The organism is Staphylococcus sp. EG-SA-14, from assembly GCF_017151935.1.
Lineage (GTDB): Bacteria > Bacillota > Bacilli > Staphylococcales > Staphylococcaceae > Staphylococcus > Staphylococcus aureus.
In genome coordinates, this window is the sequence record NZ_JACVZM010000001.1 from 57672 (window position 1) to 115342 (window position 57671).

The window sequence follows — 57671 nt, forward strand, 5'->3', positions numbered from 1 at the left end:
TCTATAGCTAAATATAAAAAAATAAGAGTAACACGCTTTCATCATCATTTTATATGATAAATGTGTGTCACTCTCATCAATTTTATTTTTTAAATACACGTTTCATTGAATTAAATAAGCCACGTTCAAATGTAAGTACTGAATCTTTATATGTTTTAATTGCAATCCATATCAAGACAGCTACCATTACAATTGAGATTAAAGAACTTAAGATGACCTCATATATTTGAAGCCCTGAAGTTTGAGCGCGTACAACTAATTGAAATGGCGCTAAAAACGGAATATAACTTGTGATTAAAGCAAGTTGTCCATCAGGATTATTTATCGTGAATATCGCGATATAAAATGCAATCATACCAAGTAATGTCAGTGGCATCAAAGATTGATTTAAATCTTCTATTCTAGATGTTAATGATCCGAGGATGGCTGCAAGTAATACATACGCCATAATTCCAACAATACTACTTATAATTCCGACAATAATAATTTGCCAAGACAATTGATTCATTTCCACGTTAAAACCTTGTAGCAAGTCTTTTAAGTCAAAGGCAAAAATGCATATAACTGCCATCAATACAATTAAAATAATCTGAGTCACGGCAACTGCTATAACGCCTAAAATTTTAGCAAAAATATGTTGGATTGGTGAAATACTTGTAATAATCATTTCAATGACACGCGATGTTTTCTCACTAGCAATTTCCATAGCTATTTGAGATGCATAATTTAAAACAATAAAGAACATTAGAAAGATAATGCCATAAGCTAAAGCATAGTTGAAAATCTTTTGTCCTTCTGATACTTTATCGACTTCATCATTAGAAATCACCTTATTATCAACTTTACTTTGTGCTTGTAATTTTTGTAAGTCTTCTTTGTTGATATTTAATTCCCCGGCTACCATATTTGTTTGAATAGCTGTAAGCAGTGCTTGTACTTTTTGTGAATCTTCATGACTTACTCGCTTCTCACTAATGATTGTCCCTTGTAACGTGCGATTTTGATTCACCTTGATAATATAAGCTTTATCAAGTTTATGTTTTTTTACTTCTTTTTCAGCATCTTCTATAGAAACTTTAGTAAACTTAGCATCACTATGAAATGTATTCGCCTGTTGCTTGAAAACCTTATAGATTTGTTCATTCGGTGCTGCTACACCAATTTTATCTGGACCATCATCAAACATGTTAATAATCTTATCAATGTTAGATAGGCCAATCATTAAGGCAGCAATAATAATCATAAAAATTACAAATGATTTAGCTTTAATTTTTTTGATATATGTCAAAGTAAATGTCGCCCAAAACTTATGCATCCTTGCCACCAACCTTCTCAATGAATATATCTTGTAATGATGGTTCTACCACTTGGAATCGTTTAACATAACCTTGATGTGCCACAACTTGATAAATATCTTTGGCTACTTCTTCATTCTCAATCGTCAACTGAAGACCTTGCTTCATGTTTTCACTATGAATGATGCCTCTAATGTTTGTTAAATCTGGTAGTGTTGTTTCTGATTCAATGACAACTTTCTTGTTACCATTAGATGCACGTACATGATTGATATCACCAGAAACAACAAGTTGACCTTTATCTAAAATACAAACATCATCACATAATTCTTCAACATGCTCCATACGGTGAGAACTATAAACGATTGTACTGCCCCAGTCATTTAAGTCTTTAACTGCTTCTTTTAATAACTCAACATTAACTGGGTCTAGACCACTGAAAGGCTCATCTAATATTAGTAATTCTGGTTTATGTAACATACTTGCTAACAGCTGAATTTTTTGTTGATTCCCTTTTGATAGACTATCAATTCGTTTTTTGCGGTTTTCAGTAATATCAAAGCGCTCAAGCCAATACGATATTTGCTGTTGTATTTCTGTTTTTGACATTCCCTTTAAAGTTGCCAAATATTTCAATTCTTCTTCAACTGTCAATTTCCCATGTAAACCGCGTTCTTCCGGTAAATAACCAATACGATTGTACATTGTTTTATCTAGTTTTTTACCGTTATACGTAATGTGTCCTTCAGTTGGTTCACTTAAGCCTAAAATCATACGAAATGTCGTTGTTTTACCTGCACCATTTCTTCCTAGAAAACCTAACATTTTGCCTGATTCTAACTTTAATGAAATATCATTTACTGCCGTCATCTTGCCAAAACGTTTCGTAACATGTTCAATTACAAGTCCCATACTTTGCCTCCTAAAAAAATATGTATTTATCTTAATATAACATTTCCATTCTCTATAAATGCAATATTTTTAAAATGAATTTATTTTTAAAATTTCTGAAATTGAAAAATTTAAATAGTGCCATTTTTGCATGTTAAGTATCATTAGCACTAGATATGTTTTTTCCATGCCTTTATTGCCTTATTTGTAAAAAAATATCCCAGCATCATTGTGCCGAGATATTTATATCATTACAATTGATTATCTGTTTCTTCCGGTGTTTTCGGTGTTTCAGATGTACACGCTTTTTCCGGTGTTTCAGATGTCACTGGTTGATTTTTAATTGTAGACGGGTATTTTGGGCTTTCGCCATATTTATTTGCCGGCTTACTGTCAAAGCATAGGAATACTATCATAACAATTGTTAGGCCTAAATAAACAAAATAAAGAAGTACTAACAAAATATTAAGACCCATCGGCATTAATGTAAAATCACTGTCATAATAACTATCGATAATCTGTAATACTATATAAAATATAATACTGAATACTGTCATAATCATTGGAAATAACATTGTTCTTGATATATCGTGAAATCTTCGAACGCACAACGCTAAATTTGGAATAAACGTTGCCAAACTATAGACAAAAGTATACACAGATGTAAGGATAATCATCAATATACTCATAACTATTAATGTTTCGTTATCTGCCGCTATAGAAATAAAGAATAGAAATAGGTTTATTATTAGCACACACACAGCTGGAACCATAAGTATCAAATGCCATAGTGCCATATACCAATATTCACTACGTCTTGATCTCCCCTTAAAATTTACATAATTTTTCCAAAATAAAACGAATGATTTCATAAAACCTACTTGAGGTAATTGTTCCATTGTAATCTCCCTTTCGTTAATCATATTTATATTTTTAATTATTGTTACCGTTATAATTTACAAGATTCATTATCAAGCCACTTCATTTCAATCGTCAATCACTTTGGAAAATGAACTTTATATTTCATCACTAGTAAAATGAAAACCCGCTACAAGTACACATCTATATGGAGACTCATTTGAAAGTCAACGCTTCGTTAACTATACTAAAAATATGTCATACTGCAATGTTCACGTTTAAAAGAGTCTCAATCTATGCAAATAAAATATTCCATAACAAAGTATATACTTTACATTTTTATAATTCTTAACAATACTATTTTATCAAACATTTACCACAATAAAAATATCTTTTTCATTTTTATTTAAATTAATCATATAATTGCGAGGAGAATATTATGGATTTCGTTAATAATGATACAAGACAAATTGCTAAAAACTTATTAGGTGTCAAAGTGATTTATCAGGATACCACTCAAACGTATACAGGCTACATCGTGGAAACGGAAGCTTACTTAGGTTTGAATGATCGTGCGGCTCATGGCTATGGCGGTAAAATAACACCTAAAGTCACGTCATTATATAAACGTGGTGGTACAATTTATGCACATGTCATGCATACGCATTTACTCATTAATTTTGTAACAAAATCTGAAGGTATACCTGAAGGCGTACTTATCCGCGCAATTGAACCAGAAGAAGGTTTATCCGCTATGTTCCGTAACAGAGGTAAGAAAGGCTACGAGGTAACGAATGGCCCAGGAAAATGGACTAAGGCATTTAACATTCCACGGGCTATCGATGGCGCTACGTTAAATGACTGTAGATTGTCTATTGATACTAAGAATCGTAAATATCCTAAAGATATTATTGCTAGTCCACGAATCGGTATTCCAAATAAAGGTGATTGGACACATAAATCTTTACGTTACACAGTGAAAGGTAATCCATTTGTGTCTCGCATGCGTAAATCAGATTGTATGTTTCCCGAAGATACTTGGAAATAAATGCCATCTTTCATTGATTACTATCATGAAAATGAAATCTATCTCCTTATAAGTCAATCAATCGTGCCGTCAACATGCGGATGGGTTGATTGTTTTTCTTTGTATCCATCATATTTTTTGATTCATCTCCTCTTATTGAACTTGTTCTTAATTATAAAATATAACAATAGAATTATTTATAATTATTAAATTTAGATGCATTAATATTATTGATATTATTTTCAAAAACTAGAAATATTGATTTGTTGCATGTATAATGTTAAAAGCGCCCTTTTATAACGCTTACATATAAAAGCTTATTTAGGGAGAGGGATATTCAACAAGGGGGATTTGAAAATGATAGAACTTAATGCAATTACAACATTATGTTTAGCTTGTATCCTTTATTTACTTGGTAAGGCTATCGTTAATCACGTTAATTTTTTAAAACGTATTTGTATACCAGCACCAGTGATTGGCGGCTTAATCTTTGCTATTTTAGTTGCGGCTTTGGATTCATTTGGCATGGTTAAGATTAAATTAGATGCTTCATTCATTCAAGATTTCTTCATGTTAGCATTCTTTACGACAATCGGTCTTGGTGCATCATTGAAATTATTTAAATTAGGTGGCAAAGTCTTGCTATTATACTTTATGTTTTGTGCTATCATTTCAGTCATTCAAAACATAGTTGGTGTATCACTAGCAAAAGTATTAAATATTAAACCTTTGTTAGGATTAACAGCAGGTTCCATGTCTATGGAAGGCGGTCATGGTAATGCTGCTGCTTATGGTAAGACAATTCAAGATTTAGGTATTGATTCGGCACTGACAGCGGCTCTTGCAGCTGCAACTTTAGGTCTTGTATTTGGAGGGCTTATCGGTGGTCCAGTTGTAAAATTTTTAATCAAACGTTATAACTTAAAGCCTCAACATAGTGACGATACATTTAAAGATTATAGCCAAGTAGCATATAACGAACATTTACATAGTAAATTTAATGCCACTGAAGTATTCTTCATTCAATTTACAATCGTTGTATTCTGTATGGCAGTTGGAAGTTATTTCAGTCATTTGTTTACAGCTCAAACAGAGATTAATGTTCCAATTTACGTTGGCTCATTATTTGTAGCTGTTATTGTCCGAAATATCTCTGAAAGTTTTAATTTTAATATTGTAGATTTAAAAATTACTAATCAAATTGGCGATGTCGCATTAGGTATTTTCTTATCTCTTGCGCTAATGAGCATTCAATTAATCGAAATTTATAAACTTGCTATACCTCTTATTATTATCGTTTTAGTTCAAGTTGTCGTTATGATTTTATTTGCTGTTTTAATTTTATTTAGAGGTTTAGGAAAAGATTATGATGCTGCAGTAATGGTAGGTGGTTTTATCGGTCATGGGCTTGGTGCAACGCCAAATGCCATGGCAAATTTAGATGTTATTACTAAAAAATATGGAAACTCACCTAAAGCATATTTAGTTGTACCTATTGTTGGTGCATTCTTAATCGATTTAATTGGTGTTATAGTCATTATGGGATTCATACAATGGTTTAGTTAAACACCAAACTCATAAATAAAAGAGGAGGCCTTCGCCTCCTCTTTTATTTATCCTCGATGTATATTCAAGTTACGTTGTTCTATCCATGACAATATTTCCGGACTAAATACGATTTGTTTTTGTGTTAAGTCGTCAATATTTTTAGCATCTAACATCGTCATTATTGATTTCATGTGTTCAATAAATGATTCTACATAAGCTACTGTATGTGCAATGCCATTATTTTCAACTTGATTTAAAAACGGACGTGACATACCAGTTACCTTTGCACCAAGTGCTAAACTTTTAATTGCATCGAGTGGTGTACGTAAACCACCACTCGCGAAAACTGAAATTTCGCTTTGATAAGCCGTTGTTTCAAGTAATGACTCAACTGTAGACTGTCCCCATGATGATAAGTAATCCATATCTTTATTTGCACGACGTTCATTTTCAATATCTACAAAGTTAGTACCACCTTTGCCACTAACATCGACATACTTGACGCCTATTTGTTGTAAGTCATGCATTAATTCTTTGCTCATACCAAATCCAACTTCTTTTATAATGACTGGAACAGACACTCGTGATACAATCGACGCTATATTATCTAACCAAGTCACAAATTCACGATTCCCTTCAGGCATAACTAATTCTTGAGGAGAATTAACATGGATTTGTAACGCTTGTGCCTCAAGTAATTCAACTGCTTCCAAAGCCTTTTCTACTGGTACGTCCGCACCAACATTGCTAAAAATCATGCCTTCAGGATTCATTTTTCGCGCAATCGTAAACGTCTCAGCCATGCGTGGATTTCTCAATGCCGCATGTGTTGATCCAACTGCCATCGCTAAGCCAGTTTCTCTTGCAACTACAGCTAGCTTTTCATTGATGTTTTTCGTCCACTCGCTACCACCCGTCATTGCATTAATATAAACCGGATATGCCATCGTTAAGTCAGGCGTCTGTGATGTCAAATCGATATCATTTACATTAATTGATGGGATAGAATGATGCACAAAACGCATCTTATCAAAATCTGAATGCATTGCGTCAGATTGGGCCATTGCTATTTCAACATGTTCATTTTTTCTCTGTTCTCTTTGAAAATCACTCATGATTAAACCTACCTTTTCGTCATTTCTAATTTAAAACCATTTTTTACGTCTGAAAAAGATGATTAATACGACAGCTATAACAAACATTACAGCTAAGCAAATATAATATCCATAATGTAAATGTAATGCCGGCATATTTACAAAGTTCATACCATAAATCCCAGCTATGAATGTTAACGGTGAAAATATAACTGATACTAACGTTAATACTTGCATAATACTATTCATTCTAAATGACGTGTATGACTCAAAATTTTCTCGTATTTCGTTTGTCATTTCTTGAGCAGTACGAATGATATTACGTTGCTTAATCAAGTGGTCATCGATATGTTGAATGTATAGCGAATGTTTATTATCTATAATCAAATCACCATTTTGTTTCATTGTATCAATTAGCTCTTGCATAGGAAACAGTACACGTTTTACTTTAATCAAATCCGAACGTAACTTAAAGACACTATCCATGACCATTTTATTAAAGCGATCATCTACATGGCGGTCTTCAAAATGATAAACACTATCTTCAAGTGCATATACAAAGTTGAAATATTTATCAACCATCATATCTAAAATTAATATGACGACATCTGCACAATCTAATTCTGCATCTAATGTATTCATATACTTATAGACTACTTTATTTAATGATTCCAACGTTTGATGATGATATGTTACTAATACATTGTCTTGTATAAAAATATTTAGTGCTATTGGTGAATAGTTTGACCCCATAATACTATGGAATACTAAGTATTGATAATCTTTATAAGATTTATATTTAGCTCGTGGCATACCGTTAATTGCATCATCCACTTCTAAATCATTAAAATTAAAATGTGCTTTAAACCATTCATTTTCTTGTTCATTCGGTTCATCAAAATCATACCAAACAATAGTCGCATCTTTTGGTATCTCTTTGATATCATCAACTACTTTAAACGGTTCATATGTAGTTTGATACCGTATCTTTAAAGCCATCGATACTCCCCCTAAATAACGAATTCTCTATTATTTTATCATGAATTAAATAACGTGTATGTCTTAATTTATTTTAGTATGATAGTCACTAAGGAGATGGTTATTATCAAACAACTTTTTACACATACTCAAACCGTAACATCTGAATTCATTGACCATAACAATCATATGCATGATGCAAATTATAATATCATTTTTAGTGACGTCGTGAATCGTTTTAATTACAGCCACGGTCTTTCTTTAAAAGAACGCGAAAATTTAGCATATACGCTATTTACACTAGAAGAACATACGACATACCTCTCAGAATTGTCTCTTGGCGATGTATTTACTGTTACTTTATATATTTATGATTACGATTATAAGCGGTTGCATTTATTTTTAACATTAACTAAAGAAGATGGTACACTAGCATCAACAAATGAAGTAATGATGATGGGAATTAATCAGCACACACGTCGTTCTGATGCTTTTCCTGAATCATTTTCAACACAAATAGCACACTATTATAAAAATCAATCAACTATCACTTGGCCTGAACAATTAGGACATAAAATAGCAATTCCACACAAAGGAGCATTAAAATGACAGATGCATTACAACAAAAGATTCATATCGAATTACTAGATTTATTAGATGATGTTAAGTTTGAATTAACAGAATTAAATGCACAAAAAGGGTTATACATTAACGGACCAGCAAATCAGCTACTTAAGCGTGGCGTGCATATGGCTTATGTTCAAGGACAAAAGCAAGCCATCGATAATATTATGACTATTGTGGAACAACAGCTTGAAGATCAACATTTCCTAGAACATTATGATAAATTTCAAAATGAGGTTGCTCATCGCAATTATGATAAAACAGCTAACTTTGCAGAACTTAGTGATATTCCACGTCAATTCGATAATTTTTTAGATCAATTTTATCAAATTAAAGGGCAATACTTTATCATCACACATATCAATACACTTATTGGTGATTTTCACTCAGAAGCTCATTAACAATTAGTCTATATAACCCTTGCTATATTTTCAAAAACAAAACCCAATTACGTTTTCATGTCAAATATCATCTTGCATGAAATCGTAACTGGGTCATTTATATGTTATTAGTTATTTTGTGTTACATCCTCATCTATCGATTTGGCAATTTGTTTAATAGCTTTATGTGATTGTCTAATTGGATAAATTGGAAAATCATGTACCATCTTAGGATAATCATAAAACTCAATGTATTGATGATGTTGCAACATCATTTGTTCAAATAGCTTCATATCAGGATGTGTCATTTCACGTCCACCACCAAACATATAAACTGGTGGCAATCCTTCTATTGTGCCATTAATTGGCGATATGCGCTTATCTGTTAATGGTAGGCCATTCGCCCATTTTTTCATAATCTCATTGACACCAAACTGACTTAGAACCGCATCTTGTTCGATTAAGGCGTCCGAAATATCTTTATTAGATAGTGTTGCATCTAAAATTGGTGAGATTAAATACAATTTATTCGGTAATGGCTGTTGATTATCTAAAAGAGATTGTACAAAGGATAATGCCAGTGCACCACCTGAACCATCACCCATGACTACGACATTTTGATGTCCTACTTCAGATACTAATTGATCATAAACACGTTGTATCGCTTGGAAAGTATCGTCAATATGAAACTCTGGTGTCTTTGGATAGATAGGCAGTACAACCTCATATAATGTACTTAAAGTGATTTTATCCAACAATCTCCAATGGAACGGTGATGGTTGTAGTGCATTGAATCCACCGTGAATATATAAAATTTTCTTATCAATTTGATGTCTGAAATTAAAGCGAAAGACTTGCATATCATCTAATGACAATTTTTCTAAATTTGCTTTAACATTTAATGTTGAAGGCTGCTTATGTTTTTTTCTATTTTCAATTTCTCTTTTATAAAAAAATCTTTCAACATCTTGATCATTTTTAAACATAATCGAGCGATTGTGAAGCAAATATTTATTGACAACGCTATTCATAACACGGTTTCTAATCAATGTCTTAACCTACCTTTATATATTTTATGTATCCAATGATTGTCTATCCCCTACATTCTTTGCCAAAAAAAGTATATAATGTAGAAGATATTTTCTTTTTCACTTTCAAATTTAAGACTACAATTGAACAGTGATTTTTCATCATTATAACAGACAACTAGACATATTGATAAGTAAAGAAAAGAACTTTATACGGAGGTACCTTGCATGACAAATCCAAATCAACGATTAGAACCATTTGATGAGACATTTCAACAACCGAATATTCATCGTGGTAAGCGATATGGTAAGAAAAAACGTTCATTGGTAAGCATGATTATTCAAATCATTGTTGTTATATTAACCGCAATCGCTGGATACAGCATGTGGAAACAACCCATTTTTAATATTGTCTTCACCAAAGAATCTGTAGATTTTGATGGCATTAAAAATTTTAACGAGACAATTGGAAAAATGCATCAATTAAATATTAATTTGGGTAATATCAATGATTTACAACAAGGAATCGATCGCTTAATTTTAGTCTTTAACGGTTTCTTTATTTTATGTATCGTTAGCCTAGTCATAACAATACTGACAATTGTATTTAATCGCACAGTTCTAAAAGTAGTAAATATTTTAGTGTTAACAATTATGTTAGTCATTACATTGTATTTCAGTTATATTATTAAAGCACTCGCACAAGAAATTGCAGATGTTTTCAAAAAATATTATTTAAATGTACCACCAGATCAAGTGATTACAGAAGCTGACGCTATTCATAACGGCATCATTTTACTTGGCTGTAGCATCGGTTTACTTGTTATAAGCTTATTCTTCCGTAATCGCATGCCTCGTTTAAAATAATGTTATATAGTAGGGATTGGGACAGAAATGTTATTTTCACAAAATTCATTTCGTTGACCCACTTCCTGCTTTTTCTTTATTAATGACCTACTACGTCAATGCCAAATTTTAATATAATTCCTCTAACATTCTATAAATCAACAAATAAAAAAAGTATCGATAACCATATTTGGCACCGATACTTTAAAAATCATGTCCCCACAACATAATTTTTGATTAGTCACACTTCAATTAATTTATTTTATTTATTCATGATTGATACTATTATCTGCATCTAACTTTTGAGCTGTAGCTTTTGCTTTTTTATTACTTTGTAAAAATAAACATAAAATTAAGGCGATGATGCTAAATATCGTTGCAACTATAAATGCATCATTAATACCTTCAACCGTTGCTAGTTTATTTACAAATTGTAGTAACACTTTCATTGCGCCTTCTTGTCCGCCATATTGTGATGCTAATTCACGCATATGATCTTGTACAACAGGATTCGTTTTATCTAACTCTTCCCCAAAAGCTGATAAGTGTTGTGTAGTTTGTGTTGTCATTACAGTAACTAAGATTGCTGTACCTATAGAGCCTGCTAATTGACGCATCGTATTTAAGAAAGCATTACCATGAGAGGCAAGTCGTCCCGGTAACGCATTAATAGCTGCAGTTACCATTGGCATCATTATAAATGCCATACCAAATGAACGAAGTACATAGATACCCATGATTGTCATATATGGTGTATCCATATTTAATTTAGTTAATTCCCATGTTGCATAAGTCATTACAGCAATACCAAAGATAGCTAATGGTTTTAAACCAATAGTATCTAACAATTTACCTGCAAATGGTCCTAGTAGACCCATAATTAGAGAACCAGGTAATAATAACAATCCGGAATCTAATGCTGAGAATCCGCGTAAATTTTGTAAATAAATCGGTAATAAAATCATACCACCATATAAACTTAACATTACAACCATATTAATAATTGTTGTTAATGTAAATGTTGGGAATTTCAATACTTCTAAATTCAACATTGGTGATTTCATTCTTAATTCTCTAATAACGAATAGAATAATAAAGATAATACCAATCGCAAACATTGTTTCTATCTCTACTGAACCCCAACCTTTGTTGCCAGCTTCTGAGAAACCATATAACAAAGCACCAAAACCAATCGTACTAAAAATGATACCTGGGATATCAGCTTTAGGGTTTGTTGTATATTGATATAACTTAAACCATACAAAACCAACTAAAATAGCGATAATCCCGATAATGAACATACCGTAAAACATCACATTCCAATGGTAATTTTGTACAATATAACCTGATAATGTTGGACCAATTGCAGGTGCTAAAATCATTGCGATACCCATTGTACCCATGGCAGCACCACGTTTTTCAGGTGGATAAATTGTAATAATAACAATTGAACCTAATGGCATTAGTACACCTGCACCAATGGCTTGTAATACACGTCCAACCATCATGATTGGGAAATTCATTGAAATCGCACAGATTAATGAACCAATTGTAAAGAGTACTAACGCAACTAAAAATAATTTTCGATATGAATATTTATTAAATAGATACGCCGTAATTGGTATTAAAATACCGTTTACTAACATGAATCCCGTCATCAACCATTGCCCTGTTGACGCAGAAATATTAAATTCCGTATTAATTTTTGGTAAAGCAACATTTAATAATGTTTGGTTTAAAATCGCAATAAACATACCGAATAATAATGCCGCTAATATTTTACCGCGTGAAACACCTTCACCAAAAATAAAGTTTTTATGTTCTTTTTTTATTTTTTCATTCACTTTATATTCTTCTGATTCAGGATTTTTAGCAGCAACTGCTTCCTCATCCTTATTATTAGTGAATGCTTCTTGATCTTTCTCAGACCCCTTTGTGTAACCATTTAGACTAACTTGGCTATGATCATCTTGATTGTCAACACGCAACTCTTCATGCGTCATACGTTGTGTCGATTGATCAGTTGTTTTGTCTAAATCACTAGCTTTAAATTTAGATTGATTTGATTGACGTGTCGTAAATTGTTGTTCCTTTTGTTGGCGTTTGCCTTTTTTTCTTGATCTTATTAAAAATAAATTGATAACCCCAACAATAATGAGCGCTAAAATAATGTAGCTAATAATGAAGGTCGTAGTCATTTAATGACCCCCTTAATTTTTATGGATTTTTACTTCAGCGTTCATTCCAGGAACAACTTGTTTAGACGGTTCTGATTCTAGAGTAATTTTAACAGGTATTACTTGAGAAACTTTAGTGTAGTTACCATCACTATTTGATGATGGCATTAATGAAAAGCTTGCAGCAGTTGCTTTTCCAATACTATCAACTTTACCTTTAATAGAAGCTTTTTGACCGTCAATAGTCACATCAACATCTTTACCTACTTCAACATCTTTAATATCTTTTTCGTCAATATTTGCTGTTACATATAAATCATCTAAATTGTATGCATAAGCGATTGGGTTACCAGCTTGCACCATTGAACCTTCCATACCATCTAATTTGGCAATTGTACCTTTTTGAGGCATTTTAAGATCCATATCTTTCGTTTCGCCATCTTGACCTTGTACAGTAACAGTTGCTACTTTGTCACCTTTATCGAGTTTGTCACCTTGTTTAACATTAAGTGATTTAATTTGTCCAGATGCAGGACTTGCTATTTTAATTTGATCGCCATTTACTTTTGCATTATCAGTTGTTACATAGCTTGTTGTTTTATTCCAGAAATAAAAGCCAGCAATCCCAATTGCTAACAGTACAACAACCGTAATGACATTAATTAATATCATCTTTTTCATGAAACATTTCCTCCTATTTGCTTTTAAAATTCACTTTATTTATTATAGAGACATGATAACTAAAAAAACACCAACAATTTTTATAAGAGTGTTGGTTAAAATTCACAAAGGTGTAACAATATGAAACGACAAGCCAAAATAGAAATTCAAAACGCACTTGTTGATTTGATGGCTGAATATCCTTTTCAAGAAATATCCACTAAAATGATTTGCGCGTATTGTAATATTAATCGTTCTACTTTTTATGATTATTACAAAGATAAATTTGATTTATTGGATACCATCAACTCAAAGCATAAAGAAAAATTCCAATTTCTTCTAAGCGCGCTACATCATAATTTCGAAAATATTAAACAGGATAAGCTTAAACTTTATAAATTCTTCATTATTATTGCTAAGTATATCAAGCACAATGAGCAGTTTTTCAAAGACATTTTAGTTACCTATCCAATGAAAACATTATTCATAGACTATATAAATTTAGCGAGAGATTACTATCAACAAATTATGAATGACTATAGTACTACAGTAACCAATAAACAGCTTTATGTTACATATATCATAGGCGGTCAAGCTGGGGTGTTTATTAATTGGCTTTCGAATGGTTGTAATGAATCACCTGAAGAAGTTGCTGACATTTTATTGGCTAATACGATTAAACTTCAAAACTAATAATACGGTTTCATTCTAATAAAGAAATGCTATAAAACAACTAGATAAAGTTAAACCAAATGGATAGATAATAGTACATATGTTACGGTGCTATCAATATAAAAATGCCGAGATTTCCACATAATAATCTCGGCATTTTTATTTTTGATGCTAAATTCATAGGTCTATGAATAGCTCAAGTTTTGTTTTTTAATTTTTCAATTCAATATAATAGAAGAAACTATGTTTATCATCGATTTGTTTTAAATACCCTCATATTATAAATCTGTAAAATAATTAATATAACTGCTGTAGCTATAATAATAATTATGTAAGGTATAGGATTATCTTCACCTTTTACCCCCACTAATGGCGATGCAACACCACCAAATAAAAACTGCACTAAACCTAATAAACTTGATGAACTCCCTCTACCACTACTACTTTCATCCATAGCTATTGTAAAACCAAGTGTCGCAACACCTGTCACTGGTGCTATTAAAATGATAAATCCTATCGCTAAAATCCAAAAGTTCCAATGATTAAGCAATACAATCGTCACTAAAATTACACCGATAATCTGAATCATCGTCATGCCTCTCATCAATTTTTGTGAGTCTATAAAATCAACAAGGTACCCAGTAAGTTGACTTGATATAATGAGCGTAATACCAATTCCTGCGAACATCCAACTAAATTGTATTGCAGTCATGCCATAAATTTTTTGAATAATAAACGGAGACGCAGAAATATAAGTAAATAATAATACAAATGTCATACCTTGAATGAGCATTGGTAATACAAAACGTGGCGTCTTCAATAATATTTTGAAGTTTTTAAACATTGTCTTTAATCCACTACTTGACTCACGATTTGTCACTGTTAATGATTCAGGTACTTTTAATAAAGAACCTATGACCATGACGAAACCAAAGATAGTCAGAATGACAAAGACCATACGCCAGACAGAATAATTTAAAATTATGCCCCCTATTGTTGGCGCAACAACTGGTGCAATACCATTAACAAGCATCAATAATGCCATAAACTTAGTTAGTTCATTACCACTATACATATCACTTGCTATAGCTCTTGAAATAACTGCTGCTGCTCCACCTGTCACTCCTTGAAGAAATCTTAATGCAACCATCAGCCAAATATTATGTACAAAAACAATACCTAAACTTGCTAATGTAAAAATAATCATAGCTATAATAAGCGGCTTTCTGCGTCCAGTTGAATCTGAAATTGGACCAGCAAACAAATTACCAAACGCTAAACCAATCATAAACATCGATAATGTTAATTGTGCGTTAGACGTCGTTGTTTGAAAATCATGTCTAATATCTGGTAATCCAGGCAAAAACATATCTATTGATAATGCTCCAATGGCAGTCAAAGATCCTAAAATAATAATAAATATCGGTGAACGCTTGTTAAAATACGTTAAATCATTCATATGACTATCTCCTTTGTATAATGATTAGTTTATAACTATCACGAACAGAAACTAAATTTAAATATGCTCTTTTATATATTAGCATTAGTCACAAGTTTCATGAACATCATTACAACTTATAAAAGGTATAAAATGATATAAACCTCAGCACTCCATAAATTTTTCCACAAAAAACAATCCCTTCAAAGTAATTCACACTAATTGTAAATACTTTGAAAGGATGTTGTTTGTATTCCATGACACATGCATCTTATTTAAGTTTTATACTCTATTTTTCTGATGTCTTGATTAATTGCAAGCGGTCTTGCGAGCCTTGTTCAAGCTCATATTCTTTATCTACTTGCTTACCGTTTTCATTTATTAATCTTACGGTTGCGGTAATCTTATCACCATGTTTTTCGGCATCTATAATTTGTGGTGAACTAATCATCATTAAACTTCCTTTAGATACACGCTTCTTTACATCATCATAAAAAGATGATCCTTTTTTTATATATGACGATACAAAATCAAAATCCGACTGATTAAACGCAGCATTATTCGCTAAAGAATATCCAGCAAAGAATTCTATCAATTTGTTCTTCAAGCTGTTTTCTTCTTTTTCTTTCTTTTCAACATAGTCTTCGATATCTTCACTGTCAAAATTCAAAGTTATCTCTGTATTGTATTTTAAATCGCTAGCTTTAATCGTCTTCGTCTGTGTTGTAAATGTTTTATCTTTCGCTTTACCTGAAGCTGAAATGGTAATATCTTTATTTTGTGGATATGGACCATACGTTTTGGAACTTGAAAATGCCATTTCATGGTCATTTATAGTTACTTTTTTAGAACTATCATTTAATTTTGTATCGCCTTTTAAAGTTACAGATATATTTGCTTCTTCAAAATCTTCAGTAACATCTACCGTTTCAGAATTACTTTGTCTAAAATCAAATTTTAAATGGCCTGCAAAATCACCGTTCTCAGTCGATTTCATAGCTGGAATTCTATATGTCCCCGGTATAAAATTACCTATTGGCGTCACTTTATTTGCTTCAGCTATAACCATCTTTTTCTTACCACCAGATTTAAACTCATATTTTGTTTTTTCTTTCGGTTTAACAATTGGTTGCTTGGTAGGTGCAGTAAAGCTCATATTATCGAAAAAGATATAACGTGTGCCATTTTTACTTACACGTAATATATTTTGACCAGATCTGGTTTGAATATAAGAAGCTACGCTGGTCTTACTCTTATTCAATTTATGTACCGTATTTTTAAGGTCGCTGACAAATTGCTTAAGCCCAACTTCATCTTTGATATAGTTAATGTATACTTTCGCTTCTTCAGAATCTACTTTATTATCTTTAGTACTTAATAATGTTGCTACTTTTTGTTTATCATTATTCTCAATCGCATTCACTAATATTTTAGTTTGCGCTTCAGGTGAATTGAAGTTTCTTAGTAAAAAGAACAATATAATAATTAAGATTAAAATGAAAAAACCAATTGCCCAAGGCACCATTTTTCTCATCTTGATGTTATTAGTTTGTATATCTTCATCGGTTGACTTTCTATATAATGCTTGACGACTATCAAATTTATGTCCACATTGTGTACATATCTGTACATCATCTTGTGCTTGTTGTCCGCACTTCGGGCAAGATTTCATACTTTCACCTCAATTCTGTTCCTCTTCAATTGTTATATGTATATCACAAAAATTATTTCATTATTTTACCATTATTATTTTACAAATATTATCCCAAGAATACAATTCAAGAAATGATTAACTTTACTTTAGAATTGTACCTTATTACATTATTTATGAAAGTACTCTCTCAATTATAACTAAAAAGAAGGTGTTCAATACATACATATTTAGTCTTATATTTGAACACCTTCAAAAACCTATTTATGATTGCTATATGTTTTAATGCGATGATTGATGACTTCTAATACTTGCCTTACATTTTCAATATCTTCAGAATTTAAATCATTAGTAATATCTTGCGCAATATCTGTCATAATCGCATTACGTTCTTTCAAATATGCTCTACCTTTGTCAGTTAAGGTTATGAATTTCAAACGTTGATCAATATTTAAATTTGGTTTATCTAACTTAACTAATTTAGCATCGATTAACTTTTTAATTCGTCGGCTTACTGCGGCCTTATTTACACCTTGTCTTTGCGTGATTTCACTAATTGTCAAAGGTTCTTTATTTAACATACCTAATACGTTAGACTGCTCTAATGAAATTTCATATTCATTTTGTAAATCTTTCAACATTTTTGCAGTTAATGCGTTAACGTTATTTATAAACTGCTCTAAAAATTGAATATGGTCTTGTAAATGTTTTACCATAATTATTTCTCCCTAATTACTATTTTTATAAAGTATCCTCAGCAATCATTGTATCGCACATCTAAAAAACACAAAAATATTGACCCATATATAATATAACAAATTAAGACTTACATGTTGCTGCGTTCTCCTTGCTTTAATAAATTAAATCATCTACATTTATATTTAATATTTATTATAAGCGAGGTGTCAGTATGTTATTGAATTTATTATTAATATTTATACTTATCGTTATTTGTCCGTTAATTTTCAACTATACTCTGACGTTAAATTTAACATGCTACATCTTAGTTGTCATATCGATATTTTTGTCACTCATCTATAGCATCATGACCTATACTTTCCCTTGGTCTATGTTTGTAACATTTATAATAATCAGTATTATCATGCTATTCAAACATAGATATTTATTTTCTCATACTTCTAGTCGCTTATTTATTAAAAAATTATTATCTTTTTCATATAAATTTGTACTCTACACATCAGCACTTCTATTTATAAGTACGATTCAGTCACCTATTGTGAAAGGTTTGTCTATGTGGTTAGCTATATTATGCCTTTCCCTGTTACTAACCTTTATTTGTTATCTCGTTTGGACAGTATCATATAGACATAGATCATACAACAAAGAAGTCGATATCATAATTGTGTTAGGTGCTGGTATTTTTACCGAATTTGTCACACCAATGCTTGCAGCGCGTTTAGACCGTGCACTTGATATCTATCAACAACAAGCATCAGCAACAAAGATTATTGTATCTGGCGGACAAGGACCAGACGAACCAATTTCTGAAGCTTTAGCTATGCAACGTTATTTGATTGCACATGGTGTTGATAAAACAGATATACTAATGGAATCTCACTCTATAAATACATACACAAACTTTTTATATTCTAAACAAATCATCAACAATTTGTATCATGAAGCAGTTAAAATTGTTTGTGTAACAAGTCAGTTTCATGTATTGCGCGCCTTACGACTAGCCCAAAAATTAGGTTTATCTATCGATGGTGTCGGAAGTCATACACCATATCACTTTTTCTTACATGTGCTCATTAAAGATTATCTAGGCGTAATGTATCAGTATAGATTGTTATTAACGTTATATTGTTCAAGTAGTTGGTTTATATGTCTTTACGCCGCTTTTATTTATAATAGTTAATCCACAAACAAACTATTATTATAGGTTGTTTCTAATATTGCGTCAAACTATCTTTAAATATTCGTTAATCCTTGATTAGACAATTGTTATATTGAAAATAAATAAACTAAAGCACGTCATCATTTTATATAATAGTGACGCGCTTTTTTGTAAACCCAAATCGTATTCTGTTATCTAACTTTTATACTACTATGTCTTAAATCATTAACATTTAGCGTCTTTACAAGCCACTAATCAGTTATTTTGCCATCTTCTAATTCAATCACTCGATCTGCATATTCAAATAATCTTCGATCGTGTGTAATCATAATACCAATCATTTGTTGTTCTTTAATTTGTTGACGTATCATCTCAACAACTTTTGTTGCTCTATCGGCATCTAAACTTGCTGTGGGCTCATCTGCTAAAATGATTTTCGGATTATTCATAAATGCTCTCATAATCGCAACACGTTGCTTTTCACCGCCAGATAACTGATGCGGATATACATTCAAGCGATCTTCTAAACCAATATTTTTTAAAAGTTGTATTGCTCTTGTTGAACTTTGTTGTTTGGTCATTCCCGCTTCTTGACCTACGAGTGTCAATTGCTCTATCACTTTTAAATAAGGAACTAAATGTGAAGATTGAAAAATAAAACCAATATCTTCCAATCGTAAATCACTAGGACGATGCTGTTTATCAAACAATGGCGCATCATTGTAAAGCACTGTACCACTCGTTTGACTTAACAATCCGCCTAATATCGTTAGCAATGTTGTTTTCCCAGAACCAGAGGCACCATTTAAAATGACAAATTCCCCTTGTTCCACTTCAAAATTAATACCTTTTAAAACTTTTGTTTCAGACAAACCTTCTCCGAAATTTTTGACGATATCTTCAACGACTAATGCCATTATTCTGCACCTCCAATTGCTTCGATAGGATCCACTTTAAATAATTTGATAAATGATAGTGAGGCACCTAAAATCGCTACTAATATAAATATCCCCACCATTAATAAAATATTTTGCGTTGTTAAGTAAAAAGGCATCGTTACCGGCATCATAAATGATAGTCCTACTATGATGATCACAGCAATACCTACCCCAATTATTGTTAGTGTTAAAATTTGTAAAACTAACGCACTCAATAAATGTCTTGTCTTAATACCAATTGCTTTCAAAATGCCAATTTGTGATATTTTTTGAATCGTCATAACATAGAAAAATGCACTTAGAACGATTGCTGTAATAGCAAACAAACTAACAATCATCATATTTAACGGTGCTTGCTCTGCTTGATAACTCGCAATATTACCTGTTAAATCTTTTTCACTCACAACTTGAACGTCATTTATTTTATTAAGCTCATCACGTTGTTGTTGCGTTAAATTTTTCACTGGATAAAATGCCGTATTAACCTTATTCAATGCATTAAATCCGTTATCGTTCAATAGCACAATGGAACTATGCGCATACATTGTGTCGTTTAAAATACCAGAAACTCTATAACTAGTTGAATTATTTTTAAAATGTAATCTATCCCCGACTCTAATGTTGTCTGCAGCTAACTTATCATTAATAGCGACCTCATGAGCATTTTTAGGATAATCACCTTTTTTAAGTTGTATGCGTTGTTGTTTAACGTCATTCATTGTAATCACATCTTGTTCTTTATTAGATAATTTCAATGTTTGAATATTCATTTTATATGGTTCTTGATGAATTACCTTTTTAATTTGATTCTGTTGCGTATCACTAAGTTGCGATTTCTCAATTTGCGGCTCTTTCATTTTTTGAACAACATATTCATCATTATCAAAGTGTTCAAATAACGAAATATTCTCCCTTCCAAGCCCTTGAGCTAAACCACTAATAAATAACACCATAATACTTAATAAAAGAATGATTAATGTGATTAAAATATAACGAAATTTGTAAAACATAATCTCTTTTATCGCTAATTTCATATCGATTCACTTCTCCCTATTTCTTCTTTAGCGTCAGTATAAGGTTGAAATATGAACTCAATATGAACAATTGTTTTTTTACGCAAAAATATTTTACATGTATAATAAATGAAAAAGATAAGGGAGTTTATAGCTATGGTGCAATGTCTTGTTGTCGATGACGATCCTCGAATCCTAAATTATATAGCTAGCCATTTACAAACAGAGCACATTGATGCATACACACAACCAAGTGGTGAAGCTGCATTAAAACTTTTAGAAAAACAGCGTGTCGATATTGCAGTGGTAGATATTATGATGGATGGTATGGACGGCTTTCAATTATGTAATACATTAAAAAATGATTATGATATACCAGTTATTATGTTAACAGCGCGGGATGCACTTAGTGACAAAGAGCGTGCGTTTATAAGCGGTACTGACGATTATGTAACCAAACCCTTTGAGGTTAAGGAACTTATTTTTAGAATTCGTGCGGTATTACGTCGATATAATATCAATTCAAATTCAGAAATGACTATTGGCAACTTAACGCTAAACCAATCCTATTTGGAACTCCAAGTATCTAATAAAACGATGACGTTACCGAACAAGGAATTTCAATTATTATTTATGCTTGCAGCACGTCCTAAGCAAATCTTTACTCGTGAACAAATAATAGAAAAAATTTGGGGCTATGATTATGAAGGAGATGAGCGAACAGTTGACGTTCATATTAAGCGACTACGCCAAAGATTAAAAAAATTAAATGCCACACTTACAATTGAAACAGTAAGAGGACAAGGCTATAAGGTGGAGAATCATGTTTAAAACACTCTATGCTAGAATTGCGATTTATTCCATTACGGTTATTTTATTTAGTGCATTAATAAGTTTTGTATTAACAAATGTTTACTATCATTATAATTTAAAAGCATCTAATGACGCGAAAATCATGAAGACGCTTAAAGAAGCAAGACAATATGAACAATCAGCTAAACCAACGCACATTCAACAATATTTCAAACATTTAGGGCAAATGAATTACCAAATAATGACCATTGATCAAAAAGGTCATAAGACATTTTATGGGGAGCCATTTAGAGAAGATACTTTATCACAAAATGCTATTAACAACGTATTAAACAATCAAGATTACCATGGTATTAAAGATAAACCATTCGCATTATTCGTAACTGGATTTTTCGACAATGTAACAGATAATACTGTTGGTATTAACTTTAAGACAAAAGACGGTTCAATAGCAGTATTTATGCGTCCAGATATTGGAGAAACATTTAGCGAGTTTAGAACATTCTTAGCCGTCTTGTTAATGTTGTTATTATTTATCTCGATTTCATTAGTTATCGCATCAACCTATTCAATCATTCGTCCAGTAAAAAAGTTAAAGCTAGCGACCGAACGCTTAATTGATGGTGATTTTGAAACACCTATCAAACAAACACGCAAAGATGAAATTGGAACATTACAGTATCACTTTAATAAGATGAGAGAGTCATTGGGACAAGTTGATCAAATGAGGCAGCATTTTGTACAAAATGTATCTCATGAAATCAAAACACCATTAACACATATTCATCATTTATTAAGCGAGTTACAACAAACTTCTGATAAAACATTAAGACAACAATATATAAATGATATCTATACCATTACAACGCAGCTGAGCGGATTAACAACTGAATTGTTGCTCTTATCCGAATTAGATAATCACCAACATTTATTATTCGATGATAAGATTCAAGTCAATCAACTCATTAAAGATATCATTCGACATGAACAATTTGCTGCTGATGAAAAGTCGTTAATTATTTTAGCTGATCTAGAATCAATCAATTTCCTAGGAAATCAACGTTTGTTACATCAAGCATTGAGTAATTTATTAATAAATGCTATTAAGTATACAGATGTTGGTGGTGCCATTGACATCGCTTTGCAACATAGTCACAACAACATCATTTTTACAATAAGTAATGATGGTTCACCAATTAGTCCACAAGCTGAAGCACGTTTATTTGAACGTTTTTATAAAGTGAGCAAACATGATAATAGCAATGGTTTAGGTCTTGCAATTACAAAATCCATCATTGAATTGCATCATGGTACAATCCAATTCACACAAAGTAACGAGTATGTAACCACCTTTACTATTACACTGCCAAATAATTCACTTTAATCTCTACCTCCTGAAAAAACATTTCTGTTTTTATTTCAGGAGGTATCTTTTATATTGATTAGCGCTTTCTAGCCACTTAACATTTAATTTCTACCATTCAACAAAATTTAAATATATCGATGGTCATTTATGGTTTAATAATTTTGAAGGAGGCATTAACCTATGATGAAACTCAATTTATTTATCAATGCAAAAGAGACGGAATCTTATATTGATATACATGCACCTAAAATGAATGATCACGTTCAAAGTATTATTAATGCAGTCAATGATTTAGACAAATCACATACATTAGTCGGATACATAGACAAAGAAATCCATATCATTAATGTATCAGATGTTATAACATTCCAAGTTATTAATAAAAATGTAACAGCCATTACAAGCAATCAAAAATTCAAACTAAAATTACGACTTTATGAACTAGAAAAACAGTTACCACAACATTTCATTCGCATTTCCAAATCAGAAATCGTCAACAAGTATTACATTGAAAAATTATTATTAGAGCCAAATGGACTTATACGTATGTATCTTAAAGATGCACACTACACATATTCTTCTAGACGTTATTTAAAATCTATAAAGGAGCGCTTATCAATATGAAAAATTTGAAAAACTCATTATTTATTAGCTTAATCATTGGTTTGTCCCTTTCACTGTTCTTTAGTATGTTATTTGCAGACGGCAAATATTATCCACTGAACCCACAATCAACTATTGGCATATTGTATTATACGCATTTCACAGAAACTACCGTAATGTTGATTTCTATCATTTTATGGTTACTCATAGGCGTCGTCTTTTTCCTTGGAGATTTTATCTTTAAATACACAGATTGGAGCATTACTAAAGCAACTATAATGCATTTCATAACAACGTATGTCGGATTCTTGCCTTTAGCAATGCTTGCCGGTTGGTTTCCACTAACAGTGCATTATCTAATCATATTCACAATTATCTTCATTGTGGTTTATGTATTAATTTGGATAATTCAATTCTTTAAAAACAAGAACTACGTAGACACTATTAACAAGCAACTGAAACAATTAAAATGATTTTTATTAACCACTAAAAAACGGTAATGTCTATCACATTAAAAAAGACATTACCGTTTCGTTTATTATTTAACTTGTAAATACTTAGTTACTTCTTCATTAATTTTGTGATATAAATCCTCATGATCTGTTAAGCGATAACCAAATGACGGCACCATTTCTTTAATCTTTGGTTCCCATCCTTTGAATTCATCACGATAGCATCGCTGTAAAACATCAAACATAATATCTACAGCTGTTGACGCACCAGGTGATGCACCAAGTAATGCAGCTAATGTGCCATCATCTGACGTAATGACTTCAGTACCAAATTGTAAGTTACCTTTAGAATCCTCAATATCCTTGATTACTTGGACACGTTGCCCTGCTGTAATCACTTCCCAATCTTCATTTTTAGCATTTGGGAAAAAGACTCTTAAATCATCCATACGCTCATCATTAGATAACATCAATTGTGACACTAAATACTTCGTAAGACTCATTTCTTTGATACCTGCAGATAACATCGTCACGATATTATTTGGTTTAACCGATTTAATTAAATCCATATGTGAACCTGTTTTTAAAAATTTAGGTGAGAAACCTGCAAATGGACCAAATAACAATGAACGCTTGCCGTCTACAAAACGTGTATCTAAGTGCGGCACTGACATTGGTGGCGCACCCACTGCTGCTTTTCCGTACACTTTAGCATGATGACGATCAATCACTTCTTGATTTATACAGCGCAGGAATAATCCACTTACAGGGAAACCACCAATATGTTTTGATTGTTTAATCCCAGTCTTTTGGAGTAATGGTAAACTCGCACCGCCAGCACCAATAAATACAAAATCAGATTCATATGTTGTCGTTTCATTAGTTTCTAAATCTTTAACTTTAACTAGCCATACCCCAGATTTCTGTTTCTTGATGTCTAATACATTCTGCTTATATTGAATTCCCACACCACGTTGCTCTAAATTATCAAATAACTTTGCAGTTAACGCACCAAAGTTAACATCTGTACCAGTTTCATCATAAGTTAAAGCAATTGGTTCATCAGACTTACGACCTTCAATCATTAACGGTACCCAAGATTTCATTTCTTCTTCATCTTGCGATAATTTCATTTTTTCGAATAAAATACTTTTCTTTAACGTTGCAACACGACTTTTTATAAAAGCTACATTATCTTCGCCAATGACAAAACTCATGTGTGGCACCGCTTGAATAAAGCGATCTGGGTTATCTAATTGTCCTGTTTTAACTAAATATGCCCAAAACTGTTTTGAAATTTGGTACTGCTCATTTATCTTAATTGCTTTACTACAATCAACTGTGCCATCCTTACCTTCTTTTGTATAGTTCAACTCGCAAAGTGCTGAATGCCCTGTACCGGCATTATTCCATACATTTGAACTCTCTTCGCCAGGTTGTGCTAATTTTTCAAACACTTTAATATTTTTCTCAGGTGATAATTCTTTAAGTAATGTTCCTAATGTTGCACTCATAATACCGCCACCAATTAAGATGACATCTGTTTTGCTATGTTGTGTTGTCATAACAAATACAGTCCCCCTTTTTAAAATGAATAATGGAACGTTCGAGAAATACGACATATTAATACCACTTTAAATCAATAAGTGTCTCAATAGGTTCCCATGGTGATGCTCTATTACTATCTACTATGTATATTAATATTTTATAATAACGAAACTACTTTAATTATATACTTTATGTGCGATAGCACAAAGACAAAACCACAAACCTTAACAGCTATCAACCAATTTAATTTGATTGCTGATTACTCACTATTCATTTTAACATAAAGCGCTACCATTATTATAATGTCAAACTTCTTTCATTAATAATCCATTAAAAAAAGATGAGATGTTAGAAAACATCTCACCCTCTGTATATTTATATTTTGAAATACGTTATTTTATAATAATGACAAGATGAAAGTCCAAATACAGATGAATATTAGTAAACATACACTGTATTTCAATGTCATTTTTAATAATTCTGATTCCTTACCAACTTGTTTTACTGCTGCAGTTGCAATTGCAATTGATTGTGGTGAAATCAATTTTGCCGCTACACCACCAACTGTGTTAGCAGATACAAGAAGTGAACCACTTGTTCCAATTTGTTGTGCAACAGAAGCTTGAATTGGTGCAAATAATGAGTTGTTATTTACAACTGATCCTGTCATAAACACACCTATCCAACCTAAGATTGGTGATAGAACTGGGAAGACATTACCTGCTTTAGCAATACCTTGACCCATTGCTGCACTTAAACCACCATAAGTTGTGATTTTAGAAATTGCTAAGATGAAACAAATTGTAAGAACTGGTAACCACAACTCTTTAAATGTAACGCCGAATAATCTACCAGCATCTTTAAAGTTAACCTTTTTAGACATTAAAATTGTAATAATAATAGTTAATAAAATAGCTGTACCTGTTTGTCCAATAATATTTAAAGTCAATACTAATGGTTTATGTGTAACTTCGCTGATTGTTCCAGGTAAGTTGAATTTAAATACTAATGATGATAAAGCACCATTTGGTAAGAATAAGTTTTTAAAGAATGGCGCACTCCAAATCATTACAATGACTGTTAATACAATGAATGGACTCCATGCATGTAATACTGCTTTTGCAGAATGTGCTTTTGCAGGTTCAATTTCTTCATCTTTATTAACACGATAAATGTGTTTTGGTTGGAATTTTTTAGAAAATACTGCTAATGCTAACATTGTTAATAACGGTGGAATAATATCTGCTAATTCAGGTCCACTGAATACAGTTAATAATCCTTGAGTAAGTGTATAAGTGATTGAAACTACTAAAATTGCTGGTAATGTTTCTTTAACACCTCTAAAACCATCAATAATAAAGATAAGTAAGAATGGAATAATGAAATTTATGATTGCCAATGTTAAAGTTGCTGATTGAGAAACACCTAATACTGAAACATCTCCAGGTAATTTCAACGTTTCTACAACACCTACAGGGATACCAATCGCACCAAAAGCACCAGACGCTGCATTTGCGACTAAACATAACATCGCAGCTTTTAATGGATTAAATCCTAATTGTGTTAATAAAAGTGCACAAATTGCAATTGGTACACCAAATCCTGCTGCACCTTCTAAAAATGCGTTGAATGCAAATCCAATAAGTAAAACTTGAATACGTTGGTCTTGTGAAATATTTGTAATACTATCTTGAATTGTTAAAAATTGTCCAGATTCAACAGTAATTTTGTATAACAATACTGCCATCATAACGATATAGCCAATCGGAATGATACCTTGGAAGAAACCTTCGACTACTGCACCAGAAGCGATACCAACTGGCAATTTGAAAAATGGTATTGCAATTAGTAATGTTACAACAAGTGTTGTAATAGCTGCATAAATACCTTTCATTTTAAAAACCGTTAAACATAGTAAAAACAGTACAATCGGTATTGCTGCAATTAAAGACGATAATAATAAATTATCAAATGGGTTAAACGTATTTACTAACATAGGCTGACTCTTCTTTCCATAAAGTAGTAGTGTAATTGCTTCATTAAAATCATGCTCTGGCTATAGCATTTTGTTATCGATAACATTTTACAGAACAGTGAGATTAATGTGATTTTTTTCACAATTAAAATATACCATTTTTTCAGACTATTAACAATATCACTTTCCTATTTAATTGTTTTATTTTTCATTTTAAATCTGTTCATCAAAATGAATTGTACTTAATGTAATGAAGTAACTTATACTATTCATGAATTTTACATAAGACCGTGCTAAAATAAGGAAGATACTACGATGAGAAATGGAAGTTATAGCAATGATTAAACAGATAAATGTTTCTAATATGCAAAAGTTTGAATCTCAATTAATGAAAGCTCAATCTGAAGGTTATACACATGTCGTTCCATATGCCAATGAGATAATGATTTATCAATCTATGTTAGATGCGGTTCAATTATATCCTAAGTCTATCGTGGTTGATTATACTGTGGATGGACAATACAAAAATGATTGTCACTATTTCGGTCAATCATCGATCAACATTGCCGATTGGGCTCAAAACAATAATTATTATCCTAACCTGATATATGCGATTCAACAGACTCTTGATTTAATACATTATTACTCTGTAGAAACGATTTTCGATTTAGCTTTATTGACACTTCTGAAAGGTGATTTATCAATCGATGGTCATGTCGTTTTTGATTTTAAAGCCCCTTTAGCAACAAGTGCTTCAATATGGGAAACTATTAAAACTATTGAAGATTTTGATATGATGTCTCAGTTTTATTTGAATAAAATGGCTTATATTGATCATCATCCTATACCTTTTCGCAACCTTTTTATCGAGGATTCACAACAACTTAATTCGCCAGATAATTGGTTGTATTCTACCAAGTTTATGCTACCTAAATGGTTATATAAAATAGCAAAGCAACGTGCTGATAACAAACAATTACAAAACTTCGGCTTGTATACGAAGCAACCAAATGTTTTAAAAGATCACATCGTTTTTATCGGTGATCATCATCAATATATAGGTAATTCAAAATATTTATTTACTTACTTCGTTAAACATAATCCAATGACTGCCTGTTATTTTGTTACTGACGATCGTCGCGGACCACATTTCATATCACCTAAGTCTGAAAGAGCTGACGAATTGATTAACAGCGCACGCGTAGTTATAGTTGAAAATGATATACCTGAAACGTTACAACCAAACGGTACTTTAATTCAATTACATCAAGGCACACCAATAATGCAATTATTTTTAGATAGTAAAGAGCCTATTAAAAATATAGAAACACCTTTTTATCGTGCTAAAAGGTATAATCGCTGGTTGCAATTCGATTATGTTATACATTCTGCTGATGATATTAGCCACTTTTATCAAACGGCTTTTCCTAGTCACCAAGCAAATGTATTGGCTTATGGTAATCCTAAACACCAATATTTACTACAAAAGCGTAACGAAAGTACTACTCAACAACAGTATAAGAAATCGTTTAAAATAAATGATCAAAAACCAGTTTTATTATACGCACCTATTGGATTAGTGAGTGCGCAACAATTACCACTATCAGATGCTTTATTCAAAGCCTATCATGTTGTGGTTCAGGGTGTTGATGAAGCGATGTTACCAGAAGAGGCGCTTGTTGCACCAAAGTATCTTAGTGCTCAAGACTTAATTCTAATGTCTGATGTCGTTATCACTGATTACTCAAATATAATATTTGATGCGATGGCTATAGACAAAACAGTAGCATTATACACTCCAAATCACAGTCAATACATTGTGTCTCAAGGTGTTAACGAAGATATTTGGCGTCATCTATCAAAAATTTGGTATACAGACCGACAATTATTAATTAATAATTTAATTTCCCAGGCAATACCAGTGATTAAATATCCACAAATACAACATAAAGAACAACCATTAGAATCTATTTCACAACTTATATTGTCTAAGATGACATCTAATCAATAGTGTTTAAATTTCTCAGTGGCTGTGAATGAGGTTTAAAAGTGCTATAAAACGTAAACTTTTATACTTTAAAATACGCAAAAAACGGTAAACCCTAATTCATATTATAGAGTTTACCGTTTTATTTTTTTAACTTGCATCATAGTTATATTAACATTATTGTTGGTAGTTTGGATCAGTAACCATTGCTTGTCCAGTATAATCAACCGTTACAATTGAATATTTTCCATTTGCATTTGGGTCTTTAAAACTAAACACATACTTATAGTTGCCATTATGTTCTTCAATAGAATAATCATTATACACTTTATTATTACTACCAAATTTATTTGCTTCATTATTAGCCGCATTTAAAGCTGTTTGGAAATTTGGCAATTGCTGTAAAGCTTGAGTTTTATTTCCATTAAACGGATAAATTTGACGTGCAACCGGCGCGGCATTTTGTCCATAATATGGTGCAACGTAACTTGATTTTTGATTATTATTCGCTTGATTATTACTTGATTGGTTATTATTTGTTTGGTTTTGGTCATTGTTTGTTGCATTTGAATTAGATTGTTGCTGGTTATCGTTTGCACTATTATCTTTATTATCTTTGTTTACGTCTTTACTATCATCTTTCTTATCTTTAGATGAATCATTTGTTTTTTTATCTTGTTGTTCAGTTTTCGCTTTATCATCTTTTTCTTTATTACCGTCTTTTTGTTGGTCACTATCTTGACCACATGCAGCTAAAAATAATGATAATGCTAGTAACCCTGTAACTAATCTTTTCATACATATCTCCTCCTATAATTCGATATTCATTGAATAATCTTGAAATACATATCTACCATGTGTATCTTTTCATGGCTTGTTACCAAAGACGTCAACATTAATATGATCTGAATTATCACAATATCCATAACTACAATCTAAGGTTCTTTTTATTATACCCTAATTTTTGTTCATTATTATTTAATTTTTGTGAATTTTATGTTTTCTATAACTTTAATTATTTTACTTTAACAATTCATTACGCATTTAGCATTTCAAGGTATACACAATATTTATTACTATGATTTCATTTTATCTGCTGCAAAAACAATCATTATAACTCTTTTTCCATAATTAAATCTGTATCCGTTACATCACCTGTTTGAAAATGATGTTCACCAACCACTTTAAATCCATGATGTTTATAAAATGCTTGAGCACGAGGATTATGCTCCCAAACTCCTAGCCAAATTTTATGTTTATTATGTTCTTGAGCAATTTTTTCGGCTAATTCTATCAATTGTGAACCTCTTCCGCCACCTTGAAAGTCTTTCAAAAAATATATGCGCTGCACTTCTAAATAGGTCTCCCCCATTTCTTCAGTTTGAGCACTATTAATATTCATCTTTATATAACCAACTTTCGCACAATCTTCTTGATAAAAATAATGAAATGAATCTACATGGTTAATCTCTTGTGTAAATTTTTCTACAGTATAATTGTCTTTAAAAAATTGATCAAAATCTTTGTCATCATAGTAAGAACCAAACGTGTCATAAAATGTTCTAGTTGCTAATTCAACTAATTCACTAGCATCTTGTTTTGAAATTTCTTTGATTATCCCAGCCATATAAATCCTCCAATAAACAGTGATCGAATCAAAATATTACTTATGTTATTTTTCAGCCAAAACTATTTAAAAATACATTAACACAAATCAATTACAAATTGTATTGATTGTGTGTAACATCAATAAATGATACATTTATTCCAGTAAAATGGCCGTATTTTCAAAAGAGAAAAAGAGAGGATGTATCGTTGTGATAGAAACATTTAAAGCATTTGTAATTGATAAAGATGAGAGCGGTAAAGTAACACCAACTTTCAAACAATTATCGCCTACTGATTTACCTAAAGGAGATGTGCTGATTAAAGTACATTACTCTGGTATAAATTATAAAGATGCTTTAGCGACTCAAGATCATAATGCAGTCGTAAAATCGTATCCTATGATTCCAGGAATAGATTTAGCTGGAACAATTGTTGAATCCGAAGCACCAGGATTTGAGAAAGGAGAACAAGTAATTGTAACGAGTTATGACCTAGGTGTTAGCCATTATGGCGGTTTTAGTGAATATGCGCGTGTAAAATCAGAATGGATTATCAAGCTTCCTGATACTTTAACATTAGAAGAATCAATGATATATGGCACAGCTGGTTATACTGCCGGTTTAGCAATTGAAAGACTTGAAAAAGTTGGAATGAATATTGAAGATGGTCCTGTACTCGTTCGCGGTGCTTCAGGTGGTGTCGGTACTTTAGCAGTACTCATGCTTAATGAACTTGGTTATAAAGTTATCGCAAGTACAGGTAAACAAGATGTTAGCGATCAATTACTTGAACTTGGTGCCAAAGAAGTTATCGATCGACTTCCTGTTGAAGATGATCATAAAAAGCCACTCGCATCATCAACTTGGCAAGCTTGTGTAGACCCTGTTGGTGGCGAAGGTATTAATTATGTTACAAAGCGTTTAAATCATAGTGGGTCAATTGCAGTTATTGGTATGACTGCCGGTAATACTTATACTAATTCTGTATTCCCTCACATTTTAAGAGGTGTAAACATTTTAGGAATTGACTCGGTATTTACTGCTATGAAATTAAGACAGCGCGTTTGGCGTCGTCTTGCAAAAGATTTAAAGCCTGAAAATTTACATGAGATCAAGCAAGTTATTACATTTGATGAACTTCCAGAACAACTTAACAAAGTAATTAATCATGAAAATAAAGGCCGCATTGTTATCGATTTCGGTGTAGATAAATAGTATTCATGAAAAAGACATCCCGTTTTGCGAGATGTCTTTTTATTTTTAAAACTTAATATACATTCCACCTGAATCTGGTTCGGTAGGTATAAATCCAAATTTTGTATATAATTTATCCGCTGGGTAGTCTGCGATCAGACTAACGTATGCACTTTCGACAGATACACTTTTAATATACTTCATAATATGTTCCATAATTTGACTGCCGTAACCTTGACCTTGGTAACTTTTCAAAACTGCAACATCAACAATTTGAAAAACAGTTCCTCCATCGCCAATCACTCTACCCATACCAATTAACCGATCTTTATCATACAAGGTTACTGTAAATAAGGCATTAGGTAATCCTTTTTCAGCTGCTTCGCGCGTTTTTGGACTCATACCTGCATTAATCCTTAATGCGCAATAATCCTCGCAAGTCGGAATATCATATGTCACTTTAACCATTATTTACCCCACTTTTCATCACACAATATATCAACCTAGTATAAATGTTTATTTACAATAGTCTTATTCGCTTCTTTAAACACTTCATGATGACTTGAAACATAACCCTCTGCATTCGCATCTGGTTGGATATATGTTTTAGCAAGGTTCGCTGCATTTGCACCATCACTAAATGCACTTGCAATTAGATGTGATTTTGCATCATGATAAACAATATCTCCACACGCATAGATACCAGGTATACTAGTTGTCGTATTACCAAATCCTTTAACACGACAATCATCATGCATATCTAGCTTTGAAGATGTTTCACTCAATAATGTATTACAACGATCAAACCCATGACTAATAATGACATCGTCAAATTTAACTGTATGCGTATCGCCACTTTCAACATGTTCCAAAACAACTTCACTTATATGCGTTTCATCATCATTGCCGACCAAGTATTTAATACGTGTTTTTGGGCATAGTTTCACATTTAAATCTGTCACCAACGTTTTCATCGCTTCATGACCACTTACATCTTCTTTTCGATAAACAACTGTCACGCTTTTAGCAATCTTGGCAATATCATGCGCCCAATCCAATGCTGTATTTCCTCCACCTGATATTAATACATCTTTATCTTTGAAACGTCTGTAACTTTGTACAACATAATGTAAATTAGTTAATTGATATCTCTCTACACCTTTAACATCTAATTGTTTTGGATTAATAATACCCGCACCAATTGCAATGATAACTGCTTTCGATGTATATATTTCTCCCGCTTCTGTTTCAACTTCGAAATGACGTTCTGCCTTTTTCCTAATATCTACCACACGTTCATTCAAATGAACTTCCGGTTTAAAATATAATCCTTGCTTAATTGTATCTTTTAAAATTTCATGACAAGGTTTTGGCGCAATGCCGCCAATATCCCAAATAATTTTTTCAGGGTAAATTCTCATCTTACCCCCTAATTCAGATTGAACATCTATCAATCTTACAGACATATCTCGCAATCCAGCATAAAAGCTTGCATACAAACCAGACGGACCGCCACCAATGATTGTAACGTCTTTCATTATGTGCCTCCTATGACTCTCTATATTCATTTCTTTCATTAACGTGCTCAAATTGATAATTATTATCATTTAAAGCCATTATACTATTAATATTTATATTGTTAAAATAAATCGCATAGTTAGCCATGAATTATCAATAACTATCCCATCACAATATAAAAACACACCTTTCAAAGTAAGAAACAAAAATGTTCCTTTGAAAGATGTGTATATTTTTTAGTTCTAGTTATATTATTTTTTAAAAGACTCATCACGTGGTTCTTTAAGAATTGCTTGTCTTAAAAGGAAAAATAGCAACAATAAACCTGCAAGCATACCTGTGTGCCCAATACCTGCAAAGCCTGAAAATGCTTCTGGAGAGTATGATTTACCAGTGACTTGGAAGAATCCTTTTGTCACCATCATACCTATAGTAACGATAACACCTATGTTATATACATAGAAGAACCAGTTAAATAAGTAGTAACTTGATAATTTAAATAACTTCTCCAATGGTAATAATATTAAAAACATAAACATACCTAAAATAAGTGTATGTGTGTGTACAAGTGATAATTGTGTTGTACCAGTAAAATCATATGCTTTTGTTAGCTCTCTATAGAAAAAGCCACTAAATAAACCTATGATCATATAAAAAAGAAATGAATATAATAACCTACGCATTTTGAATCCTCCCTCACCTTTTCATTATATCCGATTATACCTATTATAACAGTGACAAAAAAGCGAAGATATGACACAACTGAATTTGGTTTAGCACATAGTATGACAGCTAAAATAACTTTACATCAAGCGCTATACAAATAAAATAGCTATACCATGACGCTCGCTACAAACGTCTTGTATAGCTATTATTTCTATTTATTAAATTATGACGGCACTTCAGTACGTTTTGTGCTATGTTTTCTAACAATAGCTGAAACTAAACTTGATACAGCGCCAAAAATCATAAACCCTATAAACATCCACATTGTACTATTTAATTCAATATGATGATTCAAGTATAATAGTTCTCTTACACTTGTTGCATAGTGTGTGAATGGATTCCAATCATATACATATTTTTGATAACTTTCAGGCAACATTTGTTTAGGTAACGTTACAAGTTGCATACTAAAGAACATTAAAATGAAGAAAATTGGAACTGACTTCATACCTAGCCATACCATAACACCTAAAATAAGGCCCACGAAACCAAGAATCGCAAATGCTACAAAAATTGCGATACGATTTGGATGGTCAAAATCAAATCCTTGAACGCCTTGCATGAAATAAATATAAACAAAGCTACCTGCAAATGCTGCAACAACTGCAAATATCATCTGTCCAATTGAAGCAATGATACGATGTTGCACGACGATATTGTTACTAGTTCTAAATGCAAAGAACAATAAGATAGACGTTACGATTGAACCTATCCAAATTGGCATAAACATTAGGAATGGTGCATTACCACCTGCTTGGTGATCTTTAACTTTATTAAGTTTTTCATTATCCACTTTTACTGGATTCGTCAAACCATTGATGTCCGCGGCATTGACTTTAACATTTTGACTCGTTAATGTTTCCAAACTTTGCTTCGTAATTTGAGCATTAATATTATCACCCATACCAGTTAACACAGCTGATGCAATTTGTGAACCTTGTAAGCTTGATCCTTCACTTACAATCGTTTTAAATTTAGCCTGCTTAACCTCTACTTGTTGATTCCCCATTTTTTGTTTCATTTGTTGAACCACTTGTGGCGGAATTTCACCTGAAGCAACTTTTTGTTGCATTTCTTCTTTTTTACTATCCATAACTACTTTTTGTGTTTTACTCATAGCATCTTTTGAAAAGTCTTTATCAATAATAGCTACTCCAAAGATTTTTTGATCTTTCAAATCTTTTTCAAGGTCTTTTTCACTATCAACCTTAACCCATTTAATTTTATTAGAATCACTATCTAATAATTTATCCTCTAATTTTTTACCAATGTTAATATTTTTATCTTGAATCGTTGTACCTTTATCCTCGTTTAATATACCAATTGGTAAATCTTTTGGTTTAGGATTATATGCAGGATAAAAAGCTAAAGAAAAGATTACCAAGATAATCATAGTTGCTATTGGTGCAATCCATAATAATTTATTTTTAAATATATTCATTTTATTAATTACCTCCTTATTAGACAATGTGTTGAATATTTCGCATGTTGTCTATTATAATATGTAAGTGGGAATAAACAATACACAATGTTCATCAATACGTTTATTAATAGACAAATACACCCACATTGTTCAATAACACGAGGAGGTTGATTTATTTTTGAAAGAAGATAGGCGAATTAGAAAGACAAAGTCCTCCATTAAACAAGCGTTCACTAAATTACTACAAGAAAAAGATTTAGAAAAGATTACCATTCGCGACATAACAACACGCGCTGATATCAATAGAGGGACATTTTACTTACATTACGAGGATAAATATATGTTACTCGCAGATATGGAAGATGAGTATATTTCAGAACTAACGACATATACTCAATTTGATTTGTTACGCGGTTCTTCAATTGAAGACATTGCGAATACTTTTGTAAATAATATACTCAAAAATATTTTCCAACATATTCATGATAATTTAGAGTTTTATCATACTATTTTACAATTGGAACGCACGAGTCAATTAGAATTGAAAATCAATGAACATATTAAAAATAATATGCAACGTTATATTAGTATCAATCATTCCATCGGAGGCATTCCAGAGATGTATTTTTACAGTTACGTTTCCGGAGCAACAATTTCAATTATTAAATACTGGGTAATGGACAAACAGCCCATTTCAGTTGATGAATTAGCTAAACATGTGCATAATATTATTTTTAATGGTCCATTAAGAATAATGGCAGAAAACCGTTTGCATAAATCAAACCTTGATTCAGTAACTTAAGTAATACTCGCTTTTCCTAAATCCTTTAGAAAGGAACTATATATCATGATTACTTCATTCAGACATTCTGAAGATATAGATAAACATATTATAAAAACACCATTAGATCATACAGCGTCATGGATTAATGTAGTAGAACCAGACCGAGAAGAAATTGAAAATCTTATGGAACAATATAATATACCTGAAGACTTTATACGTGACCCTTTGGACTCAGAAGAAAGTTCCCGTATTGAATATGACGAAGATACTGGTTACTCATTAATCATTATTGATTTACCTATCGTCAATTCAACTAATCGTAGCGTTCTATCTTTTGTAACGATTCCATTAGGCATTATTATTGGCAACGGTATTATCGTAACAGTTTGTGACGCTGAAAATGAATTTTTAGAAAATTTACCTAAGCGTGATATTAATTTAAAATTTCACAGCAGATTTGCATTAGAAATTTTAACTACTATTGCCGACCATTATAATCGTAACTTACGATTACTTAATAAAAGTAGAATTCGTATTGAGAAAGAACTAAAAAATAACATTACTAACAAACAACTTTTCAAATTAATGGAAGTTGAAAAAAGTTTAGTATACTTTTTAGCTGCCTTAAAAGGTAACGATACAATTATTAAAAAGTTATTCCGTTTACCTGCAATTAAACGTTTTGAAGAAGATGAAGAATTACTAGAAGATTTAATCATTGAAAATAACCAAGCCATCGAAACAACAGAATTACATCAACGTATCTTAGAAAGTATCACAACATCATACGCTTCCTTATTATCTAATGATATGAATACGATTATGAAGACATTAACACTTTTCACGGTACTATTAACGTTACCAACGCTCGTATTTAGTTTCTTCGGTATGAATGTGCCGTTGCCAATTGATGACCATAGTTATATATCTTGGATTATTGTGGTAGGTATTTCATTAATTCTTGTCGTAATTGTTAGTATTTTCTTATGGCGTAAACAGAAATTATAACTAAATTAAAAGGTATGACAGCTTAAAGTTTCATCCTATTGCATTTGCAATGACTGATACTTTGATTACTGTCATACCTCTTTTTTTATTCTACAACTTCTTTATTTGCTTTTCTTTTCGATAAAATTAAAGTAACTGTTATGGCAACGATGAATGATATTGTCATACCAACAAAGTAGTGTAACCATCCTGCATGTACTGGATTGATTGAAATAAATCCAGGCAATCCAGCAGTTCCTAATGCGATTGCTTTAACCTTGAAGAAAGCAATATATGCTGAACCAATACCTGATCCAACGATAGCGCCAATAAATGGATATCTTAGTTTTAAGTTAACACCAAACATAGCCGGTTCTGTAATACCAAGTAATGCTGAAATACCTGCGGCAGATGCCACACCTTTTAACTTCTTATTTTGTTTAATAATAAAGAACGCTGCAATTGCTGCACCACCTTGTGCAACATTAGACATTGTCGCAATCGGGAATATAAATGATCCACCCGTTTTAGTGGCATCTGCAATTAATGTCGTTTCTACAGCTATAAAGCTATGATGCATACCTGTAATAACAATCGGAGCATACAATAATCCGAATATTAATCCACCAATTGCACCACCAAATTCATAAAGCCATGTTAAACCATCTGATAACCAGTAACCTAATTGTCGAGTGATTGGACCTACAAATGAAAATGTTAGAAATGCTGTTATAAAAATAGATAACAATGGTGTTAACAAATTATCTAACACCGTTGGAATAACTTTGCGTAACCCTTTTTCAATTGAGGCTAAGATATAAGCTGCTACAAGCATAGGTAACACTTGTCCTTGATAACCTACTTGATTAATATGCAAACCAAAAACATCCCAATATGGAATAGCCTTACCTGCTTCAACTGCTTTTGGGAAATCGTATGCGCTCATTAGCGATGGATGAACTAGTATCATACCTAATGCAGCACCTAAAAATGGATTGCCACCAAAGCGTTTTGCTGCACTAAATCCAATTAAAATTGGTAATAATGTAAATGGTGCATTCGCAAAAACATTTATCATTTCAGCTAATCCAGCAAATTGACTATATACATCTATCAATGATTTACCTGAAAAGAATAAATCTTTCGCAGTCAAAATGTTATTTAACCCCATTAATAAACCACCAGCAACGATGGCTGGTATAATCGGAACAAAGATATCTGAAAGCATTTTTACAAATCGCTGTAACGGATTCATATTTTTAGCAGATTGTGCTTTGACTTCCGAAGTGGTTGATGCTTCTTTTCCAGTTAATTTTTCCAGTTCACTAAATACTTTATTGACTGTACCAGACCCAATAATAATTTGGTATTGTCCCCCAGTAGAAAACGTCCCTTTAACTACATCCATATTGTTTAGCGCCTCTTCATTTACTAAACTTTCATCATTTAAAACTAATCGTAGTCTCGTTGCACAATGTGCCATTGCATCTAAATTCTCTTCTCCGCCTATCGCGTTCAAAATTTCTTCTGCGGATTGCTTATAATTCATATATTTAGCCTCCTAATTAGAACCGGTTCCATTTATTCCACTTTATTGTAACCGGTTCCAAAAATATTTGCAACACTCTATTATCATTTTATATAAACACCTACACCATTTTTGATAGCGCATTCATTTTTATTGCTATACTACATGCATGTATATTAACATTAATTATCGGAGGTAATTTTATGAAAGAACGTGGCTATATCGAACAGCTTTGGCGTGAGGAAAAATATCATGTATTGTTACACAGTCAACAGTCTTACCAAATGATAAGGAATGCTTTAAAAACGGATTTATCACTTCATCAAGTTCAACAAATGATTGATGATGCTTTGTTAATTGAACCGAGTATAGGAAGTGTATGTAATGCTTTTGATCATATGTGGGGATATTTTAAAAAATGTGCGAATGAAGAAGAAAGACAACAATCAAAACTACTTAAAGCTGATTTTATTAATGGTAAAATCGACACCCAAACTTTATTAGATTTTTTAGCAGAACTTGCTAATAAATATGATGTTCAATATTTACTACAAAGTCGTGTTTTAAACACAAAAAGAAAGAGATAGATTGAAACTTTAGTTGTAACGGACAAATAGTAGTCATTGGAGTTCAGCAATTCATACTTTGTACTAAAGTTTACTATAATCTATCTCTCAAGGTTTAAATGTACATATCTATATTAAAATGCGTTTCATGATGTTAGAAGATACCATACACATTTAATTAGTTACAGCATAAATCAATTTATACCCTTAATTATTACATTGTTTATATTTTAAATTCGGGGGAGTAATTTTAAGTAATATCTTGTTGCTGCTAATTCTATTGTTAATAAATTGATATTAGATGTAGAAATTGAGTGTGAAAGTTAATAATAGATGATTTAGCTAGTAACATAATTAATTCATATATAGTCAAAAAGTTCTGTTAGATACTGTTCTTGATGAATATTCTTTGATGTTAGGTGTTAGCTATTCTAGATGAGTTTCTTAGATGTGGATGCCTGTCTTGATGAAGTTATCTATGATGTTAATATAATACTTGATGTTGATTCTTAGATGTTAGTGCGATTTCAAGATGCTGATTCTTTGTTGTTGCACTATCTTGGTGACGTTTCTAGTTGTTTATAGTTATCGCATCTCTTGATGTAAAATCTAAGATGTTTATGCATTTCTAGATGTTAATTCTTCGCTGCTTAAGAATTATCTTGATGGTAAATCTAGTTGTGCCATGCATTTTCTCATGATGAATCTAAGGTGTTAATTCATTGATGTGTGCTGTTTCTTGTTGCTTCATTATCTTGATGGTGAATTTCGTTGTCTAATGCACTTTTTCAAATGATTATTCTAATTGTTACGGCAATAACTAGATGGATTTTCTTAGATGTTCACTTTTCTAGATGTTTATACTTATCTTGATGTTTTCTAAACAGAACTTTTAAACGCTTTATTTTTTAGTAGATTGTTTAAAATTTCTTAGTTGATGGTTATTGTTGTTGATTTGAATAATTTGTAGCGAATATTTTGTAACAGGGCTACTAAGAATTTTTATAACAAGAAGTGATTTCAATCGTACTAATTTTCAGCGTTTGATGACAAAAGTGTATGTCCAAACTTAAATAATGGCGATAAAATTTAAGTCATGGGTACATTTAATGTTTTTTGATTCAAACTTCCATTTTGGTCAATTTGCTTTTTTTATAACATAGTTGAATATCAATAAAAGATTAGCAAGTTAGTTCAAAATGGCTATGTATTGTTTTTTGAAATACATAGGTTTGAAATCTATATTAATTATGCACCAAATAATTTAATTAGACTCTATCGAAAATTTCCAAATTTTGCTTACTATCTTTCTAATTTTACTTTTATATTGTGCACAATGCATAAAAACAAGCGTTTTCCTAGGAGTTTTCATTAATTTCTTTTATTTTTCACTATTACCTTTTCAAAAATATTCAACTATAATAGGTATACTATCCATGATTTTAAAAATTTCCATGTTTTACATTTAAATGATAGATTTCAATATATATTAGGCAGGAGAGAGAAATATGACATGCCAACTTAAAATACATCATACATTATCGACAATACCCAGTCGTAATATTAATAATATTATGGTGCTATTTTCACTTACAAGTAAACTCAATATTACGATTAATGGTGAAACCAAAGACGTAAGTAATTATATTATCTTAATTAACCATGGTGATATTTATAATATTAACCACGGCGAAAATATAATCGAATTAATGATACCCGTTTTTTATTTTTATCAACAAGATGATGATTTCTTTAATGGTTATTTAGATCGTCATTTATTACAATCAAGTAATTATATTAAGTCATTAATTGCCGATTTAATCAGTACACCAACAAGTTCTTCTTTAATGGGGAAAAATATAGGTCAAAGTATTATAGACACTTTACTTAAAGAAGCTTTTATAAGAATAGATCATGAATATTTACCAAATATTGCTTTAAGCAATCCGGTGTTCATAGACTGTGTAAACTATATTCATGACAATATTGATGCGCACTTGTCTTTAAAAGATATAGCGATGCATTGCAACATCTCTGAATCATATTGTTCTAATCTTTTTGTTCGATATTTGAGTATGAATTTTAAAGATTATTTTACAAGTATTAAACTTGTTAACGCCATCAATTTATTACTTTCTACAAAACATTCTATTACAACTGTTTCTGAATTGGCCGGTTTTAACAGTCATACAAATTTTGCAAATCAATTTAAGAATTACTTGCATTTTAGTCCTAAACAGTTCCGTTCACTCGTTTCCAAGATTACTGAACCACCACAAATACACTTCCAACAAGATAACGTATCACAATTCACTGAGTTAATTTCAACAATTGATTTAACAGCTCAACTGGCTACAAATACAACAGATATTCATATAGATGATTTTAATCCGAAAGATCGAAGTCAGCGTGCCAAAGTATTTGTTCGATTTAGTAATTTCAATGAACTATTTCAATTTATTTTCAATGAATATTACGATATTAACTTTGAGCACTTACCAAAACCTGTCGTTTTCATTGACGATATTCACGATATTGAGATTAGCCAAACGAATTACAACCTGTTAAATAGATGTTTTGAAAAGCTTTTCGAAAAAAATATAGGTTTAGCAATCGCTATTAAATCAACACAACAATTCGAAACGATGAAGCAATTAATACTCACATTTTTACAAGGCAATCAAGACTATAAGACAAGCAAGAAATTAGTTAAATTTATGCTCGTATTTTGCTCTAATTCTATGACAGCAGAAGAAATTCATTTATGTCATCTTAAAATTAAAAACAAAAATAAAGAAATTAAATATAGTGTGACAGTCGATGGCTTTTTAGAAACTTATTCAACCGTGGAACAAGTTTATGATGTCATGCAGCGTCTTAAATTCCATTATTACTTTATTGATATTGAAAATTCAAAAACTGCAACACATCTTATCACTAAAAACCAACACTATCATCAAACTGACACTCATTTTGAACAGTATAAGAAATTTATTTTAGATTCAGGTATATCATCAACACAATTTGTATATAATAACCTGTCTGTAAGCGGATTTAAATATACTAATGATGGTAAGAATCCAATTCAATTATCTGACATAGTGTATCACTTAATCGCATTATTACGATATGGCGGTGGCATTAGCTATCAATTATTAGATGACCATTCAAATTATATTTCCTTGTACAACAAATATGGTAGTCCCCTACCATTAATGCATTTATATAAAATGTTTAGACCTTTTGTTAATGAAGATATTGAAATTACAAATAATTATGTATTGAGTCGTAAAGATAATAACTACCATTTCTTATTATTCAATAAAATTAATGATCGATATATGTCAGACGTAAAACAAGATTTCATTTTCCATAATGAATTACCTCAAGACTCTTTGATGATTATTAAAACATTGAATCATGAACATGGTTCAATTCAACATTTGCTTCCAATAAGCGATCAACTTGTTTATATAGAAAAAGAAATTTTAGATGAATTAGACAAAACGAATTACCCTAAAACGGAGCTTGCAGTTCAAGAAGAAACTGGTCGTACATTTGAACTCAAGTTAAATCACGACGAGGTTAAATATATTTGCTTTAAACCAAGCTAAATACTAACAGTCCTCTTGTGTTTAGTTTCTTACGTTAAAGGCTATTTATATCATAAGGAGATGATATGTAATGAGTAACTCACAAGCAATTCAAGCAATTGAAAACGTGTTAGCAACGTCAAAAGTTGGTGTATTATCAACTGCATATAATAATAAACCTAATAGTAGATATATGGTCTTTTATAATGATGGTCTTATTTTATATACTAAAACGAATATCCATTCTGCTAAGGTCAAAGAAATTAAAGATAATCCAGCAGCATATGTTTTGTTAGGCTACAATGATACGACAAATCGCAGTTTCGTTGAAATGGAAGCCACGATAGAAGTAGTTACTGATCAAAAAGTAATCGATTGGTTATGGGAGACTCAAGATAAAAGCTTTTTCAGTTCAAAAGAAGATCCAGAACTTTGTGTTTTAAAGGTGACACCACAATCTGTTAAATTGATGAATGACAAATCATTAGATACACCTATCAAAATCGATTTATAACACAAAGTATATATAGGAAATAACTTTTATGAATTCTAGATATAACAATGTTAAATACTTAAAATAACTCGCTATAATTAAAGTGTTTAATATGTTTACAATTCAATTTGCAATGTATTGTTTTTTAGACACACTTTATTCACATTTAACGTGATTAGGGTGTGTCTTTTTAAATTAATTTTATGTAATATAAATACTGCATTTGCAAACTGTTGCACTTTTAGGTATAACAGAATTAACTACATTTAAGGAGATTGATGAACCATGAAAAAGAAAAAAGGTTTTGGTCTTGGTATTAGTTTAATCGCCATCATGTTAATTGTATGTATTGTATTAGTAATCATGATGATGACTGGCGGAAAGAAAGATACATACTATGGAATTATGAAAGATAATACTACTATTGAAAAAATGATTAGTGAAAAAGATGAAAGTATTGAAAAAAATGTTAAATTACCTTCAGATTCAGATGTTAAAGTTAAAAAAGGTGATTTTGTAATTGTTTATAAATTAGCAGATTCAGATAAAATTGTTAAAGTTAAAAAAGTTGACCATGACGATGTACCACATGGTTTAATGATGAAAATTCATGACATGGGCAAAATGCACATGAAACACTAATTGTAATTTAAATTACAAATTTTAGTTGCCATCAAGGTATATACGAGTAAAAGCAGCGGTAAGTTGATTTCCAATTTGGAATCATTTTACTGCTGCTTTTTATATTTGAAATACTTTCATATTGAATAGCTCCACTTGCCGTTCGCCTGCGCTTTGCGCATGCATAAAAGCCCCTAACAACCTGAGGTCACTGCGCTCCGGTTCGCCTGCGCTTTGCGCATGCATAAAAGCCCCTAACAACCTGAGGTCACTGCGCTTCGGTTCGCCTGCGCTTTGCGCATGCATAAAAGCCCCTAACAACCTGAGGTCACTGCGCTCCGGTTCGCCTGCGCTTTAGCGCATGCATAAAAGCCCCTAACAACCTGAGGTCACTACGCTTCGGTTCGCCTGCGCTTTAGCGCATGCATAAAAGCCCCTAACAACCTGAGGTCACTACGCTTCCGTTCGCCTGCGCTTTAGCGCATGCATAAAAGCCCCTAACAACCAGAGGTTGTAAGGGGCTTTAAATGTCAGATAGTATTTTTTAAATTGATTTTAAATATTCTTGACCTTTTGCTTTGTCATATACGTTTTCCCATTTAGCTATAACGATTGTTGATAATGCGTTACCAATAACGTTTACACATGTACGTACCATATCTAAGATACGGTCAACACCAATAATTAATGCTAAACCTTGTGCCGGTAAGCCCATGGCACCTAATGTTGTTAATAAAACAACGATTGAAGTTCCTGGTACTGCCGCCATACCTTTAGACGTAATCATTAATGTTAACATCAACACAATTTGCTCTGATAATGTTAAGTGCATTCCATACATCTGTGCAACGAATAATGCTGCAATAGATTGATAAAGTGCTGATCCGTCTAAGTTAAACGTATAACCAATTGGTATAACAAAAGAAGTAATTTCTTTTGGAGAACCGAAGTTTTCCATTTTCTTCATCATTACAGGAAGTACAGCTTCCGAACTTGAAGTAGAAAATGCTAAAAGCAATTCACTTTTCAAGATTCTAATAATATTCATGATATTAATACCACACATCCATGCAACTAGTCCTAGTATAGCGAATACAAAGAACACCATTGCAAAGACAACAACTAATACTAATTTTAATAGTGGTAATAATGCGGATGCACCAAATGTAATAATTGTAGTACAAATGAATGCAAACACTCCAAGTGGTGCTAATTTTAAAATTTTATTAATCATCCAGAACACAGCTTCAAGCGATCCGCTTAAAAATTCTTTAACTGGTTCTGCTTTTTTACCTACAGCAGCTAATCCTAATCCAAAGAATACTGCGAAGAAGATAATAGGTAATAATTCACCCTTATTTAAAGCTTCAAAAAAGTTTGTCGGAATAATATGTACAATGGTATCAATAAAATGATTTCCATATGTAGATTGTTCTGCTGCATGTGCAGTTGATTGATATTTAGAAATATCACCTTTAGGTAATTTTGTTGGGTCTAATCCAGCACCTGGTTTAAATAGGTTACCGAAGATAATCCCTAAACCTATTGCGATTGTTGTAATAATTTCAAAGTATAAAATTGTTTTCCAGCCATAACGCCCTACAGTTTTCGATTCCCCAACGTTCGAAATAGAAAGCGCTAGTGAGCAAAATACAACTGGTATAACGATCATTTTAATTAAATTTAAAAATACGTCACCAAATGGTTTAATGTAATTTGCTACGTTTTCTTGTCCATATAATAAAAGTCCTACGACAACACCTAACACTAATGCAATAACAACTTGCATAGGTAGGCTAATTTTTCTCTTGAATAGAGCCATAGTACAAACTCCCCTTCATCTGACATCACTCAATTATATCAGAAAATTGATAATTATCTATAAAAAATTAAAATATTTATCTTTTATAGATGTCAAAAATCACTAATTTCCATACAAAAACTGTTTACCTCAAATAATTAAAATTGAAGGCACTAAACTGTTTCACCAGTTATACGTTACACTATTTTGATGGTTTATAATTTTGATTAAAATATTTATGCTTTGCAGTTTTCAAACTTTTCTTAGTCTCTGTATCAAAGCCTTCAACAAATAATCCTTTATTAGTACTGATTGGTTGCACAACATAAGTTACACCAGGTTCATCTTTAAATGTAACTTCCTTATAGAAGAGACCTTTTTTAGCACTATACTCTGTTTTTTCTGATTTAATTTTATCTTTTAGATTTTTCTCTTCCAAGTAACTGTCAATTAGTTGAATATTCTTATGGCCTTGATATGTTTTCAGACCAAAGAAAAATGCTACTGCAACAATTAATGAAATAAATAATATAATGATAACTTTAATCGCGTTTTTTTTCTTCTTCATTATGTAACTCCTTTTTGCTTATCTATTCAGTATGAACGAATCAATTTATTTAATAAAGAGTTTTTACCAGATTGTAACAAATTTTTTTATTCTCAATATTATTATAGAAATCGAATTACATACACGATGCTTTTAAAAAATTTAATAACAAATTTTATTTTACTATCTATCAAAATAATTGACTACTTTTAACAATTAAGGATGATACAATTACATTTTTTTCAATTTAAAAAATCAGTCATATCAGTAATTACCGATGAAAATACTAAGATATCGATATATTTTGCATTATTTAACATTTAAATTCAATTATAGACAATTCAATAATTGCGATGAAATCAGTACTTGACAACTATTACACTTCATAATATTGTTTATTTTAACAAGGAGTGATTGGATGTATGTAGAAAACAGCTATCTTAGCAAACAGTTGTGTTTTTTATTTTATGTTTCTTCAAAAGAAATAATTAAAAAATACACAAACTATCTTAAGGAATATGATTTAACCTATACTGGTTACATTGTTTTAATGGCGATTGAAAATGATGAAAAACTTAACATCAAAAAATTAGGTGAACGTGTATTCTTAGATTCTGGAACACTGACACCATTACTAAAGAAATTAGAAAAGAAAGATTACGTTGTTCGAACACGTGAAGAGAAAGATGAAAGAAACCTACAAATTTCTCTAACAGAACAAGGTAAAGCAATAAAAAGCCCTCTTGCTGAAATTTCTGTTAAGGTCTTTAATGAATTCAACATTTCAGAACGAGAAGCATCAGATATAATTAATAATTTGCGGAATTTTGTTTCTAAAAATTTTGACTATTCCGACAAAAAATAACTCCCTATCATAAGGTGATGGGCAGAAGTATGCATCGCTATGTTTATTCATTATCTTTATTGCTTGTATAAATCTCGATGCTCAGTTCTTTTGCCCTGATTCCTTATCAGGCACAAATCTACCCATTTATTACTTTTTTATCTCCCCTTTTACTTTAACTTTTTTAATACTACTCATATAATGGCTTTGTAATACAAATTTCTATAATGGAAGTGATGATATTGAACTTCAATCAATTCGAGAATCAAAACTTTTTTAACGGTAATCCAAGTGATACATTTAAAGATTTAGGTAAACAAGTATTTAATTACTTTTCAACACCTTCATTTGTAACGAATATATATGAAACAGACGAATTATATTACTTAGAAGCTGAACTAGCAGGTGTAAATAAAGAAGATATTAGTATCGATTTCAATAATAATACGCTCACTATTCAAGCTACTAGAAGCGCAAAATACAAATCTGAACAACTCATTTTAGATGAGCGTAACTTCGAATCATTAATGCGTCAATTTGATTTTGAAGCTGTTGATAAGCAACATATTACTGCTAGTTTTGAAAATGGGTTATTAACCATTACCTTGCCTAAAATCAAACCAAGCAATGAAACTACTTCATCAACATCTATTCCAATTTCATAGTTAAATTTAAAATGAATACACTACTAAAGCCTTAATGTCATGCTACGAATATTGCGCATGATATTAAGGCTTTGTATTTAACTAAATGAATGTCATGTATTACATATCAACCGTTTTTCAATGAGCCATATTCTTTTTGGTATAAATGACGCATGGTAAATAATGCAATACATCCAAATACCGCTAAGAAAATAAATGCTAAATGACTTGATCCTGTTAAATTAGCTACGTACGTGATTACTAGTGGTGGGAAGAATCCTCCTAAACCACCCATCATTGATACGATACCATTTGCGGATCCCGCTTCATTTAAGAAGTAGGATGGTACTAATTTGAAGATTAAGCCGTTACCAATACCTGCACAAATACTTATTGTTAAACAGCCTACAGTGAATAATGCGATATGGTCTGAAATACCTAAAATAATGGCACCGATAATCATAACAACAAAATCAATCATCAATACTTTAACTGCATTAAATTTATCACCTAAAATGCCACCTATTGGTCTTAAGAATGTTGCCAGCGCAATGAATACACCTGATCGAATACCAGCATCTACTTTGTCAATTCCAAAATGATTTACTAAGTAGTTAGGTAAGAAAATACCAAATGCTACAAAAGCACCAAAAGTAATGAAATACCAATAACTTAAGTAATATAATTTGTAGTTTTTAGATAATGTTTTCATTTGTGCCATTAATGGCACTTTAATTTTACGTTCTTGTGTATCACCAAATATAAACATAATTAATGCAAATAAAGCGATAATAATTAAGTAACTTCTAACAGTTGTTTGCCAACCAATAATACCCGCAATTGGCGGTGCTAAAAATGAAGAAACTGCTGTACCGATATTTCCCATACCATAAATACCATTTGCTAGACCTACTTTTTCTTTAGGGAAATATTTAGGAACTGATGTAACACCAACTGAGAAAATTGCACCACCTACACCAAGGAAAAATCCTGACGCCATTAACATACCCGGTGTTTGTGCTTGGCTTAAGAAAAATATCGGGAATAACAATACGATAAAACTAGTAAAGAATACCCATTTAGCGCCAACAATGTTTGTTAGATAACCAAATGGCACACGGAGCACCGATCCCAAAATAACTGGTATCGCTAAAATGATTGATATTTGACCTTCAGTAACATTGACATCTTGTTTAATAAAGGGCATTAATGGCGCAATTATACTCCAAGCCATAAACCCAACCACTAAACTTAATGTCTGTAATGTAAGTTGAAAGCCACCTTTTGTTTTGTACATACGTTTCACCTTCACCAAAATCATTTATTTTTTAATAGATATCAATACTCTGCCTATATATTAGAGGTCAATGTTATTTAAAAATGCTTTCATTTATATGAAATCATTCAATATAGACAAAGTATTGACTACATATATATTTTATTATGATTGTGAAAAAGTGAACATAAGGATTTTCCCTTATTTATGAAGTGATTTACCCTATACAATGTCCCTTTAAGATGCTTTTAGACACTTATTCGCCATCATTTTAATCATATTATTTAGGAACACTCACATACTTTTCTTATTTTTTTCAATTAGTTACAATTACTGCTTGAAAATCACGTTACGTTATCCTTTATGCTGACAACATAAGGAGGTTTATCATGTATAAAATCAATATTATTAGATCAGATTCCGTCTATAAGAATATACTCAAGGCACCAATAAACGACCGTGATTCAATTTTCACTAAAGAAATATTAGTACCTTTTAAAAAGAAATTTGAGGTACAACATATGCCTATTTATAATGATGACAAACAAACAATGAGTGCGATTCAATTTTTAGATGCATTTCAAAAGTCTCCCAAAGAACTGGTTGAAACTGACCAAATGTCAATACAATACCTGAATAATGATTTCTGGAGTAATTGCGAAAAATATTTAAAAGTTGCTATAGATCAATTTTCAAATTATAGTATCTCATTTCAAGTTTCTAACTATCATTTCACAGTATTACTTGGAGATAGCCAAAAACCACTTATGTATCTAAATAAAAATCGCGGTGGTGATGGTGGCATACCAGGTTATATTATGATTTATTTAGTGCCGAGTACAAGTACAATTAATTCTATGAAAAGCTTAATTGCACATGAAGTAAATCATAATATGCGCTATCAATATTATTGATTGGGATGGCGGAAGTTTGATTGAATTGATTATTGCAGAAGGATTAGCTGAAAACTATGTAGAATCATTGTATGGTAAAGCGCATATTGGACCGTGGGTAACAAATACTAATTGGAGTCGTGATAACGTAAAAATTAAAAATACTATTTATAATCATTTACATTTAAAGCATATATTTGAATCGATGCCTTATCTCTATGGTGATGATATTAATAAACTTCAAGGTAGGCCTATCGTTGGCTTATCTCATGCTGCCGGGTATGCATGTGGCTATCACTTGGTAAAATACTTTTTACAAAAAACAAACATACCTATTGAAGTTGCCACAACACTTCCAGCACAAAAAATAATAAATGAGGTGACTGAATTTTGGCATACACATACACTTTAAAAGATATTATTGAAATTACAGGTGTAACTAAAAGAACTTTACATTATTACGATGAAATAGGATTATTAGTTCCAGATAAAAATGATAAAAATTATCGCGTTTATAAACAGCAAGACTTAGAAAAATTACAAAAAATTTTAATACTCAAGTCTTTTGATTTTGATATCGCTAAAATAAAACAATACATTTCATATGATAATGAACAGTTGCGAAAGTTATTATCAGAGCAAGTAAGCAAGTTAGATAAAAAGATTTCAGACTTACAATTAATTAGACGCTCTGTATGTGAATTTATTAACGGACACTCTCTAATAGATACCAGCATTTTAAATAAGACACTACAGTCACAATATGATAAAGAAGCATCTATAAAATATGGTCATACGAAAGCATATCAATCATTTATTAGACGTAAAGACAGCTTACAATCGCAGGATATCAGACATAAATTGACAACTATCTTCAATAAATTTAATCATATGTCTTTGAGTCATTATCCAATCCAAGATTGTAGTGATCTCGTATTTGAGTGGAAGGCATTTATGAACACTATCGCTGATTTTGATGATGAAACATTATGCTGTATTGCTAAAACATATGAAGATGATACGCGTTTCAAAGATTACTTTAATTCATATGATAATCAAAATTTAGCATCATACATTTCAGAAGCTGTTAATTATTTTTTGAGCAATGTGAATAAGAGCGACAATTTTTAATCCTCATACAGATGCTACAACACTGAATACACCAACTAAAATAATTGTTCAAAGTAGAAAACTAATCATTTATTCTCTAAATCAATAACTATATTAAAAGTTATACCTTTGCAAAGCGAATTAGTATAGGTTACCGAAAGGAGAAGGATTAAGTTCCATTCGATTTATAAAAAATATATTTCGAAACATACAAAAGCGCCAGAAGATAATCATTTCCTCTCGCGCTTTTATACTGAATTATATTAATTTCAAACTCTAAAACTCTAATAATTTCTTTTTCAATGCATATTCAACTAGCTCAGGTTTACTCTTTAAGCCAAGCTTTGTCATAATATGCGTCTTATGTGCTTCTACTGTTTTCACAGATACAAATAATTTCTCTGCAATTTCTTTATTCCCGTAACCTTTGGCAATAAGTGGCAATATTTCTAGTTCTCGTTTTGATAAGATTTTAAAAGGATCTGTTGTGTTTGCAGTGTCCTGATTTGAATTAGATACAAATTCATTCACTAAAGATGTTGTAAGTTTCATATCTACATATGTTTCACCTTTATATACAGTTCGAATAGCTAACAATAATTGTTCATCAGGTGCATTTTTCAATATGTAACCTTTCGCACCATTACGCAACACATGGAACAAATACTCCTCATCATCAAACATTGTTAATATTAGTATTTTAGTTTCAGGAAAACTGTCAGCAATTTTACTCGTAGCGATAAGACCTGACTCACCTGGTGGCATACTTAAATCCATTAGTAACACATCAGGTTTATATTCCATTACTTTTTGGTAAGCTTCGACGCCATCTGCAGCCGTTGCAACAACTTCCATATCATTTTGATAATTTAAAATCATAGAGAACCCCGTACGGACAACAGCGTGATCATCGGCAATGACTATTTTCAATTTTATTCCCCCAATGTATGTTTCAAATTGGAATGTTCAATGTAACATTGGTACCCTCACCAATTTTCGTTTCAATATTGACGCTACCGCTGACTAACTCAGCTCGCTCATTCATTCCATATAAACCGAGTCCAGAACCTTTAGGCTTAGAACTTGGATCAAAACCATTTCCCGCATCTATCACTTCTGCTACCAAATGGCGCCCAGTTTGACGGATACCTACATTTATTTCATTTACATCAGCGTATTTCAACGCATTTAGAATAGCTTCTTGCACTACTCGATAAACAACCGTTTCAATATCACTATCAAAGCGAGTATTTTTAATATTTGATGTATATATGATTTTTATTCCATAATTTTCTTCAAACTGTTTAAAATATGATTTAAAAGCTGCTTCAAGGCCTAGATCATCCAAAGAAGCGGGTCTTAATTCAACCGACATATTACGTATATCATCAATTAATTTAGCGACAATATATTCAATATTTTCTGCGTCTTCCAAAAGCTTAGTTGTATCTTCTTGATATTTTAATAATCTCAATTGAACATCTACATTGAGCATTTCTTGAATCACACTATCATGTAACTCTCTAGAAATTCGCTTTCTTTCATTTTCTTGGGCTGAGATTGTTTTACGCATCATACGTTGTTGATGTAATTTCTCTTGCTGTTCAATTTGTGATGAAACATTTTGAAGCGTAAATGCATGAATTCCCCTGTCTTGATCAATCAACTGATATGTTGCTGTAAATGGCATCACTTTTTGATCTTTCGTCTTCATAAATACTTGGAAATTCGTAGCTTGTACTTGCATCGATTCTAAGAAACAGTCTTTACATGATTGTATATCATAGGCATTTGTATACCCTTCACATCTGTGACAAATCGCATTCGCCACAGCACTGTAATTATCTTCTTCAGATAATATATCTTTAGCAGCATCATTCATTGCAATAATTTTGCCGTTATCATCAGCAAAAACTATCTTTTCGATTGAATGCTCATAATATTTTTTCAATAAAGTATCTAACTGTATACTGTCCTCATTAATCATGACTTACACCCTAATTCATCTCATTATTTATCATCATTGAAAATACCAAACTTACGTTGAATATCATCATTATCAAATATTTTTGGTAAAGGACGACCATCTCTTTGACCAAATAATAGTACGCCATACACTTGATTCTTATACCAAAGCGGCACTGCTAAAACTGCTGTTAATGATTCGCTCAATAAAATTGGATAGTCAATCTTTTCTTCAGGCCCTAAAGCTAAACCAACATTGGCTATTACCATACGCTTTCCTGTTTTCATAACAGTTCCAGCTAATCCACGACCTTTTCTTAAAATAATCAATTTAAATCGATTATTTTTATTACCTGAAACATAGTGCCATTTTATTGGAGATGATGGTTTGTTAGATTCATAGAAAGCGATTGCCGCAAAATCATAACCCTCTTCTTTGCGTATTTTATCTAATGTCTCTTGAAATCTACGATCTTCAATTATTGCTTCTGGTGTCAAATCCTTTCACCTCTTATGCTTACACTTTATTCTTACGGTAAATAATATATCTGCGATTTATATATGTCAAAGGTACACTCCAAACATGTACCAAACGTGTAAATGGCCAACAAGCCATAATAGTGAAACCTAACAATATATGCATTTTAAATGCAATCGGCACACCACTCATCAATGACGCATCTGGTTTTAACATAAATAATTGTCTAAACCAAATTGATAATGAAGTTCTGTAGTTAAAATCTGGATGTTGTATATTGGTTACTAATGTTGCGTAACATCCCATAAATACGATAAGTAATAATAAGAAATTTACAAATATATCCGACGCTGAACTTAATCTTCGAATACTTTTCGTAGTAACACGTCTCGCTGTTAATAAAAACATCCCTATCAAAGTTATTATACCAAAGATGCTACCAATATAAACAGCGCCTATATGATATAAATGCTCAGATACCCCCACTGCATCCATCCATGGTTTCGGTATTAACAATCCAACTACGTGTCCAAAAAACACTGGAATAATACCTAAGTGAAATAATAAACTTCCCCACATCAACCTTTTTCTTTCTATTAGTTCACTAGATTTAGCTGTCCAAGAAAATTTATCATAACGATAACGTGCAATATGACCTGCGACAAAGACAACTAAACATAAATACGGAAATATAACCCATAAAAACTGATTAAGCATGATGTTTCACTCCTTTTGGTGATGTCAAACATAATTTCAATGTTTTTCTAAGTGCTTGAATCACATAGGCATATGGATTGTTATCTTCACCAAGTGCATTCGCCATCACATATGTTCCATCCTCAATAATCATAATGATTAATTGAATATTCTCTTCAGCTCTTGGATCATTTCGCCATTCTGCCACTTGCAAAAATTGAAGCATCAACGGTAGATAATCAGAAAGTTCATTATCTACCATTTCTAGTCCAAACATTTCATATAATACCTTTAATTTAGCTAACATTTGCCCACGTTCTTTTTGCGTATCAAATTTGTTATACGTCATATATAATGGTGCTTTTTTCGTAAAATCAAATGTATCTGTATAAATCGCTTTGATTTCTGATAATGAAAATGTCATCATTACATTTCTAAATGCTACTAAATCTTCATATGCTGGATGATCTGTCGAAATTGTTTCTTCAAAAGTTTTTGGATGAAAAGTTAATTTTTCTGGAAAGCATAACTGTTGTGCCATATATCCAAAACTTTCTTGATATTTTTTAAAATTATCGAAATTAATCACGGAAAATCCCTCCATAGAAATTCTCATTATAAATTTCTTGACCAGTTTTCCCTGAACCTACTGCAACGCCACAGCCTTCACAGTTATCTCCAAAATGCTCGCCGCCGTAATTGTATCCTGTACTACCTTGTGCGTGATACGTATCTAAATAGGTTTCTTTGTGTGATGTTGGAATAACAAATCGATCTTCATATTTGGCTAGTCCTAATAAACGATACATGTCTTTAGTTTGGCGCTCGGTTATACCTAATCGCTCTAATCGAGACGTGTCAAATGGCTGTTGAGTAACTTGAGATCTCATATAACTTCTCATCATTGCCATACGTTGTAGGGCTCCTTTTACTGGCTCTGTATCTCCTGCAGTGAAAATATTAGCTAAGTATTCAATAGGTAAACGCATTTCTTCAATGGCTGGGAAAATCGCATCTGGATTTTGAGTTGTATTTTTACCTTCAAAATAGCTCATAATTGGGCTAAGTGGTGGGCAATACCAAACCATCGGCATCGTTCTAAATTCAGGATGTAACGGAAATGCAAGTTTATATTCAATTGCTAACTTATAAATTGGAGAGTTTTGTGCAGCTTCAATCCAATCATAACCAATACCATCTTTTTCAGCTTGAGCAATGACTTCTTCGTCAAATGGATTTAAGAATATATCTAATTGTTTTTCGTATAAATCTTTCTCGTCTACTGCTGAAGCCGCTTCATGAACTCGATCTGCATCATATAATAAAACACCTAAGTAACGCATACGTCCTGTACAAGTTTCAGAGCATACCGTAGGTATACCCGCCTCGATTCTCGGGAAACAGAATGTACACTTTTCAGCTTTGTTCGTTTTCCAATTGAAGTAAACTTTCTTATATGGACAACCTGTCATACAGTAACGCCATCCACGACATGCATCTTGGTCAACTAATACAATGCCATCTTCATCACGTTTATACATAGCACCTGAAGGACACGATGCAACGCAACTTGGATTCAAGCAATGTTCACATAAACGTGGTAAATACATCATAAAAGTTTCGTCAAATTGGAATTTAATATCTTCTTCTATTTTTTGGATGTTAGGATCTTTTGGACCTGTAACATGACCACCTGCTAAGTCATCTTCCCAGTTAGGTCCCCATTCAATTTCAATGTTATCCCCTGTAATTTCTGAATACGCTCTAGCAACTGGCGAATGCTTCCCTGATTTCGCAGTTGTTAAATGTTCATAATTATAGTTCCATGGCTCATAATAATCTTTAATTAATGGCATATCTGGGTTATAAAAAATTTTACCTAAAGCAATTTTTGAAATTCTACTTCCAGATTTTAATTCAAGTTTCCCTTTACGATTTAGTACCCAACCACCTTTGTAGTGTTCTTGGTCTTCCCAACGTTTCGGATACCCTACACCTGGCTTCGTTTCTACGTTGTTGAACCACATGTACTCTGCACCTGGACGATTTGTCCAAGTGTTTTTACATGTCACACTACACGTATGGCATCCTATGCATTTATCTAAATTTAATACCATCGCAACTTGCGCTTTAATCTTCAAGCCAATTAACCTCCTTCATCTTTCTAACTGCTACATATAAATCCCTTTGGTTCCCAATTGGTCCATAATAATTAAAGTGATAACTAATTTGTGCGTATCCTCCGACTAGTTGTGTTGGTTTCAAATGGATTCTAGTCGGCGCGTTGTGTGAACCACCACGTGTATCTGTAATTTCTGACCCAGGCGTTTGAATATGTTTATCTTGTGCATGATACATAAACATTGTACCTTTAGGCATACGATGCGAAATAACTGCTCTTGCCGTTACAACACCATTACGGTTATACACTTCTAGCCAATCATTATCTTGGATATCGTGTTTTTCAGCATCTTCATTTGATATCCAAACCGTTGGACCACCTCTAAATAGTGTCAACATATGCTTATTATCTTGATACATTGAGTGTATATTCCATTTTCCATGAGGCGTTAAATAACGCAGTACCAAAGCATCTGTACCACCTTTAATTTTCTTATCTCTATTCCCAAATACCATTGGCGGCAATGTCGGTTTAT

The 57671-nt window shown here is 31.8% G+C and carries 57 protein-coding genes and 1 pseudogene (2 of these 58 cut by a window edge); 23 read left to right on the plus strand and 35 right to left on the minus strand.

Annotated elements, in window-relative coordinates; all coding sequences use genetic code 11:
• The 4 genes from IDG63_RS00290 to IDG63_RS00305 form a co-directional block, all read right to left on the minus strand.
• On the minus strand, nt 1-99 hold the 5' portion of the coding sequence (locus IDG63_RS00290; RefSeq protein ID WP_001789152.1) for a hypothetical protein. The gene continues 87 nt to the left of window position 1, outside the view; 99 of the gene's 186 nt are visible here — the first part of the coding sequence; the start codon lies at nt 97-99; its stop codon lies off the left edge, out of view.
• Nucleotides 83-1315, minus strand: a complete 1233-nt coding sequence (locus IDG63_RS00295) for an ABC transporter permease (protein WP_000548702.1) — start codon at nt 1313-1315, stop codon at nt 83-85. The genes IDG63_RS00290 and IDG63_RS00295 overlap by 17 nt, the downstream gene beginning before the upstream one ends.
• A complete protein-coding gene (locus IDG63_RS00300) occupies nt 1308-2207 on the minus strand; it encodes an ABC transporter ATP-binding protein (RefSeq protein ID WP_000524837.1) in 900 nt (299 codons plus the stop codon). The genes IDG63_RS00295 and IDG63_RS00300 overlap by 8 nt, the downstream gene beginning before the upstream one ends.
• Before the next feature lie 230 nt (nt 2208-2437).
• Nucleotides 2438-3085: a DUF805 domain-containing protein gene (locus IDG63_RS00305; RefSeq protein ID WP_000436818.1), complete on the minus strand. Its 648-nt coding sequence runs from the start codon at nt 3083-3085 to the stop codon at nt 2438-2440.
• A 398-nt stretch (nt 3086-3483) separates the two neighbouring features.
• On the opposite strand from IDG63_RS00305, the gene IDG63_RS00310 reads away from it, so the two are divergent.
• Together IDG63_RS00310 and gltS are read left to right on the plus strand one after the other, a co-directional pair.
• Entirely contained in the window at nt 3484-4092 is a 609-nt protein-coding gene (locus IDG63_RS00310; protein WP_000348300.1) for a DNA-3-methyladenine glycosylase, read from the plus strand.
• Between the two features lie 336 nt (nt 4093-4428).
• Nucleotides 4429-5637, plus strand: a complete 1209-nt coding sequence (gltS, locus tag IDG63_RS00315) for a sodium/glutamate symporter (protein WP_000571581.1) — start codon at nt 4429-4431, stop codon at nt 5635-5637.
• A gap of 47 nt (nt 5638-5684) precedes the next feature.
• Here gltS and fni read toward each other — a convergent pair whose 3' ends face one another.
• Together fni and corA are read right to left on the minus strand one after the other, a co-directional pair.
• Entirely contained in the window at nt 5685-6734 is a 1050-nt protein-coding gene (gene fni / locus IDG63_RS00320) for a type 2 isopentenyl-diphosphate Delta-isomerase (RefSeq protein WP_086095920.1), read from the minus strand.
• A 30-nt stretch (nt 6735-6764) separates the two neighbouring features.
• Nucleotides 6765-7712, minus strand: a complete 948-nt coding sequence (corA, locus tag IDG63_RS00325) for a magnesium/cobalt transporter CorA (protein ID WP_001185431.1) — start codon at nt 7710-7712, stop codon at nt 6765-6767.
• A gap of 96 nt (nt 7713-7808) precedes the next feature.
• Between corA and IDG63_RS00330 the strand changes: the two genes are divergently transcribed.
• Nucleotides 7809-8300, plus strand: a complete 492-nt coding sequence (locus IDG63_RS00330; RefSeq protein ID WP_000234728.1) for a thioesterase family protein — start codon at nt 7809-7811, stop codon at nt 8298-8300.
• A complete protein-coding gene (locus IDG63_RS00335; RefSeq protein ID WP_000128656.1) occupies nt 8297-8716 on the plus strand; it encodes a hypothetical protein in 420 nt (139 codons plus the stop codon). Before IDG63_RS00330 ends, IDG63_RS00335 begins: the two co-directional genes overlap by 4 nt.
• 107 nt (nt 8717-8823) lie before the next feature.
• Here IDG63_RS00335 and IDG63_RS00340 read toward each other — a convergent pair whose 3' ends face one another.
• The gene (locus IDG63_RS00340) at nt 8824-9744 is read right to left on the minus strand and encodes an alpha/beta hydrolase fold domain-containing protein (protein ID WP_000620864.1); all 921 of its coding nucleotides are present in this window, start codon (nt 9742-9744) and stop codon (nt 8824-8826) included.
• 207 nt (nt 9745-9951) lie between these two features.
• Between IDG63_RS00340 and IDG63_RS00345 the strand changes: the two genes are divergently transcribed.
• On the plus strand, nt 9952-10590 hold the full coding sequence (locus tag IDG63_RS00345; RefSeq protein ID WP_000184227.1) for a hypothetical protein: 639 nt from the start codon (nt 9952-9954) through the stop codon (nt 10588-10590).
• A 245-nt stretch (nt 10591-10835) separates the two neighbouring features.
• On the opposite strand, the gene IDG63_RS00350 is transcribed toward IDG63_RS00345, so the two are convergent.
• Together IDG63_RS00350 and IDG63_RS00355 are read right to left on the minus strand one after the other, a co-directional pair.
• Entirely contained in the window at nt 10836-12767 is a 1932-nt protein-coding gene (locus tag IDG63_RS00350) for a DHA2 family efflux MFS transporter permease subunit (protein WP_000213877.1), read from the minus strand.
• Nucleotides 12768-12779: 12 nt separating this feature from the next.
• Nucleotides 12780-13427: an HlyD family secretion protein gene (locus IDG63_RS00355; RefSeq protein ID WP_000738250.1), complete on the minus strand. Its 648-nt coding sequence runs from the start codon at nt 13425-13427 to the stop codon at nt 12780-12782.
• A 120-nt stretch (nt 13428-13547) separates the two neighbouring features.
• Here IDG63_RS00355 and IDG63_RS00360 point away from each other — a divergent pair, with 120 nt between their 5' ends.
• Complete coding sequence (locus tag IDG63_RS00360) at nt 13548-14099, plus strand: TetR/AcrR family transcriptional regulator (RefSeq protein ID WP_000828570.1); 552 nt, start codon at nt 13548-13550, stop codon at nt 14097-14099.
• Nucleotides 14100-14328: 229 nt separating this feature from the next.
• On the opposite strand, the gene IDG63_RS00365 is transcribed toward IDG63_RS00360, so the two are convergent.
• The 4 genes from IDG63_RS00365 to IDG63_RS00380 form a co-directional block, all read right to left on the minus strand.
• Entirely contained in the window at nt 14329-15537 is a 1209-nt protein-coding gene (locus IDG63_RS00365) for a putative multidrug effflux MFS transporter TcaB (RefSeq protein WP_000999168.1), read from the minus strand.
• Between the two features lie 109 nt (nt 15538-15646).
• The gene (locus IDG63_RS00370) at nt 15647-15775 is read right to left on the minus strand and encodes a hypothetical protein (protein WP_001792521.1); all 129 of its coding nucleotides are present in this window, start codon (nt 15773-15775) and stop codon (nt 15647-15649) included.
• 30 nt (nt 15776-15805) lie between these two features.
• Complete coding sequence (gene tcaA / locus IDG63_RS00375; RefSeq protein ID WP_000833797.1) at nt 15806-17188, minus strand: glycopeptide resistance protein TcaA; 1383 nt, start codon at nt 17186-17188, stop codon at nt 15806-15808.
• A 239-nt stretch (nt 17189-17427) separates the two neighbouring features.
• On the minus strand, nt 17428-17883 hold the full coding sequence (locus tag IDG63_RS00380; protein ID WP_000238542.1) for a MarR family transcriptional regulator TcaR: 456 nt from the start codon (nt 17881-17883) through the stop codon (nt 17428-17430).
• A 194-nt stretch (nt 17884-18077) separates the two neighbouring features.
• On the opposite strand from IDG63_RS00380, the gene IDG63_RS00385 reads away from it, so the two are divergent.
• On the plus strand, nt 18078-19046 hold the full coding sequence (locus tag IDG63_RS00385; RefSeq protein ID WP_001549718.1) for a YdcF family protein: 969 nt from the start codon (nt 18078-18080) through the stop codon (nt 19044-19046).
• Between the two features lie 230 nt (nt 19047-19276).
• Here IDG63_RS00385 and IDG63_RS00390 read toward each other — a convergent pair whose 3' ends face one another.
• Together IDG63_RS00390 and IDG63_RS00395 are read right to left on the minus strand one after the other, a co-directional pair.
• Complete coding sequence (locus IDG63_RS00390; RefSeq protein ID WP_001229911.1) at nt 19277-19942, minus strand: ABC transporter ATP-binding protein; 666 nt, start codon at nt 19940-19942, stop codon at nt 19277-19279.
• Entirely contained in the window at nt 19942-20997 is a 1056-nt protein-coding gene (locus IDG63_RS00395; protein WP_000761395.1) for an ABC transporter permease, read from the minus strand. The genes IDG63_RS00390 and IDG63_RS00395 overlap by 1 nt, the downstream gene beginning before the upstream one ends.
• 135 nt (nt 20998-21132) lie before the next feature.
• Between IDG63_RS00395 and hssR the strand changes: the two genes are divergently transcribed.
• The 4 genes from hssR (at nt 21133) to IDG63_RS00415 (ending at nt 24231) form a co-directional block, all read left to right on the plus strand.
• Nucleotides 21133-21807 (plus strand): DNA-binding heme response regulator HssR, encoded by a 675-nt coding sequence (hssR, locus tag IDG63_RS00400; RefSeq protein ID WP_000249497.1) that lies wholly within the window; start codon nt 21133-21135, stop codon nt 21805-21807.
• Entirely contained in the window at nt 21800-23173 is a 1374-nt protein-coding gene (gene hssS, locus IDG63_RS00405) for a heme sensor histidine kinase HssS (protein ID WP_000477329.1), read from the plus strand. The genes hssR and hssS overlap by 8 nt, the downstream gene beginning before the upstream one ends.
• Nucleotides 23174-23335: 162 nt before the next feature.
• On the plus strand, nt 23336-23779 hold the full coding sequence (locus IDG63_RS00410; RefSeq protein ID WP_000977022.1) for a LytTR family DNA-binding domain-containing protein: 444 nt from the start codon (nt 23336-23338) through the stop codon (nt 23777-23779).
• A complete protein-coding gene (locus tag IDG63_RS00415; protein WP_000793169.1) occupies nt 23776-24231 on the plus strand; it encodes a DUF3021 domain-containing protein in 456 nt (151 codons plus the stop codon). Before IDG63_RS00410 ends, IDG63_RS00415 begins: the two co-directional genes overlap by 4 nt.
• 65 nt (nt 24232-24296) lie before the next feature.
• On the opposite strand, the gene mqo is transcribed toward IDG63_RS00415, so the two are convergent.
• Both mqo and IDG63_RS00425 read right to left on the minus strand, forming a co-directional pair.
• Nucleotides 24297-25775, minus strand: a complete 1479-nt coding sequence (gene mqo / locus IDG63_RS00420; RefSeq protein WP_000211358.1) for a malate dehydrogenase (quinone) — start codon at nt 25773-25775, stop codon at nt 24297-24299.
• Nucleotides 25776-26155: 380 nt separating this feature from the next.
• Nucleotides 26156-27754: an L-lactate permease gene (locus tag IDG63_RS00425; RefSeq protein WP_000960854.1), complete on the minus strand. Its 1599-nt coding sequence runs from the start codon at nt 27752-27754 to the stop codon at nt 26156-26158.
• A 316-nt stretch (nt 27755-28070) separates the two neighbouring features.
• Here IDG63_RS00425 and IDG63_RS00430 point away from each other — a divergent pair, with 316 nt between their 5' ends.
• Nucleotides 28071-29744, plus strand: a complete 1674-nt coding sequence (locus IDG63_RS00430) for a CDP-glycerol glycerophosphotransferase family protein (RefSeq protein WP_001641665.1) — start codon at nt 28071-28073, stop codon at nt 29742-29744.
• A gap of 153 nt (nt 29745-29897) precedes the next feature.
• Here IDG63_RS00430 and IDG63_RS00435 read toward each other — a convergent pair whose 3' ends face one another.
• Together IDG63_RS00435 and IDG63_RS00440 are read right to left on the minus strand one after the other, a co-directional pair.
• Complete coding sequence (locus tag IDG63_RS00435; RefSeq protein ID WP_000826996.1) at nt 29898-30518, minus strand: hypothetical protein; 621 nt, start codon at nt 30516-30518, stop codon at nt 29898-29900.
• A gap of 313 nt (nt 30519-30831) precedes the next feature.
• A complete protein-coding gene (locus IDG63_RS00440) occupies nt 30832-31347 on the minus strand; it encodes a GNAT family N-acetyltransferase (RefSeq protein WP_000907319.1) in 516 nt (171 codons plus the stop codon).
• Nucleotides 31348-31537: 190 nt separating this feature from the next.
• Here IDG63_RS00440 and IDG63_RS00445 point away from each other — a divergent pair, with 190 nt between their 5' ends.
• The gene (locus IDG63_RS00445; protein WP_000573240.1) at nt 31538-32542 is read left to right on the plus strand and encodes an oxidoreductase; all 1005 of its coding nucleotides are present in this window, start codon (nt 31538-31540) and stop codon (nt 32540-32542) included.
• 45 nt (nt 32543-32587) lie between these two features.
• Here the strand turns inward: IDG63_RS00445 and IDG63_RS00450 are convergent, their stop codons facing one another.
• The 5 genes from IDG63_RS00450 to IDG63_RS00470 all read right to left on the minus strand — a co-directional run bounded on the left by IDG63_RS00450 (nt 32588) and on the right by IDG63_RS00470 (nt 36206).
• Nucleotides 32588-32989 carry a GNAT family N-acetyltransferase gene (locus IDG63_RS00450; RefSeq protein ID WP_000241610.1) on the minus strand — a complete coding sequence of 134 codons (402 nt, stop codon included), beginning with the start codon at nt 32987-32989 and terminating at the stop codon, nt 32588-32590.
• A 35-nt stretch (nt 32990-33024) separates the two neighbouring features.
• On the minus strand, nt 33025-34059 hold the full coding sequence (locus tag IDG63_RS00455; RefSeq protein ID WP_000655972.1) for an NAD(P)/FAD-dependent oxidoreductase: 1035 nt from the start codon (nt 34057-34059) through the stop codon (nt 33025-33027).
• A gap of 10 nt (nt 34060-34069) precedes the next feature.
• Nucleotides 34070-34186: a hypothetical protein gene (locus IDG63_RS00460; protein WP_001789934.1), complete on the minus strand. Its 117-nt coding sequence runs from the start codon at nt 34184-34186 to the stop codon at nt 34070-34072.
• Between the two features lie 104 nt (nt 34187-34290).
• A complete protein-coding gene (locus IDG63_RS00465) occupies nt 34291-34722 on the minus strand; it encodes a DUF2871 domain-containing protein (protein WP_001253467.1) in 432 nt (143 codons plus the stop codon).
• Nucleotides 34723-34928: 206 nt separating this feature from the next.
• Entirely contained in the window at nt 34929-36206 is a 1278-nt protein-coding gene (locus IDG63_RS00470) for a YhgE/Pip domain-containing protein (protein WP_001020006.1), read from the minus strand.
• A 160-nt stretch (nt 36207-36366) separates the two neighbouring features.
• Between IDG63_RS00470 and IDG63_RS00475 the strand changes: the two genes are divergently transcribed.
• Nucleotides 36367-36990 (plus strand): TetR/AcrR family transcriptional regulator, encoded by a 624-nt coding sequence (locus tag IDG63_RS00475; RefSeq protein WP_000656767.1) that lies wholly within the window; start codon nt 36367-36369, stop codon nt 36988-36990.
• A gap of 45 nt (nt 36991-37035) precedes the next feature.
• Nucleotides 37036-37980, plus strand: a complete 945-nt coding sequence (locus tag IDG63_RS00480; RefSeq protein WP_000633068.1) for a magnesium transporter CorA family protein — start codon at nt 37036-37038, stop codon at nt 37978-37980.
• A gap of 85 nt (nt 37981-38065) precedes the next feature.
• On the opposite strand, the gene IDG63_RS00485 is transcribed toward IDG63_RS00480, so the two are convergent.
• Nucleotides 38066-39508: a sucrose-specific PTS transporter subunit IIBC gene (locus IDG63_RS00485; protein WP_001108127.1), complete on the minus strand. Its 1443-nt coding sequence runs from the start codon at nt 39506-39508 to the stop codon at nt 38066-38068.
• Between the two features lie 182 nt (nt 39509-39690).
• On the opposite strand from IDG63_RS00485, the gene IDG63_RS00490 reads away from it, so the two are divergent.
• From IDG63_RS00490 to IDG63_RS00505, 4 genes are all read left to right on the plus strand, one after another.
• A complete protein-coding gene (locus tag IDG63_RS00490) occupies nt 39691-40074 on the plus strand; it encodes a YbgA family protein (protein WP_000664393.1) in 384 nt (127 codons plus the stop codon).
• 1487 nt (nt 40075-41561) lie between these two features.
• Nucleotides 41562-43667 (plus strand): AraC family transcriptional regulator Rsp, encoded by a 2106-nt coding sequence (gene rsp, locus IDG63_RS00495; RefSeq protein ID WP_000128366.1) that lies wholly within the window; start codon nt 41562-41564, stop codon nt 43665-43667.
• A gap of 70 nt (nt 43668-43737) precedes the next feature.
• A complete protein-coding gene (locus tag IDG63_RS00500) occupies nt 43738-44160 on the plus strand; it encodes a pyridoxamine 5'-phosphate oxidase family protein (RefSeq protein WP_000071900.1) in 423 nt (140 codons plus the stop codon).
• 264 nt (nt 44161-44424) lie between these two features.
• Complete coding sequence (locus IDG63_RS00505) at nt 44425-44781, plus strand: DUF4889 domain-containing protein (protein ID WP_000727328.1); 357 nt, start codon at nt 44425-44427, stop codon at nt 44779-44781.
• Nucleotides 44782-45304: 523 nt separating this feature from the next.
• On the opposite strand, the gene IDG63_RS00510 is transcribed toward IDG63_RS00505, so the two are convergent.
• Together IDG63_RS00510 and IDG63_RS00515 are read right to left on the minus strand one after the other, a co-directional pair.
• A complete protein-coding gene (locus tag IDG63_RS00510) occupies nt 45305-46582 on the minus strand; it encodes a cation:dicarboxylate symporter family transporter (protein ID WP_001173165.1) in 1278 nt (425 codons plus the stop codon).
• 181 nt (nt 46583-46763) lie between these two features.
• Nucleotides 46764-47129 carry a DUF3139 domain-containing protein gene (locus IDG63_RS00515; protein WP_000727537.1) on the minus strand — a complete coding sequence of 122 codons (366 nt, stop codon included), beginning with the start codon at nt 47127-47129 and terminating at the stop codon, nt 46764-46766.
• Between the two features lie 397 nt (nt 47130-47526).
• Here IDG63_RS00515 and IDG63_RS00520 point away from each other — a divergent pair, with 397 nt between their 5' ends.
• The gene (locus IDG63_RS00520; RefSeq protein WP_000289213.1) at nt 47527-47973 is read left to right on the plus strand and encodes a MarR family winged helix-turn-helix transcriptional regulator; all 447 of its coding nucleotides are present in this window, start codon (nt 47527-47529) and stop codon (nt 47971-47973) included.
• 215 nt (nt 47974-48188) lie between these two features.
• Entirely contained in the window at nt 48189-48617 is a 429-nt protein-coding gene (locus IDG63_RS00525) for an Hsp20/alpha crystallin family protein (RefSeq protein ID WP_001797427.1), read from the plus strand.
• A 106-nt stretch (nt 48618-48723) separates the two neighbouring features.
• Here IDG63_RS00525 and IDG63_RS00530 read toward each other — a convergent pair whose 3' ends face one another.
• Complete coding sequence (locus IDG63_RS00530; RefSeq protein ID WP_000278558.1) at nt 48724-49893, minus strand: nitrate/nitrite transporter; 1170 nt, start codon at nt 49891-49893, stop codon at nt 48724-48726.
• Nucleotides 49894-50261: 368 nt separating this feature from the next.
• On the opposite strand from IDG63_RS00530, the pseudogene IDG63_RS00535 reads away from it, so the two are divergent.
• Together IDG63_RS00535 and IDG63_RS00540 are read left to right on the plus strand one after the other, a co-directional pair.
• A pseudogene (locus IDG63_RS00535) lies at nt 50262-51177 on the plus strand (DUF2268 domain-containing putative Zn-dependent protease).
• On the plus strand, nt 51156-51896 hold the full coding sequence (locus IDG63_RS00540; protein WP_000332069.1) for a MerR family transcriptional regulator: 741 nt from the start codon (nt 51156-51158) through the stop codon (nt 51894-51896). Before IDG63_RS00535 ends, IDG63_RS00540 begins: the two are co-directional and overlap by 22 nt.
• A 255-nt stretch (nt 51897-52151) precedes the next feature.
• Here IDG63_RS00540 and nreC read toward each other — a convergent pair whose 3' ends face one another.
• The 7 genes in view from nreC to IDG63_RS00575 are tightly spaced (at most 23 nt apart) and all read right to left on the minus strand, a layout consistent with a single transcriptional unit that may run on beyond the window.
• Nucleotides 52152-52805, minus strand: a complete 654-nt coding sequence (gene nreC, locus IDG63_RS00545) for a nitrate respiration regulation response regulator NreC (RefSeq protein WP_000706315.1) — start codon at nt 52803-52805, stop codon at nt 52152-52154.
• A 22-nt stretch (nt 52806-52827) separates the two neighbouring features.
• Nucleotides 52828-53862 (minus strand): nitrate respiration regulation sensor histidine kinase NreB, encoded by a 1035-nt coding sequence (gene nreB / locus IDG63_RS00550; protein WP_000606544.1) that lies wholly within the window; start codon nt 53860-53862, stop codon nt 52828-52830.
• 23 nt (nt 53863-53885) lie between these two features.
• A complete protein-coding gene (nreA, locus tag IDG63_RS00555; protein WP_000186933.1) occupies nt 53886-54338 on the minus strand; it encodes a nitrate respiration regulation accessory nitrate sensor NreA in 453 nt (150 codons plus the stop codon).
• A 19-nt stretch (nt 54339-54357) separates the two neighbouring features.
• Entirely contained in the window at nt 54358-55035 is a 678-nt protein-coding gene (narI, locus tag IDG63_RS00560; protein ID WP_000934151.1) for a respiratory nitrate reductase subunit gamma, read from the minus strand.
• A complete protein-coding gene (gene narJ, locus IDG63_RS00565) occupies nt 55028-55603 on the minus strand; it encodes a nitrate reductase molybdenum cofactor assembly chaperone (RefSeq protein WP_000606771.1) in 576 nt (191 codons plus the stop codon). The genes narI and narJ overlap by 8 nt, the downstream gene beginning before the upstream one ends.
• Nucleotides 55596-57155: a nitrate reductase subunit beta gene (narH, locus tag IDG63_RS00570; RefSeq protein ID WP_072497487.1), complete on the minus strand. Its 1560-nt coding sequence runs from the start codon at nt 57153-57155 to the stop codon at nt 55596-55598. Before narH ends, narJ begins: the two co-directional genes overlap by 8 nt.
• Nucleotides 57145-57671, minus strand: the end of a protein-coding gene (locus IDG63_RS00575; RefSeq protein WP_000514399.1) for a nitrate reductase subunit alpha. Its footprint extends 3163 nt past the window's final position; 527 of the gene's 3690 nt are visible here — the last part of the coding sequence; its start codon lies beyond the right edge, outside the window; it ends in the stop codon at nt 57145-57147. Before IDG63_RS00575 ends, narH begins: the two co-directional genes overlap by 11 nt.

Excerpts from the sequence above, each read along its gene's own strand:
- IDG63_RS00390 (WP_001229911.1), bottom strand. The coding sequence starts at position 19,942 with ATGGCATTAGTCGTTGAAGATATCGTCAAAAATTTCGGAGAAGGTTTG.
- IDG63_RS00335 (WP_000128656.1), top strand. The coding sequence starts at position 8,297 with ATGACAGATGCATTACAACAAAAGATTCATATCGAATTACTAGATTTA.
- IDG63_RS00380 (WP_000238542.1), bottom strand. The coding sequence starts at position 17,883 with ATGGTAAAACATTTACAAGACCATATTCAATTTTTAGAGCAGTTTATA.
- IDG63_RS00295 (WP_000548702.1), bottom strand. The coding sequence starts at position 1,315 with ATGCATAAGTTTTGGGCGACATTTACTTTGACATATATCAAAAAAATT.
- IDG63_RS00455 (WP_000655972.1), bottom strand. The coding sequence starts at position 34,059 with ATGAAAGACGTTACAATCATTGGTGGCGGTCCGTCTGGTTTGTATGCA.
- IDG63_RS00450 (WP_000241610.1), bottom strand. The coding sequence starts at position 32,989 with ATGGTTAAAGTGACATATGATATTCCGACTTGCGAGGATTATTGCGCA.
- fni (WP_086095920.1), bottom strand. The coding sequence starts at position 6,734 with ATGAGTGATTTTCAAAGAGAACAGAGAAAAAATGAACATGTTGAAATA.
- IDG63_RS00435 (WP_000826996.1), bottom strand. The coding sequence starts at position 30,518 with ATGAAAAGATTAGTTACAGGGTTACTAGCATTATCATTATTTTTAGCT.
- IDG63_RS00530 (WP_000278558.1), bottom strand. The coding sequence starts at position 49,893 with ATGTACAAAACAAAAGGTGGCTTTCAACTTACATTACAGACATTAAGT.
- corA (WP_001185431.1), bottom strand. The coding sequence starts at position 7,712 with ATGGCTTTAAAGATACGGTATCAAACTACATATGAACCGTTTAAAGTA.
- IDG63_RS00310 (WP_000348300.1), top strand. The coding sequence starts at position 3,484 with ATGGATTTCGTTAATAATGATACAAGACAAATTGCTAAAAACTTATTA.
- IDG63_RS00305 (WP_000436818.1), bottom strand. The coding sequence starts at position 3,085 with ATGGAACAATTACCTCAAGTAGGTTTTATGAAATCATTCGTTTTATTT.
- IDG63_RS00485 (WP_001108127.1), bottom strand. The coding sequence starts at position 39,508 with ATGAATTATAAGCAATCCGCAGAAGAAATTTTGAACGCGATAGGCGGA.
- IDG63_RS00515 (WP_000727537.1), bottom strand. The coding sequence starts at position 47,129 with ATGAAGAAGAAAAAAAACGCGATTAAAGTTATCATTATATTATTTATT.
- hssR (WP_000249497.1), top strand. The coding sequence starts at position 21,133 with ATGGTGCAATGTCTTGTTGTCGATGACGATCCTCGAATCCTAAATTAT.
- IDG63_RS00440 (WP_000907319.1), bottom strand. The coding sequence starts at position 31,347 with ATGGCTGGGATAATCAAAGAAATTTCAAAACAAGATGCTAGTGAATTA.
- narI (WP_000934151.1), bottom strand. The coding sequence starts at position 55,035 with ATGCTTAATCAGTTTTTATGGGTTATATTTCCGTATTTATGTTTAGTT.
- IDG63_RS00395 (WP_000761395.1), bottom strand. The coding sequence starts at position 20,997 with ATGAAATTAGCGATAAAAGAGATTATGTTTTACAAATTTCGTTATATT.
- IDG63_RS00410 (WP_000977022.1), top strand. The coding sequence starts at position 23,336 with ATGATGAAACTCAATTTATTTATCAATGCAAAAGAGACGGAATCTTAT.
- IDG63_RS00460 (WP_001789934.1), bottom strand. The coding sequence starts at position 34,186 with ATGGCTAACTATGCGATTTATTTTAACAATATAAATATTAATAGTATA.
- nreB (WP_000606544.1), bottom strand. The coding sequence starts at position 53,862 with ATGATTAATGAGGACAGTATACAGTTAGATACTTTATTGAAAAAATAT.
- IDG63_RS00425 (WP_000960854.1), bottom strand. The coding sequence starts at position 27,754 with ATGTTAGTAAATACGTTTAACCCATTTGATAATTTATTATTATCGTCT.
- IDG63_RS00525 (WP_001797427.1), top strand. The coding sequence starts at position 48,189 with ATGATATTGAACTTCAATCAATTCGAGAATCAAAACTTTTTTAACGGT.
- IDG63_RS00365 (WP_000999168.1), bottom strand. The coding sequence starts at position 15,537 with ATGAATGATTTAACGTATTTTAACAAGCGTTCACCGATATTTATTATT.
- tcaA (WP_000833797.1), bottom strand. The coding sequence starts at position 17,188 with ATGAAATCTTGCCCGAAGTGCGGACAACAAGCACAAGATGATGTACAG.
- IDG63_RS00370 (WP_001792521.1), bottom strand. The coding sequence starts at position 15,775 with ATGGAATACAAACAACATCCTTTCAAAGTATTTACAATTAGTGTGAAT.
- gltS (WP_000571581.1), top strand. The coding sequence starts at position 4,429 with ATGATAGAACTTAATGCAATTACAACATTATGTTTAGCTTGTATCCTT.
- IDG63_RS00350 (WP_000213877.1), bottom strand. The coding sequence starts at position 12,767 with ATGACTACGACCTTCATTATTAGCTACATTATTTTAGCGCTCATTATT.
- mqo (WP_000211358.1), bottom strand. The coding sequence starts at position 25,775 with ATGACAACACAACATAGCAAAACAGATGTCATCTTAATTGGTGGCGGT.
- IDG63_RS00500 (WP_000071900.1), top strand. The coding sequence starts at position 43,738 with ATGAGTAACTCACAAGCAATTCAAGCAATTGAAAACGTGTTAGCAACG.
- IDG63_RS00385 (WP_001549718.1), top strand. The coding sequence starts at position 18,078 with ATGTTATTGAATTTATTATTAATATTTATACTTATCGTTATTTGTCCG.
- rsp (WP_000128366.1), top strand. The coding sequence starts at position 41,562 with ATGACATGCCAACTTAAAATACATCATACATTATCGACAATACCCAGT.
- IDG63_RS00355 (WP_000738250.1), bottom strand. The coding sequence starts at position 13,427 with ATGAAAAAGATGATATTAATTAATGTCATTACGGTTGTTGTACTGTTA.
- IDG63_RS00360 (WP_000828570.1), top strand. The coding sequence starts at position 13,548 with ATGAAACGACAAGCCAAAATAGAAATTCAAAACGCACTTGTTGATTTG.
- IDG63_RS00490 (WP_000664393.1), top strand. The coding sequence starts at position 39,691 with ATGAAAGAACGTGGCTATATCGAACAGCTTTGGCGTGAGGAAAAATAT.
- IDG63_RS00300 (WP_000524837.1), bottom strand. The coding sequence starts at position 2,207 with ATGGGACTTGTAATTGAACATGTTACGAAACGTTTTGGCAAGATGACG.
- IDG63_RS00505 (WP_000727328.1), top strand. The coding sequence starts at position 44,425 with ATGAAAAAGAAAAAAGGTTTTGGTCTTGGTATTAGTTTAATCGCCATC.
- IDG63_RS00510 (WP_001173165.1), bottom strand. The coding sequence starts at position 46,582 with ATGGCTCTATTCAAGAGAAAAATTAGCCTACCTATGCAAGTTGTTATT.
- IDG63_RS00520 (WP_000289213.1), top strand. The coding sequence starts at position 47,527 with ATGTATGTAGAAAACAGCTATCTTAGCAAACAGTTGTGTTTTTTATTT.
- IDG63_RS00330 (WP_000234728.1), top strand. The coding sequence starts at position 7,809 with ATGGTTATTATCAAACAACTTTTTACACATACTCAAACCGTAACATCT.
- IDG63_RS00345 (WP_000184227.1), top strand. The coding sequence starts at position 9,952 with ATGACAAATCCAAATCAACGATTAGAACCATTTGATGAGACATTTCAA.
- IDG63_RS00415 (WP_000793169.1), top strand. The coding sequence starts at position 23,776 with ATGAAAAATTTGAAAAACTCATTATTTATTAGCTTAATCATTGGTTTG.
- IDG63_RS00465 (WP_001253467.1), bottom strand. The coding sequence starts at position 34,722 with ATGCGTAGGTTATTATATTCATTTCTTTTTTATATGATCATAGGTTTA.
- IDG63_RS00480 (WP_000633068.1), top strand. The coding sequence starts at position 37,036 with ATGATTACTTCATTCAGACATTCTGAAGATATAGATAAACATATTATA.
- hssS (WP_000477329.1), top strand. The coding sequence starts at position 21,800 with ATGTTTAAAACACTCTATGCTAGAATTGCGATTTATTCCATTACGGTT.
- IDG63_RS00470 (WP_001020006.1), bottom strand. The coding sequence starts at position 36,206 with ATGAATATATTTAAAAATAAATTATTATGGATTGCACCAATAGCAACT.
- IDG63_RS00430 (WP_001641665.1), top strand. The coding sequence starts at position 28,071 with ATGATTAAACAGATAAATGTTTCTAATATGCAAAAGTTTGAATCTCAA.